Source organism: Pseudomonas sp. 51_B, from assembly GCF_017491595.1.
GTDB classification, from domain to species: domain Bacteria; phylum Pseudomonadota; class Gammaproteobacteria; order Pseudomonadales; family Pseudomonadaceae; genus Aquipseudomonas; species Aquipseudomonas promysalinigenes.
The window spans coordinates 166,314-223,984 of record NZ_JAFGYW010000002.1 but is presented as its reverse complement, the minus strand read 5'-3'; the positions used below and the strand labels follow the sequence as shown (position 1 = coordinate 223,984).

General features: G+C 60.6%; 49 protein-coding genes and 2 riboswitches (2 of these 51 cut by a window edge). Of the genes, 28 read left to right on the top strand and 21 right to left on the bottom strand.

Going from position 1 to position 57,671, the window contains the following annotated elements; genetic code table 11:
• Nucleotides 1–206, top strand: partial view of an ABC-F family ATPase gene (locus J5M56_RS04110; RefSeq protein ID WP_060477322.1) — the 3' portion only. Its footprint begins 1,381 nt before the window's first position; only the last 206 of its 1,587 coding nucleotides appear in the window; its start codon lies off the left edge, out of view; it ends in the stop codon at nucleotides 204–206.
• 156 nt (nucleotides 207–362) lie between these two features.
• Complete coding sequence (locus J5M56_RS04105) at nucleotides 363–1,556, top strand: MFS transporter (RefSeq protein ID WP_207869870.1); 1,194 nt, start codon at nucleotides 363–365, stop codon at nucleotides 1,554–1,556.
• Here the strand turns inward: J5M56_RS04105 and J5M56_RS04100 are convergent.
• Nucleotides 1,527–2,561 (bottom strand): dienelactone hydrolase, encoded by a 1,035-nt coding sequence (locus J5M56_RS04100; RefSeq protein ID WP_207869868.1) that lies wholly within the window; start codon nucleotides 2,559–2,561, stop codon nucleotides 1,527–1,529. The genes J5M56_RS04105 and J5M56_RS04100 overlap by 30 nt on opposite strands.
• Before the next feature lie 129 nt (nucleotides 2,562–2,690).
• Nucleotides 2,691–3,302, bottom strand: coding sequence for an FMN-dependent NADH-azoreductase (locus J5M56_RS04095; RefSeq protein WP_186477312.1), 612 nt, complete (start codon nucleotides 3,300–3,302; stop codon nucleotides 2,691–2,693).
• 131 nt (nucleotides 3,303–3,433) lie between these two features.
• Here J5M56_RS04095 and J5M56_RS04090 point away from each other — a divergent pair, with 131 nt between their 5' ends.
• Together J5M56_RS04090 and J5M56_RS04085 are read left to right on the top strand one after the other, a co-directional pair.
• Nucleotides 3,434–4,336, top strand: coding sequence for a LysR substrate-binding domain-containing protein (locus J5M56_RS04090; protein ID WP_060477318.1), 903 nt, complete (start codon nucleotides 3,434–3,436; stop codon nucleotides 4,334–4,336).
• Nucleotides 4,329–4,688, top strand: a complete 360-nt coding sequence (locus tag J5M56_RS04085) for an MmcQ/YjbR family DNA-binding protein (protein ID WP_207869866.1) — start codon at nucleotides 4,329–4,331, stop codon at nucleotides 4,686–4,688. Before J5M56_RS04090 ends, J5M56_RS04085 begins: the two co-directional genes overlap by 8 nt.
• Here J5M56_RS04085 and J5M56_RS04080 read toward each other — a convergent pair whose 3' ends face one another.
• Together J5M56_RS04080 and J5M56_RS04075 are read right to left on the bottom strand one after the other, a co-directional pair.
• Nucleotides 4,689–5,117 carry a DUF1294 domain-containing protein gene (locus J5M56_RS04080; RefSeq protein ID WP_207869864.1) on the bottom strand — a complete coding sequence of 143 codons (429 nt, stop codon included), beginning with the start codon at nucleotides 5,115–5,117 and terminating at the stop codon, nucleotides 4,689–4,691.
• A gap of 1 nt (nucleotide 5,118) precedes the next feature.
• A complete protein-coding gene (locus J5M56_RS04075; RefSeq protein WP_060477315.1) occupies nucleotides 5,119–5,949 on the bottom strand; it encodes an undecaprenyl-diphosphate phosphatase in 831 nt (276 codons plus the stop codon).
• 294 nt (nucleotides 5,950–6,243) lie between these two features.
• Between J5M56_RS04075 and J5M56_RS04070 the strand changes: the two genes are divergently transcribed.
• The 10 genes from J5M56_RS04070 to J5M56_RS04025 all read left to right on the top strand — a co-directional run bounded on the left by J5M56_RS04070 (nucleotide 6,244) and on the right by J5M56_RS04025 (nucleotide 17,132).
• Nucleotides 6,244–7,878, top strand: coding sequence for a methyl-accepting chemotaxis protein (locus J5M56_RS04070; RefSeq protein WP_207869862.1), 1,635 nt, complete (start codon nucleotides 6,244–6,246; stop codon nucleotides 7,876–7,878).
• 106 nt (nucleotides 7,879–7,984) lie between these two features.
• Nucleotides 7,985–8,551, top strand: a complete 567-nt coding sequence (gene pnuC / locus J5M56_RS04065; RefSeq protein ID WP_186477317.1) for a nicotinamide riboside transporter PnuC — start codon at nucleotides 7,985–7,987, stop codon at nucleotides 8,549–8,551.
• Entirely contained in the window at nucleotides 8,548–9,099 is a 552-nt protein-coding gene (locus J5M56_RS04060; protein ID WP_207869860.1) for an AAA family ATPase, read from the top strand. Before pnuC ends, J5M56_RS04060 begins: the two co-directional genes overlap by 4 nt.
• 296 nt (nucleotides 9,100–9,395) lie before the next feature.
• A complete protein-coding gene (locus J5M56_RS04055) occupies nucleotides 9,396–9,827 on the top strand; it encodes a hypothetical protein (RefSeq protein ID WP_060477311.1) in 432 nt (143 codons plus the stop codon).
• 1 nt (nucleotide 9,828) lies between these two features.
• A complete protein-coding gene (locus J5M56_RS04050; RefSeq protein ID WP_060477310.1) occupies nucleotides 9,829–10,407 on the top strand; it encodes a hypothetical protein in 579 nt (192 codons plus the stop codon).
• Between the two features lie 52 nt (nucleotides 10,408–10,459).
• A complete protein-coding gene (locus J5M56_RS04045) occupies nucleotides 10,460–11,947 on the top strand; it encodes a heme utilization protein (protein ID WP_186477320.1) in 1,488 nt (495 codons plus the stop codon).
• Nucleotides 11,948–12,013: 66 nt separating this feature from the next.
• Entirely contained in the window at nucleotides 12,014–12,694 is a 681-nt protein-coding gene (locus J5M56_RS04040; RefSeq protein ID WP_060477308.1) for a C39 family peptidase, read from the top strand.
• A gap of 45 nt (nucleotides 12,695–12,739) precedes the next feature.
• Nucleotides 12,740–13,480, top strand: coding sequence for a hypothetical protein (locus J5M56_RS04035; protein ID WP_207869858.1), 741 nt, complete (start codon nucleotides 12,740–12,742; stop codon nucleotides 13,478–13,480).
• 48 nt (nucleotides 13,481–13,528) lie between these two features.
• Entirely contained in the window at nucleotides 13,529–14,809 is a 1,281-nt protein-coding gene (locus J5M56_RS04030; RefSeq protein WP_207869856.1) for a hypothetical protein, read from the top strand.
• A gap of 121 nt (nucleotides 14,810–14,930) precedes the next feature.
• The gene (locus J5M56_RS04025) at nucleotides 14,931–17,132 is read left to right on the top strand and encodes an LTA synthase family protein (RefSeq protein ID WP_207869854.1); all 2,202 of its coding nucleotides are present in this window, start codon (nucleotides 14,931–14,933) and stop codon (nucleotides 17,130–17,132) included.
• Here the strand turns inward: J5M56_RS04025 and J5M56_RS04020 are convergent, their stop codons facing one another.
• The gene (locus tag J5M56_RS04020) at nucleotides 17,133–18,458 is read right to left on the bottom strand and encodes a sigma-54 dependent transcriptional regulator (RefSeq protein WP_207869852.1); all 1,326 of its coding nucleotides are present in this window, start codon (nucleotides 18,456–18,458) and stop codon (nucleotides 17,133–17,135) included.
• A 340-nt stretch (nucleotides 18,459–18,798) separates the two neighbouring features.
• Between J5M56_RS04020 and J5M56_RS04015 the strand changes: the two genes are divergently transcribed.
• Nucleotides 18,799–19,065: a hypothetical protein gene (locus J5M56_RS04015; protein WP_060477304.1), complete on the top strand. Its 267-nt coding sequence runs from the start codon at nucleotides 18,799–18,801 to the stop codon at nucleotides 19,063–19,065.
• A gap of 105 nt (nucleotides 19,066–19,170) precedes the next feature.
• On the opposite strand, the gene J5M56_RS04010 is transcribed toward J5M56_RS04015, so the two are convergent.
• The 4 genes from J5M56_RS04010 to cobW are packed head-to-tail and all read right to left on the bottom strand — an operon-like array spanning nucleotide 19,171 to nucleotide 25,680.
• Nucleotides 19,171–19,812 (bottom strand): VWA domain-containing protein, encoded by a 642-nt coding sequence (locus tag J5M56_RS04010; protein WP_186477385.1) that lies wholly within the window; start codon nucleotides 19,810–19,812, stop codon nucleotides 19,171–19,173.
• A 35-nt stretch (nucleotides 19,813–19,847) separates the two neighbouring features.
• A complete protein-coding gene (locus J5M56_RS04005; RefSeq protein WP_186477324.1) occupies nucleotides 19,848–20,846 on the bottom strand; it encodes an ATP-binding protein in 999 nt (332 codons plus the stop codon).
• Between the two features lies 1 nt (nucleotide 20,847).
• Nucleotides 20,848–24,609 carry a cobaltochelatase subunit CobN gene (gene cobN, locus J5M56_RS04000; RefSeq protein ID WP_207869850.1) on the bottom strand — a complete coding sequence of 1,254 codons (3,762 nt, stop codon included), beginning with the start codon at nucleotides 24,607–24,609 and terminating at the stop codon, nucleotides 20,848–20,850.
• Between the two features lie 3 nt (nucleotides 24,610–24,612).
• Complete coding sequence (cobW, locus tag J5M56_RS03995; RefSeq protein ID WP_207869848.1) at nucleotides 24,613–25,680, bottom strand: cobalamin biosynthesis protein CobW; 1,068 nt, start codon at nucleotides 25,678–25,680, stop codon at nucleotides 24,613–24,615.
• 100 nt (nucleotides 25,681–25,780) lie between these two features.
• Nucleotides 25,781–25,992, bottom strand: a riboswitch (cobalamin riboswitch).
• A gap of 464 nt (nucleotides 25,993–26,456) precedes the next feature.
• A riboswitch (cobalamin riboswitch) is annotated at nucleotides 26,457–26,679 on the top strand.
• A gap of 101 nt (nucleotides 26,680–26,780) precedes the next feature.
• Between cobW and J5M56_RS03990 the strand changes: the two genes are divergently transcribed.
• The 7 genes from J5M56_RS03990 to J5M56_RS03960 all read left to right on the top strand — a co-directional run bounded on the left by J5M56_RS03990 (nucleotide 26,781) and on the right by J5M56_RS03960 (nucleotide 33,296).
• Entirely contained in the window at nucleotides 26,781–26,966 is a 186-nt protein-coding gene (locus tag J5M56_RS03990) for a CbtB domain-containing protein (protein ID WP_207869846.1), read from the top strand.
• 7 nt (nucleotides 26,967–26,973) lie between these two features.
• Nucleotides 26,974–27,666 (top strand): CbtA family protein, encoded by a 693-nt coding sequence (locus J5M56_RS03985; protein WP_186477328.1) that lies wholly within the window; start codon nucleotides 26,974–26,976, stop codon nucleotides 27,664–27,666.
• A 17-nt stretch (nucleotides 27,667–27,683) separates the two neighbouring features.
• A complete protein-coding gene (locus tag J5M56_RS03980) occupies nucleotides 27,684–28,076 on the top strand; it encodes a cobalamin biosynthesis protein (RefSeq protein WP_186477386.1) in 393 nt (130 codons plus the stop codon).
• Nucleotides 28,077–28,105: 29 nt separating this feature from the next.
• A complete protein-coding gene (gene cobM, locus J5M56_RS03975) occupies nucleotides 28,106–28,858 on the top strand; it encodes a precorrin-4 C(11)-methyltransferase (protein ID WP_186477329.1) in 753 nt (250 codons plus the stop codon).
• Between the two features lie 61 nt (nucleotides 28,859–28,919).
• Entirely contained in the window at nucleotides 28,920–29,162 is a 243-nt protein-coding gene (locus tag J5M56_RS03970; protein ID WP_207869844.1) for a DUF1272 domain-containing protein, read from the top strand.
• 218 nt (nucleotides 29,163–29,380) lie between these two features.
• On the top strand, nucleotides 29,381–29,995 hold the full coding sequence (locus tag J5M56_RS03965; protein WP_060477296.1) for a response regulator transcription factor: 615 nt from the start codon (nucleotides 29,381–29,383) through the stop codon (nucleotides 29,993–29,995).
• A gap of 13 nt (nucleotides 29,996–30,008) precedes the next feature.
• Entirely contained in the window at nucleotides 30,009–33,296 is a 3,288-nt protein-coding gene (locus J5M56_RS03960; RefSeq protein WP_207870141.1) for a transporter substrate-binding domain-containing protein, read from the top strand.
• On the opposite strand, the gene J5M56_RS03955 is transcribed toward J5M56_RS03960, so the two are convergent.
• Both J5M56_RS03955 and J5M56_RS03950 read right to left on the bottom strand, forming a co-directional pair.
• On the bottom strand, nucleotides 33,271–34,590 hold the full coding sequence (locus J5M56_RS03955; RefSeq protein WP_207869842.1) for a PAS domain-containing methyl-accepting chemotaxis protein: 1,320 nt from the start codon (nucleotides 34,588–34,590) through the stop codon (nucleotides 33,271–33,273). The genes J5M56_RS03960 and J5M56_RS03955 overlap by 26 nt on opposite strands.
• A 116-nt stretch (nucleotides 34,591–34,706) precedes the next feature.
• On the bottom strand, nucleotides 34,707–35,726 hold the full coding sequence (locus J5M56_RS03950; RefSeq protein WP_186477331.1) for a LacI family DNA-binding transcriptional regulator: 1,020 nt from the start codon (nucleotides 35,724–35,726) through the stop codon (nucleotides 34,707–34,709).
• A 206-nt stretch (nucleotides 35,727–35,932) separates the two neighbouring features.
• Between J5M56_RS03950 and J5M56_RS03945 the strand changes: the two genes are divergently transcribed.
• The 3 genes from J5M56_RS03945 (at nucleotide 35,933) to J5M56_RS03935 (ending at nucleotide 38,319) form a co-directional block, all read left to right on the top strand.
• The gene (locus J5M56_RS03945; RefSeq protein WP_186477332.1) at nucleotides 35,933–36,472 is read left to right on the top strand and encodes a gluconokinase; all 540 of its coding nucleotides are present in this window, start codon (nucleotides 35,933–35,935) and stop codon (nucleotides 36,470–36,472) included.
• Between the two features lie 110 nt (nucleotides 36,473–36,582).
• On the top strand, nucleotides 36,583–37,935 hold the full coding sequence (locus J5M56_RS03940; protein WP_186477333.1) for a GntP family permease: 1,353 nt from the start codon (nucleotides 36,583–36,585) through the stop codon (nucleotides 37,933–37,935).
• 84 nt (nucleotides 37,936–38,019) lie between these two features.
• On the top strand, nucleotides 38,020–38,319 hold the full coding sequence (locus J5M56_RS03935) for a hypothetical protein (protein ID WP_207869840.1): 300 nt from the start codon (nucleotides 38,020–38,022) through the stop codon (nucleotides 38,317–38,319).
• 69 nt (nucleotides 38,320–38,388) lie between these two features.
• Here the strand turns inward: J5M56_RS03935 and J5M56_RS03930 are convergent, their stop codons facing one another.
• Nucleotides 38,389–39,303, bottom strand: coding sequence for a tyrosine-type recombinase/integrase (locus tag J5M56_RS03930; protein ID WP_060477290.1), 915 nt, complete (start codon nucleotides 39,301–39,303; stop codon nucleotides 38,389–38,391).
• 130 nt (nucleotides 39,304–39,433) lie between these two features.
• Here J5M56_RS03930 and J5M56_RS03925 point away from each other — a divergent pair, with 130 nt between their 5' ends.
• Both J5M56_RS03925 and J5M56_RS03920 read left to right on the top strand, forming a co-directional pair.
• The gene (locus tag J5M56_RS03925) at nucleotides 39,434–40,081 is read left to right on the top strand and encodes a DUF1345 domain-containing protein (protein WP_207869838.1); all 648 of its coding nucleotides are present in this window, start codon (nucleotides 39,434–39,436) and stop codon (nucleotides 40,079–40,081) included.
• A gap of 393 nt (nucleotides 40,082–40,474) precedes the next feature.
• The gene (locus tag J5M56_RS03920; protein ID WP_186477336.1) at nucleotides 40,475–40,735 is read left to right on the top strand and encodes a DUF1652 domain-containing protein; all 261 of its coding nucleotides are present in this window, start codon (nucleotides 40,475–40,477) and stop codon (nucleotides 40,733–40,735) included.
• Here J5M56_RS03920 and J5M56_RS03915 read toward each other — a convergent pair.
• The 9 genes from J5M56_RS03915 to J5M56_RS03875 form a co-directional block, all read right to left on the bottom strand.
• The gene (locus tag J5M56_RS03915) at nucleotides 40,732–42,819 is read right to left on the bottom strand and encodes an EAL domain-containing protein (RefSeq protein WP_207869836.1); all 2,088 of its coding nucleotides are present in this window, start codon (nucleotides 42,817–42,819) and stop codon (nucleotides 40,732–40,734) included. The genes J5M56_RS03920 and J5M56_RS03915 overlap by 4 nt on opposite strands.
• Before the next feature lie 254 nt (nucleotides 42,820–43,073).
• Nucleotides 43,074–44,561, bottom strand: a complete 1,488-nt coding sequence (locus tag J5M56_RS03910) for an efflux transporter outer membrane subunit (protein WP_207869834.1) — start codon at nucleotides 44,559–44,561, stop codon at nucleotides 43,074–43,076.
• Nucleotides 44,558–47,665, bottom strand: a complete 3,108-nt coding sequence (locus tag J5M56_RS03905; protein ID WP_207869832.1) for an efflux RND transporter permease subunit — start codon at nucleotides 47,663–47,665, stop codon at nucleotides 44,558–44,560. The genes J5M56_RS03910 and J5M56_RS03905 overlap by 4 nt, the downstream gene beginning before the upstream one ends.
• Nucleotides 47,662–50,760, bottom strand: a complete 3,099-nt coding sequence (locus tag J5M56_RS03900; protein WP_207869830.1) for an MdtB/MuxB family multidrug efflux RND transporter permease subunit — start codon at nucleotides 50,758–50,760, stop codon at nucleotides 47,662–47,664. The genes J5M56_RS03905 and J5M56_RS03900 overlap by 4 nt, the downstream gene beginning before the upstream one ends.
• Entirely contained in the window at nucleotides 50,757–52,064 is a 1,308-nt protein-coding gene (locus tag J5M56_RS03895; RefSeq protein ID WP_186477341.1) for an MdtA/MuxA family multidrug efflux RND transporter periplasmic adaptor subunit, read from the bottom strand. The genes J5M56_RS03900 and J5M56_RS03895 overlap by 4 nt, the downstream gene beginning before the upstream one ends.
• 228 nt (nucleotides 52,065–52,292) lie before the next feature.
• Complete coding sequence (tpx, locus tag J5M56_RS03890; protein ID WP_060477282.1) at nucleotides 52,293–52,793, bottom strand: thiol peroxidase; 501 nt, start codon at nucleotides 52,791–52,793, stop codon at nucleotides 52,293–52,295.
• A 166-nt stretch (nucleotides 52,794–52,959) separates the two neighbouring features.
• Nucleotides 52,960–54,240 carry a serine/threonine transporter gene (locus J5M56_RS03885; RefSeq protein ID WP_186477342.1) on the bottom strand — a complete coding sequence of 427 codons (1,281 nt, stop codon included), beginning with the start codon at nucleotides 54,238–54,240 and terminating at the stop codon, nucleotides 52,960–52,962.
• 247 nt (nucleotides 54,241–54,487) lie between these two features.
• Nucleotides 54,488–55,684, bottom strand: coding sequence for an amino acid aminotransferase (locus J5M56_RS03880; protein ID WP_207869828.1), 1,197 nt, complete (start codon nucleotides 55,682–55,684; stop codon nucleotides 54,488–54,490).
• Nucleotides 55,685–55,800: 116 nt separating this feature from the next.
• On the bottom strand, nucleotides 55,801–56,826 hold the full coding sequence (locus J5M56_RS03875; protein WP_207869826.1) for an Ldh family oxidoreductase: 1,026 nt from the start codon (nucleotides 56,824–56,826) through the stop codon (nucleotides 55,801–55,803).
• Nucleotides 56,827–56,967: 141 nt separating this feature from the next.
• Between J5M56_RS03875 and J5M56_RS03870 the strand changes: the two genes are divergently transcribed.
• Nucleotides 56,968–57,671, top strand: the 5' portion of a protein-coding gene (locus J5M56_RS03870) for a MurR/RpiR family transcriptional regulator (protein WP_207869824.1). Its footprint extends 169 nt past the window's final position; 704 of the gene's 873 nt are visible here — the first part of the coding sequence; it begins with the start codon at nucleotides 56,968–56,970; its stop codon lies beyond the right edge, outside the window.

Here is a 57,671-nt window from a genome sequence, read left to right as displayed (position 1 = left end):
AGCCGACCAACCACTTGGACATGGAGTCGATCGAAGCCCTGAACCTGGCGCTAGAGAACTACCCCGGTACCCTGCTGTTCGTCAGCCACGACCGCGAGTTCGTTTCCTCATTGGCGACCCGTATCATCGAACTGAGCGCCGACGGTGTGGTTGACTTCAGCGGGACCTACGACGACTACCTGCGCAGCCAGGGCGTTGTGGTCTAAGTCACCTGGGCCGGCCGGGGCAACCACCCCGGCCGTTCCTCTCAGGGCCGAACGGCCTAGGATCGAACATTCGGTCGATTAATTAGTTAGCCTGCTTTCATTTCCTTCGCCCAACGGCCATGATTAGCCCACGCCCGCCCGTCCGCGAATGAGCCCATGACCGCGCAACAGCCCGCCCCCGCCAGTAGCACGTTCACCGTCACTGTGCAGATTCTGTCGATCGTGTTCTACACCTTCATTGCCTTCCTGTGCATCGGCCTGCCGATTGCGGTGCTGCCCAGCTATGTGCATGACCAACTGGGCTTTGGCGCGATCATTGCCGGGGTGACCATTGGCCTGCAATACCTGACCACCTTGCTCAGCCGCCCATTTGCGGGGCGGGTGGCCGATACCTTGGGTGGTAAACGGGCGATTCGCTGTGGCCTGCTCGCCATCGGCGCTTGTGGTGTGTTGACACTGCTTTCGGCTTGGTCGCTTCAGCTACCTCTGCTGAGCCTGGGGCTGCTGCTCGGTGGCCGCGTTTTGCTTGGGCTGGCGCAGGGGCTCATCGGGGTTGCCACCCTGAGCTGGGGTATCAGCCAGGTTGGCCCCGAGCACACGGCGCGGGTTATCTCGTGGAACGGTATCGCTTCCTATGGGGCGATAGCCATAGGCGCGCCTCTGGGCGTGCTGGCGGTGGCCGATTTGAATTTCAGCGTGCTGGGCCCGGCTCTGCTGGTGCTGGCATTGCTGGCTTTGCTAGTGCTACGCACACGCCCGGACGCAGTGGTTTCACGGGGGGAGCGGCTGGCGTTCTGGTCGGCATTCCTGCGCGTTGCCCCCTGTGGGCTCGGCCTTACGCTGGCGTCGATCGGCTACGGCACCCTGACTACGTTTGTGACGCTCTACTACTTGGAACGTGGCTGGGTTGGCGCAGCCTGGTGCCTTAGCGCTTTCGGGCTGTGCTTCATCATTTCGCGCCTACTGTTCGTAAATGCGGTCAACCGCTTTGGCGGCTTCAACGTGGCCATGGCCTGCATGGCCACGGAGGTGCTGGGCCTGAGCCTGCTGTGGTTGGCGCCCTCACCGGCCTGGGCGCTGGTCGGTGCCGGGCTGACCGGCTTTGGTCTGTCGCTGGTATATCCGGCCCTTGGGGTCGAAGCGATAAAACAGGTACCGAGCAGCAGCCGCGGCGCCGGACTAGGCGCTTACGCGGTGTTCTTCGACATGGCACTGGCTATAGCCGGCCCAGTGATGGGCGCGGTGGCTGTGCACCTTGGCTATGCCTCGATCTTCTGCGTGGCTGCCCTGCTGGCCTTGGCTGGAGTTGGCCTGACGATGTTACTGGCGCGCCGCAGCCGTCGCAGCTGAACGCTCGGCGGGCTCTGGAGCGCCCAGGGTCTGGGTAAAGAAGTTTGCGGTATCGCGCTGCAGGGAGTGGTGAATGTGCCGCCGATCTACGCCCTCGGCGTCCTTGCACAACGCTGGCATGCGTAGCCACTGCTGTTGGTCACAACGGGCCATGAACACGAAGTGCCCGGCACCGGCCAGCAAACGGTAGTCCGGTGCAATCGGTAACTTTTGCGCCAATTGCTCGGCATTACGGTCCACAGCCACCAGCTGGTCGCTGTCGCCGCTATAGATCAGCGCTGGCACCTTCACACCTGCCAGGGCGTGGCGGCCGAACATCAGACTTAGCGGCGCCATCAGCATCACCGCACCTACCCTCGCATCGGCCTTAGGTTGCAGCTCGCTGCGGTCGGCAATGAGCACGCCATGCGTCTTGCAGGCGTCGGCGTCAGTTGGGCGCTCCAGGCAATAGCGGCGCAGACGTTCGAGGTCTGGTTGAGCCCCAGACAGGATCAACGCGGTTTCGCCACCGGCCGAATAACCAATCACACCGACCTTGCCGTCATTCAGATAAGGGCCGAGCAAGGTATCTTCGCGGGTGGCGGTGATCGCCTCGCTGACCTGTAGAGGGCGGCCGTAAAGGTTGCTCAGGGTCCCAAGGCGGCTGTGGTCTCGAGCATTGTCGCCAGGGTGCACCACAGCCACCACGACAAAGCCCCGCCGGGCCAAGGCGGTAGCCAAGTAATGCAGGGCCAGCGGGCTGCCAGCATTGCCATGGGACAACACCAGCAACGGAAACTGGCCGAGCGCTACCGGCGCTTCTTCGGCAACCTCGATCGGGTAACCATCGATGCGAATAGCGCGGGGCGTACCATTGGAGGGATAGAACGCCAGCGCCTGCATGGGCCTTGCGTCAACCGGGTCGTCCAGCGTCATGTGGTGCAGGCCGACAACCCAAGACGCAGCGTTGGCATGGCCCAATAAGCCACTGAGCAGAAATGCCAGCAAGTAACGAGAAGTGTTCATCGGTCAGCTATCGCGCAACAGGCATCAGGATAGCTTGAGCATAGGATCAGCCAGGCGGCTGGCAGATGAAACATGAATGAAAAAACCGGCAGGCGCAAGTCGCGCCTGCCGGCTCTTGTCACAGGATGATCAGGCCGCAGCAAACAACTCGGAGGCGATCTGCGTTTGGGCGGCATCGATAGCCTGGGTACGCTGTTCCGGGCCATAGGCCAGGCCGTGTGCACGCACCACTTCAACGTCGGTGATGCCGATGAAGCCGAGGAACACCTTGAGGAAGTCCTCATGCCCAACCCCGGTAGGTTGGCCGGCATGCAAGCCACCAGCGGTGGAAACAAGCACGACTTTTTTGTTACCGCACAGGCCTTCGGGGCCTGCTTCGGTGTAGCGGAACGTTTTGCCGGCCACGGCAACGCGGTCGATCCATGCTTTGAGCTGGGTCGGTACGCTGAAGTTGTACATGGGTGCGCCAATCACCACGGCGTCGGCGGCGAGAAATTCTTCCAGCGTCTCGGCGCTGAGCTTGGCTTCGAAGGCCTGCGCCGCATCACGGGCTTCTTCGGGGGTGCCGGCAGCCATCAGTGTGGCGGAAGAGAAGTGAGCAATGGCATCGGCTGCCAGGTCCCGGTACACCACTTCGATGGTTGGGTCGGTGGCTTTCCAAGCCTGCACCACTTCACGGCTCAGTTGGCGAGAGGCGGAATTGTCGCCCAGGATGCTCGAATCGATATGCAACAGTTTCATGGGACTCTCCTGTGATTGAAGACCGCAGCAGTGGGCGATCACGATGAGGAGAATCCTACCGGGAGGTTCAATGGCTGAAAAGTAGCGAAAAATACGCTAGTTTGTCCCATCTATGGAACAGTGGATCGGCCATGCAAGACCTTAACGACCTCTTCTATTTTACCCAGGTAGTCGAAGCCGGCGGTTTCGCTGCCGCCGGGCGCCAGCTGGGTATACCCAAGTCGCGCCTGTCACGGCGTATCGCAGAACTGGAAGAACGCCTGGGCACCCGGTTGCTACAGCGCACAACCCGCCAGCTCAAGCTTACCTCTGTAGGTGAGCGCTACCTGCGTCATTGCCAAGCCATGCTGTTGGAGGCCCAAGCCGCCGACGAAGTGGTCGCGAGCATGAGCAGCGAGCCGCGTGGGCGTTTGCGCGTGTCGTGCCCAGTGGCACTGGCCCACGCGTTTCTGCCGGATGTGATCGCGGGGTTTCTGAAGCTTTACCCGCAGGTGCAACTGGACATGGTGCTACTGAACAGGCGTGTCGATCTGATATCCGAAGGTATCGACGTCGCCTTGCGTGTACGCGACCTTGGCGACGAAGACCCAGCACTGGTCACCCGTCGCCTGCGCCAGGCACAGATGCAGCTGGTGGCAGCGCCGGGCTTCGCCGATCACGTACGCCACCCCGCCGACCTTGCCAGTTTGCCTGTGCTTGGTGCAGCCGAAGCTGATCGCTTGGTGCACATGCAGTTACTTGGGCCAAACGGTCAGCGTCAGGACATCGCGCTGGAGCCGCGGCTGGCCATCGATGACTTTGTCGTGCGCAATGCCGCAGTGCGCGCCGGGCTAGGTTTCACGGCACTGCCCAGCATGTTCTGCGAAGCGGAACTGGAACGCGGTGAGCTAGTGAGGCTGTTACCTGACTGGTCCCTACCTGGCGGCTATCTGCAGGCAGTCTACCCTCATCGTCGTGGACTGTTACCTGCCGTACGGGCATGGATCGACCACTTGGCTTTATCCTTCGAAGCCTGCGGGGAGCGTTATGTCTAAGCCGCAAATGAGCCCGCAACAGGTGGCAGCCTTCTGCCTGGGCCTGCCAGGTGCTCGAGAGGACTACAAATGGGGCGGCATCCGGGTGTTTTCCGTGGCCGGCAACAAGATGTTCGCAGTGCTCGACCTGGCCGGAGCAGGGTTGTCGTTCAAGGTGGCCGACGAGTTGTTTCTGGGCTATTGCGACCGCCCTGGCGTGCGCCCAGCCCCTTACCTCGCACGCGCCAGGTGGATCAGCATGCAACCGCCCTACCCCATGGGCTGTGAGGAGCTGTGCGACTTGCTGCAGCGCTCGCACCAGCTGGTGGTACGGCGGCTGCCCAAGCGTCAGCAGGCGGCCGTGCTAGGTTGACTAATTGAAGGGCAGGAAACGGCTGCCAAGGAACAGATAGTCCAGCCAGAATACTTGATGAAGCAGCACGATGATCCAGAACACCAGTTGGTAAGACACTTTACGCGTTTTGTGGCGCAACAACTGTTGAGCTATCAGTGCACCAGGCCACCCCCCCAGCAGCTCGCTGGCATGCAACACTTTTTCCGGCGTGCGCCAAGCATTACCTCGGGCCTGACGTTTGTCATGCCAGTAAAGCAGCAGGCTGATCAGGCTGACCAGTGGATACAACGCCAAGGGCACCCAGCCATGGCCATCGAAGGCCATCGAGGCCGCGCCAAGGCCGGGTAACAGGCACAGTAAGCCCCAAAGCAACCATTTCAGCCGAGCATAGCTCACGCCCGTTGCCTGCTCACCACGGCGTGGTGCGGTGTTCTGAACGCGCGCCATGTCAGCTGTGCACCGTTGACCAGTCGACCCAGCCGAACTGCCAGGTGGCCAGAATTAGCAACCCGAAGACAATCCGATACCAGGCGAATACCGCGTAGCTGTGGTTGGCGATGAATTTCAGCAACGCCCGCACAGCAATCATGGCAAAAATGAACGAGGTCACGAAGCCAAGGGCAAACACCGGCAGATCACTGGGTTCGAACAGGTGACGGTATTTGTAGCCTGAGTACACCGCCGCACCAACCATGGTTGGCATGGCCAGAAAAAACGAGAACTCTGTGGCGGCCTTGCGCGACAGGCCAAACAGCAGGCCACCGATGATGGTCGAACCGGAGCGCGAGGTGCCAGGTATCATCGCTAGGCACTGCACGAAGCCAATTTTCAGTGCATGCGTCCAGCGCATGTCATCGACATGATCGACCGCCACGCTGTGCTGACGGCGTTCGGCCCAAAGCATGATTACGCCTCCGATCACCAATGCCGCGGCAACAGTGATTGGGTTGAACAGGTACTCGTGGATCAGGTCGGCGAACAATACTCCCAGCACCACAGCAGGGAAAAATGCCAACATCAAGTTTGCCGTGAAGCGGCGCGCCTTCGGCTGATTGCCAAGGCCGATCACCACATCCAGGATCTTGCGGCGCAACTCCCACATCACTGCCAGGATCGCCGCCAGCTGGATGATGATATTGAATGCCATGGCTCGTTCCCCGCCAAAACCTATCAGGTCGGCGACGATGATCTGGTGACCTGTACTTGAAATCGGCAGGAACTCTGTCAGCCCCTCGACCACACCTAGAATGATTGCCTGAAAGGCAGTCCAAAAATCCATCGATCCCCCGATGAGGCACTGCTAGCAGCAGGCCTGTTTTTTCTTGATTCGCTTGTCACCGCACGCGGCGCGGCCTTTTTACAGGCACATGTGGGACAAACGCCAGCGGAAAAGTTCTACAGAATTAAAGGTTTCATCTCGCCGGGCCGAAATCCTAGCTAAGGGGCATGACAAACTCGCGTGAGCCTGTGGCAGAGTAGTCAATAACTAGCACTTAGCCATTAGTCGGGTGCCTGTCACCTGGAAAGCATGTTTGGATGCACCTGAATAACAAGAACAACAGGAGTGGGTTCGATGAAGGCATTGCGATCGATGTCGATCAGCAGCCGTTTGTGGCTGATCTTGGTGGTTGCAGTCGGCATGCTGGTGTTGCTCGGCCTGTTGATGCTGCGCCAGATCCACGGCGATCTGTACCAGGCCAAGGCGGAGAAGACACGTCACGTGGTGCAGACTGCCGCTGGGGTGCTGGCCTATTACCAAGGCCTCGAAACGACCGGCACGCTGACCCGCGAAGCGGCTCAGCAGCAGGCGCTGCAAGTGGTCAAGGCACTGCGGTACGACCACAATGACTATTTCTGGATCAATGATCTGTCGCCAAAGATGATCATGCATCCGGCCAACCCCAAGCTCGATGGCCAAGACCTCTCCGCGATCCGCGACCCGGACGGTTTTGCCGTATTCAATGAAATGGTGGCGCTGGCCCGCAGTCACGGTGCCGGCCCGGTCGACTACCGTTGGCCCAAGCCGGGTGCCAGCGAGCCGGTGGCCAAGACCTCCTATATACAGTTGTTCGAACCGTGGGGCTGGATCATCGGCTCTGGCGTGTATGTCGACGACGTTCAGGCCGAATTCGCCCGCCAGTTACGCGATGCTTCGTTGCTCGGGCTGGCCATCGCAGTGCTCATGGCACTGGTGGTATTGATGATCGCCCGCAGCATAGCTCGCCCGCTGCAAGAAGCCGTGCAGGCCATGGGCAACATCGCCAGCGGCGAAAGCGACCTTACTCGGCGCCTGGACACCCATGGCCGGGATGAAATCACTTACCTGGGCCAGCATTTCAACCAATTCAACGGCAAGCTGCAGGGGGTAGTCGGTCAGCTTCAGGGCGCCGCACATGCTTTGGCACAGTCCGCCGGGCACGTCGGCGACAGTGCTGGTGCTGCACAACACCATAGTGCTCAGCAGTCGATGCAGATGGATCAAGTGGCTACAGCGGTCAATGAGGTGACTTACGCCGTGCAAGACGTGGCCAAGACTGCCGAGCAGGCCGCTGGGGAGATGCGCGCGGCCCAGCAGCAAGTGGAACATGGCCAGCAGGCCATTCACGGCAGCTTGCAGCAGATCGAGCGCCTGTCGGCGACCATCGACCAGGCGGTGCAGGTCATTCGCGACCTGGCTTCGCACAGCACTAAAATCGGCGGTGTACTGGAGGTTATCCGCGCCATTGCCGAGCAAACGAACCTTCTCGCGCTCAACGCTGCGATCGAAGCCGCTCGGGCTGGCGAGCAGGGCCGGGGTTTTGCCGTGGTCGCTGACGAAGTGCGCCTGCTTGCCCAGCGCACGGCACAGTCGACCGCCGAAATCAACACCATGATCGAGCACCTGCAAAGCCAGTCAGACGCTGCGGTCAAAGCCATCGACACCAGTAGCGAGGCCTCGCGCCAGACCGTGCAACAAGCTCAGCAGGCCGGCACCAGCCTGGACGCGATCAGCCAGGCGCTGCACAGCCTCACTGCCCTCAACGCCTCGATCGCCAGCGCCACTTTGCAGCAATCCCACGTGGTCGAGGAAATCAACCGCAATGTGCTGGATACAGCAGGCTTATCCCAACAGACTGCCGAGGCGGCGCGTCAGTCCAGCGACGCGGGTGTCGCCCTGGGGCAGTTGAGCGAGCAGCTGCAGCAACTGCTGCGTCAGTTCCGCCTCTGAACCACACTTGGGCACCAGCCGGTGACACGGCCGGTGCTCGTTACACGCTACAACTCACGCACGCCACAGGCTACAATCGCCGCCCTTTGCCAACCAAGGATCGCCGATGTCCGGCCTCGAACTCATCGCCGCCGTGCTCGGCGTTACCGCCGTGTGGCTCACCGTCAAGCAGAACGCTTGGTGCTGGCCAATCGGCCTGATCATGGTGCTGATCTACGGCTGGCTGTTCTACGAGGTCAAACTCTATTCAGGCATGCTACTTCAGTTGGCCTACGCTGTACTTCAGCTTTACGGCTGGTGGCAGTGGAAACGCCCCGACCGGGTCGAGCAGGCCCGGCGGGTCTCGCACCTGCCGCTGCGCAAGCTGTTGTGGGGCCTGATGGCTGGCCTGGGACTGAGCTGCGTACTGGGCGCTGCAATGGCTGGCTGGACCGATGCTGCCGCCCCCTGGTTGGATGCGACACTGACCGGTTTCAGCCTGGTCGCGCAATTGTGGATGGCACACAAACGCGTGCAGTGCTGGCCGCTATGGATCGTGGTCGATATCGTTTACGTAGGCCTGTATCTGCAGCAACAGCTGTATTTCACGGCCGGGTTCTTCAGCGTGCTGACCTTGATCGCAGTACGCGGTTGGCTGCAATGGCGCCGCGATCCAGCATTGGTGCCGGCATGAAAGTCCTGGTCCTGTGCGGCCCCGAATCGACCGGTAAGAGCTGGCTGAGCGGCGAGATCCAAGCGCATTTCGGCGGCGTTGTGGTAGCCGAATACGTCCGTCACTTCATCGACCAGCAGTGCCGGGACACCTGCTATGCCGACGTGCCGACCATTGCCCGCGGTCAACTGGACTGGGAAGACCGGGCCCGAATGCTGGCGCCTGAGCTGCTGATTCTCGATACCCACCTGCTCAGCAACATGCTCTGGAGCCGCGCGCTGTTCGGCGCGTGCCCGCCTTGGTTGGAACATGCCTTGCTAGACAGGCATTACGATTTGCATCTGCTGCTCAGCCCTCAAGGGGTGGGCTGGGTCGCCGATGGTCAGCGCAGTCAGCCAGACCTTGCCGACCGACAGGTTTTTTTCGAGGACAGCCACCGCTGGCTGCTGCACCATAGGCAAACCGTGGAAATTATCGACGGCGACTGGCCGCAACGCAGCGCCAATGCCTTGCGGGCGGTTGAGCGTCTGCTCGAAGATAAAATGCCAACCTGCCCCACTGAGTGTTAAGCCCATGACACACTCAAGTCACGCAAGTCGCTGTATCTGTAGGCTGCCAGCCTTGGGCCGGGGCAGTGTCAAGGTTATGAGACATTCCGCCAGTGCGGTGCCTGAACAGATCTGATCTGCGCGCCCAGGCCTTTAACCTCAATGTCTGTCTCAAGGGTGATACACAACATCGATGAGTGCTTCAGGCTATTCACTCAAGTATTTGATTCATAAGCGTTAGCAAAAAGCGGCACGGCTTTCGCTCTCCTCCCTCGCATCGCTGAACAAGACCAGCGTTCGAAGAAGGAGTAGCCGTCATGGGGAAACTGGATAGACGCGTTTATGGCCTGCTGCTGATTACTTGTGCAATGGCTTCGGCGTTGCCTGCACAAGCCGACAACGGGATCATCGTCATCACCCGCGACGTGCAACCGCGCATCGCCACCCGCGCGCCTCTGGCACCTGACCCCTACCCTACCACCGCCAATGCCAACCCCTCTGCTTACGTGCTCAGGCAGACCAATGAGCTCAGTGATGGGGATTTTGCCAGCATCACAAGCGGCACGGGAATCTCCTCGCTGGTCACCCAACAAACCGACAACCTCGGCGGCCCTATAGGCAACCAGACCCAACTGGCAAACCAGGCTGCCGGCCGTGGTACAGGCTCGGGCAACGGTATATCCAACATGGTCAATTCGAGCGTCCAGCGCGGTCTTGCGCCCTTGCAGATCCTCACTGGAGGCAAATGAAATGAGGCAGACCCTGTTCATCTTGGCTTTTGCCGCTAGCGCATCGGCGCTGGCGCAATCGCCGGTGCCCGTGCTCAACGACGCCAATATCGACAGTTCCGGGGCTCAGTACCAAGGCAACTTCGGCGTCAACCAAGCCGCTGGCGATGGCCAGCAACAAGCCAACGCCAGAGCCATCGCCACAGGCCACCAAGCCACAGCGACCACGCAAATTCGCCAACGCCAGCTCTCCATCGTCGACCCAAACATGGGCGCCAGCGCCAGTATCCAAGGCAACGCGTTCAGTCATGGCAGTGGCGCACTGGGGGTAAACCAAAGCGCTGGCGCCGCGACCCAGCAGGCCAATGCCCTGCGCATCAGCATCAGTACACAACCGCAAAGCATCGATGACAGCGTCCTGCTGCAACAAAACGTGGCGCTGATCAACAGCTCCGATCCATCTGATACCTCACCTGGCTATCGCCAAGTCACCACTGGTGACCAGGCATTCACCGGCAGCCGCGGGGTCATCCAGCTGAATCAGAGCGCCGGGGTGGGCAACCAGACGGCTAACACCCTGAGCGTAAGGGTCGCGAATTGACCCAAAGGGAAACAGGTAAGAACAACACTTAACCTAAAGACGGAGAAACACCATGAAACCTTCGATGGCAATCAAGCCTCTGGTTTTCGCAATTGCTGCGGTCATGGCTGTTGCTGCACAAGCGGATCAGAACAATCGCCGTGGTTACAACAACCACAACAACTACACCCCACCTGCACGTGCCGTGCTGACCGATGCGACTGCCAACGCCAATGACGGTCAGAGAAGCAACGGTAACACCATCAACAACCAAGGCACCATCAACGAAGCCGAGATGAGCAGCTCCGGTGCTGGCGCCAGTGGCAACGTCGGTGTCAACGTGGCGGCCGGTAACGGCAACCAGCAGGCCAACGCGTCGGCTATCGCCAACACCTCGTCGGACAATGCGGCGATCGACAACAGCTTCGTCTTTGGCACCTCAACCGCCACTGCCGAGATCACCCAGCGCAGCAACAACAACACGGTGAACAACTGGTCGACCCAAAGCTCCGCCGTCATGAGCGGCTCGGCTGAAGGCAGCAGTGGCAATATCGGCATCAACGTGGCCGGCGGCGATCTCAACCAGCAGAAAAACAGCATGGCGATCGCCAACAACTCGGCACCTATCGGCAACTCCTCTGCCACTGCCACCGCCAACCAGTACGGCCCTGGCCTGCAGGTGAACAACGCTGCCGATCGCACTTATCGCGTAGATACGCTGACCCTCACCACGTCTTCGAGTGGTTCGGCTTCGCGTAGTGGTTCGTTCGATGCCAGCGTCGACAAGAGCTCCAGCTCCAGCTACAGCGCCTCGGGCAGCCAAAGCGCCAGTGCCAGCGGCAGCCATAGCAACAGCTCCAGCGGTTCGACAAGCATGACCGCCAGCGGCTCCAACAGCAGCAGCGCCAGTGGCAGCAACAGCATGAGCGCCAGCGGGTCGAACAACTACGCTGCCAATGGCAGTGCCAGCAACAACCACAGTTCGTCGTCCAACACCACGGTAAGCGCCTCGCTCGATGCCAGCGCCAATGGCAGCGCATCGTCGTCGCAAACCTTCGGCAACTTCACGCGTTCGCGCAGCTCGGACTTCGACGCATCGCTCAGCGCCTCGCTTGACGCGTCGGTTGACAAGTCCCATGAGTCGGCTAGCAACTCGTCGTTCGACAAGTCGCTCAGCAGCTCATTCGACAGAGCCTATGACTCCTCCTATGACCGCAGCCATGACTCGTCTTATGACAAGTCTCGCGATACGTCTTATGAGAAGGCCAACCAATCGGCCTGGGAAAAAGCCAGTGCTTCGGCCTACGAAAAAGCTGGCGAAAAAGCCTCGCAGTCCTCGGACAGCATTTCGAAGAGCTTCAGCGAGTCTAGCGAGTATGCCCTGAGCAACACCGTGTCGTTCCAAGTGCTGACTCCGACCGGTTGGGCCAACCCTGTGACCAACACCGCTACCCTCAGTGGCTCGGTGAACGGTGGCAGCGGCAACTTGGGCGTGAACGTGGCAGCGGGTGTGGGCAACCAACAAAGCAACTCGCTGGCCATCTCCAACACCTCGATGTGACAACTGTGCTCAGGAGGCCCCTGCGGGGGCCTCCCTCTAACAAGAAAAAGGCAGGGGGCGTCGAACATGCGCATTATCGCCTTGGCATTTCTGCTGTGCATCGCCAGTGTCAGCGAAGCTTCGCAGATGCCGTTATCCGTACTGCCAGGTGGTGCAGTGGTCTACAAACCGATCCAGAGCGTGCGCGAACGTAAATTCGCCGACCTGGTACCGCAGAAAACCGACTTCAGTTGTGGCGCGGCATCCTTGGCTACCATCCTGCGTCAGGCCTATTGGCTGGACGTGGATGAGCATCAGGTGATCGAGGGCATGCTCGCCCATGCCAACGAAGACCTGGTTCGTACCCAAGGGTTCTCCATGCTCGACATGAAAAAATACGTGGAGAGCCTGGGCATGCGTGCCCGTGGTTACAAAGTGGCGCCCGAAACCCTCAACAGCATCCGCATTCCAGTGGTCGTGCTGATGGACATCCGAGGCTACAAGCATTTCGTGGTCATGCAGAAGGTCGACAGAGGCTGGGTATACATCGGTGACCCGGTGCTGGGCCATAAACGCTTCAGGATCGACGACTTCGTAAAAGGTTGGAATGGCATCATCTTCGCGGTGATTGGCCAAGGTTATGACAAGAACAATATTCTGCTCGACCCGCCACTGCCGCTGAGCGCGAAACACCGCATCAGCAACTTCACCCCGGTTCAGGACGCAGAATTGATGGACTTCGGTTTCATTCAAAGCGACTTCTTCTAATGACCTTGTTGCACCTCAACAGGGCGCATGCTCCGGGAGAACCTCATGAAGACTTCACTGTGGCTGGCAATGGTTTGCCTGGCCGCCAGCCTGCCTACCCATGGCGAAACGTTCAAGCCAGTCGAATTGAAAGACCAGGAACTGGCCAGCCTGCGTGGCCGTTACGTGATGCCAGGGCGAATCGTGAGTTTTGGCATCGTCATGACCAGCACCTGGCAGAACGCCAATGGCGAGGTGATTGGGGCGACGTCGGCGATGCAAGTTCAGCAGACGACCATAAAACCGCAGTTCTATGTCTCGATGATCGATGAAAAAGGCAACGGCAACGCCTCGAGCATCGGCACCGGCACCGTAACGGGTGGTAACGGCCTGAGTACGACCCAAGGGGTGACCCAGGTGGTGCGCGCTGCAGGTGATTTCAACGCAGCCAGCAACAATGTCGACATCAACGTCACCAAAGGCAATGAAGCGCCCGCCGTGCAGCCCCAGGGCCAAGCGCTGACAGCGGGTTCGACACTGACAGGCAGCAACGGCGCCGGCTCATTGAGCGTGTCGTCCAGCGGCTCTGGCGTGCAGATGAACATCGTTGCCAACGGCAACCAAGGCAGCTCTATGCAAAGCCTTGGCCAAGGGGGGTTGATGCAGAACACCACGCTGCTGGGCGTGAGCAACCGTGTCAGCAACTTGACTTCACTCAACGTCGTGTTACGTGACAATGCGCCAGTGGCAGGTTCGATAAATACCAACTTGGATCAACTCAAAGGCCTTCGCAATCTCGGATACTGAACTACGCTCAAGTCTCATCGTTATGTAGTCATAAGGGACGGCTAATCCATGCACCGCATGTCGAAGTTCAGAGTTATCGCTTGTTTGACAACATTGGCTCCGGCCACTCTGCTACAGGCGGCAACCGACCCTCAGGTCGAAGCACTCAAACAGGAACTCATTGCGCTCAAACAGCGCTACGAAGCGCAGCAGAATGCACTGATGGTGCTGGAGCAGCGGCTCAAACAGGTCGAAGAAGCTCCCGCCCAGCCAGCACCTAGGCGCCTGACCAAGTCCCCTGCCGAGGGCGTCAAGGGCGGCCAGACCGTGGCCACCGGCACCCCTGGCAACAGCGGGAGCTCCTATGGGCAGTCGCTGCAAGACAATTCCGAACCGGCTCAAAGCGTGTCCAACCTGTATGACGAGGCCAGTGGCTTCTTCGGCGGTGGAAAGTTCAGTGTCGAAACCGGGCTCACCTACACCCATTACGACACCCGCGCGCTGGTGCTCAACGGCTTCTTGGCACTGGATTCCATTTTTCTCGGCAATATCAACATCGACCGCATCAAGGCTGACAACTGGACCCTGGACCTGACCGCGCGGTACAACGTCGACCAGCGCTGGCAGTTCGATATAAACGTGCCCGTCGTCTACCGCGACTCCACTTACTCCTCCGGTGGCGCGGGTGGGGCGGCCGGAGTCACGTCCGATGCTTCAGTCACGCGTGATCCGACCATCGGCGATGTGAACTTTGGTATCGCCTACAAATTCATCGACGAGTCTGAGAGCTGGCCAGACGCCGTTGCCACGTTGCGGGTGAAGGCGCCAACCGGCAAAGACCCTTATGGCATCAAACTCAAGCCGGTGCCGGGCAACGACAACTTGTCGGTACCTGATGACCTGCCTACCGGTAACGGTGTGTGGGCCATTACCCCGGGTATCTCGCTGATCAAGACGTTCGACCCGGCCGTGCTTTTCGGTAGCCTTTCGTACACCTACAACATGCAGGACTCGTTCAGCGATATAAGCCCACAGGTCAATACCAAGGTGCCGGGTGATGTGAAACTGGGCGATTCATGGCAAATCGGCGGCGGTATCGCCTTTGCCCTCAACGAGAAGATGAGCATGTCGTTCTCGGTAACCGATCAATTCGCCCGCAAGAGCAAGATCAAACCCGATGGCGGAGACTGGCAATCGATCACCAACAGCGACTACAACGCGGCCAACTTCAACGTCGGCCTGACCTTTGCTGCGTCCAATAACCTCACGATCGTGCCGAACTTGTCGATTGGCCTGACCGATGACGCCCCGGACTTTTCCTTCAGCCTGAAATTCCCGTATTACTTCTGAAAACTGGGGCGCATCGCGCCCCAAATGGTTACCAACCTTGTAGCCCACGGCTTTGCCGTTATCGGCCTGTTATCATCACGCACAAATACGTGACGATTTCATGTCAATAAGGAAAGTTTTCGTGAAAAACCTGCAAGGCCCACCACGCACTCGGCTCGTCGCCCTGACCACACTGGTGCTGGTGATCCCATTGCTGATACGCGCTCTGCTGGGCTGGTCGAGCGTGTATGGCTTCCTCTCGGACTTGGCGCTGGGCAGTGCGCTGGTGTTGCTACTGCATCGCCGCCGATGGTGGCTCGCGCTGCCGGTTCTGTTGGCATGGTGCGCACTGTGGGTGGCTTCTTCCGAGCTGGTCAGCGCTGTTGGCAGGCTGCCGACCACTGCTGACTTGGGTTATCTGTTCGATCCGCAGTTCATGGAAAACTCCACGGGTAGCGGTCTGGCCCATTCCTGGGTTGCCGTGTTACTGGCCGGTGGCCTGCTGCTCTGGCTGGCGAGTGTCTGGCACAGCCGTGGGCAACCGAGCAGCAACCTGCCGCGACGGGCTTGGGCCATCCCTGCACTGCTGTTCGCCATTCATTGGGCTGGCGAACGCATGGTGCCCAGCGATGCCGACCAGTGGCGCCAATACAACCTGCCTCATCAACTGCTATCGGCCGCCGCCGGCAACCTGCAGCGACATGCCGAGCGCTGGGCAGGCAACGCCCCAAGCGTTACACCGCTACCCAGCGCCGGGCTAACCGAACACGACTTGAGTGGGCAGAAACTGCTGGCAACGCCTGGGCAGGCCCGCAACCTTTTAGTCATCACGCTCGAAGGCATCCCCGGCGCGTATGTGCGTCCCAACCGCCAGGCGCTGCACAGTCGGTTCGACCACGACTTGATGCCCAAGCTCAGCCAGTGGGCCGAACGCGGCATGAACACCCCAGACTACGTGCTGCACTCGCACCAGACCATTCGCGGCCTGTATGCAATGTTATGCGGCGACTACGACAAACTGGCCAATGGCACACCCAAAGGTGTCGAGCTGCTTACCCTGCATCAGCGCAACCAGGCCTGCCTGCCTGCGCAGCTGCGTCAGGCCGGTTTCACTACCCACTACTTGCAGGGCGCAGGCCTGCGCTTCATGGCCAAGGACCGCATCATGCCGCATATCGGCTTCGATGCGGTGCATGGGGTGGAGTGGTTCAGCAACAAGAATTACCTGAAATTCCTCTGGGGCAAGGATGACCGAGCCTTCTTCGAAGGCGCCCTGGATTATGTGGGCCAGCTGCGTCAACAGGCCCGCCCCTGGATGCTCACCCTGCTGACGGTGGGTACTCACCAGCCCTATTCAGCCCCTGATCACTACCTGCAGCGCTACCCTGACCCTAAACAAGCTGCTGTCGCTTACCTGGATGACGCGGTGGGGGCGTTTCTCGACAAGCTCGAGCAGCAGGGCGTACTCAAGGACACACTGGTGGTAGTGACCTCGGATGAATCCCACGGGATCGATGGCGTGCGCCTGGCTTCTTCGTGGGGCTTCAACCTGACCCTGGCCCCAGAGCAGTCGCTCTTGCCACCTATCAAGCGCGGGACCTATGGCCACATCGACTTGGCCACTTCATTGCTCGATTATTTTGCTCTGCCAATCCCCGTTGCACTTGGCGGGCGCTCGTTGTTCCGCGACTACGACAGCGGTCGAGAGATGATTGCCTACACCAATGCCATGCTGCGCTATCACGATGGCAAGGGTGTGTTGACCGAGTGCGATTTTCAGCAGCGCTGCCGTCGTTACCAAAGCTCGGGCTTCATCTCTGATCAGGCCAAATACCTTGGGCTCGGCGACAGCACCCTCGGTGCACAGGTAAGTGCGCTGGCCGATGTGCTCGACCACTCGTTGTTGCAGACGCCGCAGAACCTTAGCTATCAATTCGGTGGCCCCACCGCCATCCAACTACAGGCGCACATTCCCAACGACTGGGCAGATAACCTGATCGGCGCTCAATATCTGGAAATGCCCGAGGGCTCGCATACCCGAGTAAAGGTCAAGGTACGCGCATTGGACCGGCAGCACGCGGCGTACATCCAACTCAAAGCCAAGGAACGGGAACAGGATGTGCAGCTGGGTTTGCCTGAGGCAATCGAGGTCACGGCCGACAAGCCGCTGGAGATCGAATTTGGCTTTGACAACCCAATCAAACGCAACGCGTTTTCCTTCCATTTGCTGGGTTATGGTGACGGCAAAGTCGAGGTGAGTGATTTCAGCGTGATCACCGCGTTACCTGGTGAGGAAGCAGCCCTGGAGGAAATGAACGACGGGCAGGTTGCGCAATCGAGCTGATCACCGAATCTGGTGCTTGTGCAGCAGCCGATAGAACGTTGGCCTTGATACTCCAAGCACCTTGGCAGCGATGCTCATGTTGTTGCTGTGCCGGTCCAAGACGTCGCACAGCGCTTGGCGCTCGGCCCGGTGCTTGTAATCCTCCAAGGTACCCAGAGGCTGGTCGTCATGCGTCAGGCCCTCCAGCCCCAGGTCCTGAGCCTCTATCTGGCGCCCTTCAGCCAGCACCAGCCCGCGCCTGACCCGGTTGGCGAGCTCGCGAACGTTCCCCGGCCAGGTGTGCCGCCCCATCGCTGCCAGGGCGTGATCGCTGAACGTCCGTGGCCTGCGGCCTGTTTCCAAACTGTAGAAATGCGAGAAATGGTTGGCCAGCATGGGCAAGTCACCATGCCGATCACGCAACGGAGCAGTCACCACCTGCAAGACATTGAGCCGGTAATAGAGGTCTTCACGAAAACGCCCCTGCTCAATGGCCTTTTCCAGGTCCACATGGGTTGCTGCCAACACGCGAACATCGACCGGTATTGGCTGACTGCCGCCCACACGCTCAATGTTCTTTTCCTGGAGAAAACGCAGCAAATTGGCCTGTAATTCCAAGGGAAGGTCGCCAATTTCGTCGAGGAACAACGTACCCCCGTGCGCCGCCTCGATACGCCCCACCTTGCGCTGGTGTGCACCTGTGAAAGCACCTTTTTCATGCCCGAACAGCTCGGACTGGATCAAATGCTCAGGGATCGCGCCGCAGTTGATGGCGATGAACGGCTTTTCGCAACGCTGGGATTGCCGGTGCAGTGTCCGCGCAACCAATTCTTTGCCTGTGCCGCTCTCGCCACGGATAAGCACCGGCGATTCGGTTGGTGCCAGTTTGCCGAGCAACTTGCGCAATTCCAGAATCGGGCGGCTGTCACCGAGCAGTTCATGCTCCAACGCATCCACCCTTGAAGTGCCTTGGCCGCGCAGACGCGCCATGCCGAACGCCCGGCCGAGCGTTACCAGCACGCGGGAGAAGTCAAAAGGCAAAGTATGAAAATCGAAGAACCATTCGCAGACGAAATCCCCAACGTTTGGCATGCGCAGCTGCTGGGCATCGAGCACGGCGATCCACTCGGTGTTGCTGCGTTTGATCATGTCCTTGACTGCGTCCGGATGCTGCAGGTGCGAGCCCTGAAGGCGCAGCAGGCCGATATCGCATCGGTGCTCGAGCGCCTGGTCCAGGCTGCAGGTGTGCACTACCCAACCGGCACTTTCCAGGGCTGGTAGCAAACGGTGGCAGTCGTCACAGGGGTCGACGATGAGCAGGCGACGAAGAGCGGCAGTCTCGTGCATGACCGTTCCTTGGCGCCAATTGTTGGTTTTATATGTGAAAACAGCAAGTTGCGGCGCCGATTTAACAGTAGCAACGAACCTGACAGTGCCAACGACCGTCTGTCTGCAGATTTGCACCACACCGGGTGGGTTCGGGAATTTTTCAAATTCATCAGCGTCACAGGCGGCGCAGGCAAGAAATTGCGCAGGACTCAAAAAAATTTACACCCCCTGTGTGACTCCACCCCCAACTTGGAGCATCAGTACAAATAACCCCGCACTGCGGATCGCGATAAACCGGTAGCGACGTAGCAGTCACGCGGCCCTATTTAGATGTTTGGGACCATAGAGAGACCGAACCATGAATGCCCCGCTCCGTGTCAACGAAGCACTGCTGATTGCCGACCATGCTTTCGAGCCCTTCCACTGTGTAGCCTGGGATGCGCCCAACGGAACCGGTGAGCTGAGCTTGGCGGTCATCGACCGCACCAGCACCCGAATTGGCAGTAAGCAAGTTCCATCGCGTATCTATTCTGACCCTGCACAATGGGCCAGCTTGATTGAGGAAGTGCGTGCAGAGCTGTCACAAAAAGGTTACGACCTGCAGCCTTGGTCGATGCCGAAGTAATTTCGCGGTTTGAGCACAAGTGTGTGCCCTGCACGCACTTGTCTAACTTCCCAACTGCCGTTCTGGCAACTTCCTTATTGCGACAAAGTGCCACACACGCGTCGATCACTTAACACTTACCAGCACCTTGAATTGCTCGATGTGCTGATAGTCGGCGTGAAGCTCCGTGGCCATCTGCCGCCCGCGGCCCACCCGCACAGGCGCCAATTCCATGTCCACCAACACAGTCGCGCACGGCATGGGTTGCAAGGTATTCCAGCGCTTGAGCCGGCCATCGGTAAGGATGATGCAACGCTGCAGTTCATGGCTATGGGCTTTTTGCCGGGCCTGCAGCCAGAGCCGACCTGTCTCCAAGGCTGCGATCAAAGGCGTGCCGCCTCCGGCGCCGAGGGCCTGCAACCATGGCTGCAGGCTCGCTGACGCCTTGAGGCCGTGACGCTGCCATTGCGCAGCCCCCCCACTGACAGTCAGTAGAGCCAGACGGGCACGTTGACGGTAAGCCTGGTCGAACAGTTCGGCCAGTAGGCCTTTGCCCTGCGCCAGGGCCTGATGACGCCGGGTCGATGCCGAGGCGTCGACGATCACTAACCACAACTCATTGGTGCGGCCCAGGCGCTGTTGCCAGACAATGTCCTGGCGTGAGGTGGGGCGCCCCCTAAGCAATGTTGGTAACCAAGCCACCCGACCTGACACGGCCTGTCGCGTTCGTTCGCCTCTAGCGCCTGAAAGTTTACCGGTGCCTGGCATGGCATCCGCCACTGCCACAGCAGGTTGGCGGATGCTTAGGGCTTTTTTGCCCAATTAGGTACCTCTCGCCGCGCTCCACTGCTCACAGGTTGCGCAGGCATCGCCCCCCAGTCCCCTTGACCACCCTCGCCGGCACTGTCACCGCCCGGCTGCGCCGCGCCTGAGGCCGCCGGCGCATCAGGCGGCGTGCGGCGCCGATGACGCAGAGCGAACTCGGCCACAGCGTCAATATCGGCTTGCTCGATCACCTGCCCACCGCGCCAGGCGCAATGGGCTCGGGCTGCACGCAGCCAGACCAGGTCGGCACGCAGGCCATCCACGCCAGCTGCAAAGCAGCGCTCGGTGATCCAGGCCAATGCCTGATCATCCAATGCGATCGCTGCCAGGGCCTGGCGCGCCACCTGGCAGCGACTGCGCAATTGACCTTGGGCGCTAGCCCATTGCTCGCAAAACGCCTGCGGGTCATTGTCGAAGGCCAGCCGCCGACGAATGATCTGTTGACGCTCTTGCGGCGCTGGCAGGCCTTGCAGCGCCACATTCAGCCCGAAGCGATCGAGCAATTGCGGGCGCAACTCCCCTTCCTCTGGGTTCATGGTCCCGATCAGCACGAAACGGGCACTGTGCCGGTGAGAGATCCCGTCGCGCTCGACGCGGTTGGTGCCACTGGCAGCCACATCCAGCAACAGGTCCACCAGGTTATCGGGCAGTAGGTTGACCTCATCGACATACAGCACACCACCATCGGCATGTGCCAGCACGCCGGGCGAGAACTGCGCCTGGCCTTGGCCAAGCGCAGCGTTGAGGTCCAGGGTACCGACCAGACGTTCTTCCGTCGCCCCAAGGGGCAAGGTGACAAACGGCCCTTCATCCAGCAGGTCGGCCAGGCCGCGGGCAAGCGTGCTTTTGGCCATACCGCGCGGCCCCTCGATAAGCACGCCGCCAATCTTGGGGTCGATAGCAGTCAGGCACAGGGCCAGCTTGAGCGCGTCGGCACCAACTACGGCTGCCAATGGAAATTGTTGGGGGTCACTCATTTCAAGCTTGTTCCTCGCCGTCGAGCAATTGCTCCTCAAGGGTCTCGCGATACTCACCTGGGTCTTGCCAAAGCCCGCGCTGCTGGGCTTCGAGCAAACGCTCGGTGAGGTCGCGCAGCGCCTCAGGGTTGTGCTCACGCATGAAATCGCGGGTCGCTGGGTCCAGCACGTAAGCATCGGCCAGCGACTGGTAATGATGGTCGTCGATCAGGTGGGTGGTGGCATCGAAGGCGAACAGATTGTCAACGGTCGCGGCCATTTCGAATGCCCCTTTGTAACCATGACGTTTGGCCCCGTCGATCCATTTCGGGTTCAGTGCACGGGCACGGATCACGCGGTTGAGTTCTTCCTTGAGGGTGCGAATGCGAGGGCGATCAACCTGGCTGTGATCACCGTGGTAGCTTGCGACTGTTGACCCAGCGAGGGTTTCCGAAGCAGCCAGCATGCCACCTTGGAATTGATAGTAATCGTTGGAGTCAAGCAGATCGTGTTCGTGGTTGTCCTGGTTCTGCAATACCGCCTGAACCTGGCTTAGGCGACGGGCGAACTCGGCACGCGCCGGTGTGCCCTCGTCACTGCCCCCGTATGCGTAGCCACCGTGATTGAGGTAAACCTCGGCGAGGTCCTCACGGCCGTGCCACAGGCGGCCATCGATGGCGTTCTGTACACCGGCACCATAGGCGCCTGGTTTGGCCCCGAACACGCGCCAACCCGCCTGGCGCGCTGCCTGCTCGGCATCTAGCCCCTGGGCCTGCAAGCTGGCGCGCTCGAGACGTACGCGGGCGGCCAACGGGTTCAGATCATCGGGTTCGTCCAATGCCGCCACTGCTTGCACTGCTGCATCGAAGAGCCGTATGAGGTTGCCAAAGGCATCGCGGAAAAAGCCTGAAACCCGCAGGGTAACGTCCACTCGTGGCCGGTCCAGTAGGCTTATCGGCAAAATTTCGAAGTCGTCCACGCGTTGACTGCCCGACGCCCAGACCGGGCGCACGCCCATCAAGGCCATGGCCTGGGCAATGTCGTCACCGCCTGTTCGCATGGTCGCCGTGCCCCACACCGATAACCCCAACTGGCGCAGATGATCGCCATGGTCCTGCAGGTGCCGCTCCAGGATCAGATTGGCCGACGCGAACCCCAGGCGCCAAGCTGTCGCGGTTGGCAGGTTGCGCACGTCGACCGTGTAGAAATTGCGGCCGGTGGGCAACACGTCCAAGCGGCCGCGGCTTGGCGCGCCGCTGGGGCCTGCAGGGACAAAGCGCCCGCTAAGTGCAGCCAGCAGGCCGTTCATCTCGGCCGCGCCACACCCATCGAGTTGCGGTGCGACCTGCGCCTGCAGGGTTGCAATCACCTGCTTCACGCTCTGCCACTGGTCCCCAGCGGGCAGTGCAACGCTGCCGTGCAGTGCCTGCTCGATGATCTGCAGGGCGAACAGCTCAAGGCGCTCACGGGTGTCGCCGCAGGTGCGCCACACGCCCTGGAGCAAAGCCTGCAGCGATGCCGGGCGTGGGCCGGACCAGGCTTGACCCAGGTCGCTGTCCAGAGGGTCGAAGCCCAACTCAAAAGCTTTGGCTAGCGCACGTAACAAACTGGCATTGCCGCCCCGGCCATCGCCACGCTCGACGCGCAACAGGGCCAGCAAGGTATCGATGCGCAGACGCGCCTGGGGCGACTGCCCGAAGATATGCAGGCCATTGCGAATCTGCGACTCCTTCAGGTCGCACAGGTAGGTATCCAGGCGCGGTAGCCACAGCGCGGCATCATCCAATTGGCCTTCGAGCTGCAACTCGCGGTCAATATGGTTGGCTTTGACCAATTCAAGAATGTCCCGCTGCAGTTCACGCGCCCGACGCGGGTCAAGCAATTGCGCTTCGTAGAACTCGTCCGCGAGCTGTTCCAGATGCCGAAGTGGGCCATAGGTTTCAGCACGGGTCAGCGGCGGCATCAGGTGATCGATGATCACCGCCTGCGTTCGACGCTTGGCCTGCGCACCCTCGCCCGGATCGTTGACGATGAACGGATAAATGTTCGGCAGCGGCCCGAGCAAGGCGTCTGGCCAACATTGGGCGGACAGGCCGACGCCCTTGCCTGGTAGCCATTCCAGGTTGCCATGCTTGCCGACATGGATGACCGCATCGGCGGCGAAGGCATGGCGCAACCAGAAGTGAAACGCCAGGTAACCGTGCGGTGGCACCAGGTCCGGGTCGTGGTAAACGGCGCTGGGGTCGACCTGGTAGCCGCGAGCAGGCTGAATGCCCACGAACGTCAGCCCGAAGCGCAAGCCGGCCACCATCAGGCGTCCGCCACGGTACATAGGGTCCTGCTCTGGTGTTCCCCAACGCTGCAGCACTGCTTGGCGGTTGGCCTCGGGCAGGCGCGCGAACGCCGCCTGGTAGTCCGCCAGGCTCAGGCTCTGGGCGCACGGGCGCTGGTCGATATGCTCAAGATCATTGGTCACCCCGCCGAGCAACTGATGAATCAGTTGCGTACCGCTGTCGGGCAGCGCTGCGACAGGGTAACCCCCGGCTTGCAGTGCTTTAAGGATGTTCAGGGCGGCTGCCGGGGTGTCCAGGCCGACGCCGTTGCCAATGCGGCCATCACGTGTAGGGTAATTGGCCAACACCAGGGCCACCCGCTTCTGCCCGTTGGGCAAGCGCGCCAGTTCTACCCAGCGGCGCGCCAGTTCGGCAACGAAGTCCATGCGCTCGGGGTGGGCACGGTAACAGACCACATCGGATTGACTGCGCTCACTGCGCCAGGCCATGTCCTTGAAACTCACAGGGCGCGTGATGATGCGCCCGTCCAGTTCCGGCAAAGCAATGTGCATGGCCAGGTCGCGGGCACCCAGCCCTTGCTCGCTGGCTTCCCAGCCAGGCTGGTTGTCCTGGGCGCAGATGGCTTGCAGCACCGGAATATCTCGACGTAACGGGCGCAGATTGGGGCGCTCCGGGCTGGACAGCGCAAAACCTGTGGTGTTGATCAACACCTCGGCGCCCACTTCGTCCAGCCAGGCTTCGACCTGCTCCAGGCAGGCACTGTCCTTCAGGCTGGCCACCGCGATGGGCAACGGATTGAGGCCTGCCGCCTGCAAACGTTCGCAGAACACGTCGATGAATGCGGTATTGGCAGCTTGCAGGTGCGAGCGATAGAACAACAATGGGGCCACCGGGTAGTCCGTGGCCCAGTGGCTGTACCAGTCTTCCAGCCGGGCATTTGGTTTGCCTGGGTGATACACCGAAGTGCGCGGCAAAGGCTGGGGTTCGTCCCATGAATAATCGCGCCCCAGCCACTGGCTGGCCAAGCAGTGGAACAAGTTAACCGCATTGCTTTTGCCGCCTTGACGCAAATAGTGCCACAGGCGCTCTGCCGCCTCGCCGGTGACCGTACCCAGGCCAGTCAACTCTGGGTCCGGGCGATCATCGCCAGGCACCAGAATCAATTGCACGCCGCGCGAGGCAAGTTCCACCAACTGCTCTACACCATAGCGCCAGTAACCGACGCCTCCGTGCAGCGATACCAGAATCAGCTTGGCATGGCGCAGCACCCGATCCACATACAGGTCGACCGAAGCATGGTTCTGCACCTGCATCGGATTGGCCAGACGCATGCTGGGGAAATCGTCAGGGAGCTGCTCAGCGGTTTCGGCAAGCAATGCCAAGTGCGAATCACCGCTACAGAGAATCACCAGCTCAGCGGGCGTCTGGCCGAGATCGGCTATGCTGTCGTCCGGTACGAAACCACCGGGCTGGGTCCGCAGCAGATGCATGGGTCAGGCGCCCAGCGCCTTGCGCAGGCGAGCTTCAAGCTGCCCAGCGTCGAGGTCCTGACCGATCAATACCAAACGCGTGATGCGGGGCTCGTCGGCGCGCCAGGCACGGTCGAAATGTTTGTCGAAGCGTGTACCGACCCCTTGCACCAGCAGGCGCATTGGCTTGCCAGGGATGGCCGCGAAGCCTTTGGCACGCAGGATGCCGAACTCGACTACCAGTTGGGTCAAGGCATCGATAAGCAAGCTTTCGTCCGCCTCGGGCAGGTCGATGGAGATCGAATCGAAAGCGTCGTGATCGTGGTCATCATGGTCGTCGCCGTCATGGTGCGAATCGTGATGCGTGCGGCGGCCATCGATATGCACTTCTGACTGCGCACCGATGCCCAGCAACACGTCCAGCGGCAGGCGGCCGCTGCTGGCCTCGATGACCTTGACCGCTGGCGGCAGCTCCTCGGCCACTTCGGCACGGACCTTGGCCAGGCCTTGGGCATCGATCAGGTCGGCTTTGTTGAGCACCACCAGATCAGCGCTGGCCAACTGGTCGGCGAACAATTCGTGCAGGGGCGACTCATGATCGAGGTTGGGGTCGAGCTTGCGTTGCGCATCGACTTGTTCTGGGTAAGCAGCGAAGGTGCCAGCGGCCACGGCTGGGCTATCGACCACAGTGATGACCGCGTCGACGGTGCAGGCATTGCGAATTTCTGGCCACTGGAAGGCTTGTACCAACGGCTTTGGCAGGGCCAGGCCGCTGGTTTCGATGAGGATGTGATCAAGGTCGCCGCGGCGTGCCACGAGCTCACGCATGACGGGGAAGAATTCTTCTTGGACCGTGCAGCACAGGCAGCCGTTTGCAAGCTCATAAACGCGGCCGCTGGCTTCTTCTTCGGTGCAACCGATACTGCACTGTTTGAGGATTTCGCCGTCGATGCCCAGCTCACCGAACTCGTTGACGATGACCGCGATGCGGCGGCCTTGGGCGTTATCGAGCATGTGGCGCAGCAGCGTGGTTTTGCCCGAGCCGAGGAAGCCTGTAACGATAGTGACGGGGAGCTTGGCCAGTGTTTTCATGTCGTGTTGCCCTTGGCAGGTTAGCGCGGGCACACGGGACGATAGCCGCAGGCCAGGCTGGCCGGGCTCGTTCGCCACCGGATCACCCCGCCCGGTTGAAAGTCGAAATCATGAACGAGGCAGGTCTCCTGGCTTGCACCGTACCATTGCCGTGCGAACGGCTTAGTGGCGGATGGACGCCTTCCCGCGCGTTGGCGCAGTGGCTGTGTCGATCCATTGTCGGTGCCTACAGTTGCGGGGGCAGCCGCGGCTTCAACCGCGTTCCCGTCTTAGCTTCGGCCTGGCCGAAGAACCTCGAAGCAGCAAGGCTACGCGGGGGGTGGCAGGTGGTCAACTATCGTCCACGCTCCTGCATAGGCATTTGGCCTTGTTTTGCCCTGCTGTTGCATTGCTTTTGCCCTCCTCTGCTTTTGCTTTTGCTTTTGCTTTTGAGCGCGCGGTAGTTCAGCAAACGCCGAATGCGACTTCAGGAGGCCTCACTCCGGCCTTGCTCCCGGGAGGACCGCGCTGCAGGCCCCATCCTGGGGCCCAGCGCTTGACGGGCATCCATGCCCGTCACCTCCCTCCGCAAGTCCTGCGCTCGGCCTCCTGAAGTCGCAATCTGTGTCGCCTGAACTACCGTGCGCTTAGAAGCAAAAGCCAAGAGCAAGAGCAAGAGCAAGAGCAAGAGCAAGAGCAAGAGCAAGAGCAAGAGCAAGAGCAAGAATTGCAGGAGTTGAAGCGAGCGCAAGCGCAAGCCGGTTTATTGGATTTGACGCCACCACCGCCCCGTGCTCTCCTTATGCATTGCGTCAGGTGCCCCCTTGGGGTGAAACGGGAAATCGGTGCGTCTCAGGCCCTCGCCAGGGCCAGGCAAACCCGATGCTGCCCCCGCAACGGTAAGCGAGCGAAGCATCAAGACCACTGTGCCAGTGCGTAGTGCATGGGAAGGTGATGCTTTTCAAGGAGCCATGCTCCTCCTCGCAAGCCCGGAGACCGGCCTGGCGTTCATGAACACCCCGCGGTGGGCGGGCGCTGTCGCATCCCCCTGGTTGTCTGGCAATCGGGGCTGCCGCGCTCGTGCCCATTGCACTGACAAAAGCAAAGCAGAGGATCGCATCATGCCAGTCACCAGCGCCAATCACAGCCTCGCTACACAGGTTTCCCTCAGCCAACGCATGGCCATCGCTATAGGCGCCAGCCTTCTAGGTCTGTGCCTAGTGTATTTTGCCGGCTTCTCGCACATAGAGGCCGTGCACAACGCCGCACACGACACCCGCCACAGCGCCGCCTTCCCTTGCCACTGAGGCCATCATGATCAAGCGTATCGCCAGCACCGCCGGGTTCAGCGGCCTGCTCGCAGCCTTGCTGCTGACAGTGCTGCAAAGCTTCTGGGTCGCACCACTGATCCTCCAAGCGGAAACCTATGAAACTGCCGCCCCTAGCGCCGAGCACCATAGCCATGACGCAGAGGCGAACGCCGGGCACAGCCACAGTGAAGAAGCCTGGTCGCCAGAAGATGGTTGGCAGCGCATCCTCTCCACGACGGGCGGCAACCTGGTGGTTGCGGTCGGCTTCGCACTGATCCTCGCCGCCCTTTACAGCCTGCGCGAACCAGGCCGCACCAGCACTGGGGCGCTCTGGGGGTTGGCCGGTTTTGCCGTGTTCTGCCTGGCCCCCACCCTGGGCTTGCCGCCAGAATTACCCGGCACCGCCGCTGCGGATCTGGGTCAGCGCCAGAGCTGGTGGATCGGCACGGCCGCCGCCACCGCCACCGGCCTGGCACTGCTGGTATTCGCCCGCCATGGCCTGCTCAAGGCGCTAGGTGCCGTCTTGCTGGTAGTGCCCCATGTGATCGGGGCACCACAGCCCGACGTTCACGAGAGCCTGGCGCCGCAAGCCCTGGAAACTCAGTTCAAGATCGCCTCCTGGCTGACCAACGCAGCGTTCTGGATAGCGCTGGGTTTACTCAGTGCCTGGCTCTATCGCCGCGCCAGCCACGCTTGATGAGCACGCACTTACTAATGCCGGCACTTTATGCCGGCATTGGTTGCCGCCGAGGCTGCCCAGTGCAAGCGCTCGATCAACTGTTGCATGAAGTGCTAGCCCTTCATGGGCTGCAGCCCAAAGCGCTGCGCGGCATTGCCAGCATCGCCAGTAAAGCCGACGAGCCTGGCCTGCAACAACTCGCCACGCGTTACCACCTGCCACTGGTACTTTTCGAGGCCGACCAGCTGCACGCATTTCAAGCACAACTCAGTCACCGGTCTGCGGTCGCCTTCGCCCAAACAGGTTGCTGGGGCGTGGCCGAAAGTGCCGCGCTGGCCTTGGCTAGCCTCGGGCACGCACACGCGAACCTGCGTGTTACCCGCCAGGTACTTGGCCCAGCTACCCTGGCGCTGGCCTGCGGGGAATAATTGCATCTTTCACCCATCAAGGATTTGCCATGACGGTCTACTTCATTGGTGCTGGCCCCGGCGACCCGGAACTGATCACGGTCAAAGGCCAGCGTCTGATTCGTCAATGCCCGGTAATCATCTACGCCGGCTCGTTGGTGCCTGCCGCCGTGCTGCAGGGCCACCAGGCTGAAACAGTCATCAATAGTGCCGAACTGCATTTGGAGCAGATCATCGATGTCATCCGTGCCGCCCATGCCAAAGGCCTGGATGTAGCCCGTGTGCACAGTGGCGACCCCAGCTTGTATGGAGCCATCGGCGAACAGATCCGCCGCCTACGCGAGCTGGGCATCGACTACCAGATCATACCGGGCGTCACGGCCACCGCGGCAAGCGCAGCGCTGCTTGGCTGTGAACTTACCCTGCCTGAGGTTTCGCAGACGGTCATCCTGACCCGTTACGGCGACAGCTCGCCCATGCCCGAAGGCGAACAACTAGCAGACCTGGCTAGACACGGCAGCACCCTGGTCATCCACCTTGGGGTCAAGAACCTGCCACGCATCGTCGATGAACTGCTGCCCCACTACGGGCCTGACTGCCCTGTGGCAGTGGTCCATCGAGCCACCTGGCCTGACCAGGACTGGGTACAGGGCACCCTGACGGACATTGCAGAACAGGTCGCCAGAAAAGGATTCCGTCGCACTGCACTGATCCTCGTCGGCCACGTACTGGGAGACGCGCCATTTAGCGAATCGGCGCTATACCGTGCCAGCCACGCCCACCTGTACAGAGCTGGCGAATAGCGTTGCAAGGGCAAAGTCGGTCGGCGCAGACTGCCTGGTGCACCCCACCCGGAGGATAACCATGCTGGAGCTACGCCCCAACTGCGAGTGCTGTGATGCCGATCTGCCAGGCGATAGCCCCGACGCGCTGATCTGCTCGTTCGAATGTACGTTCTGCCTCCCCTGCGCAACCCATCGTTTGCAGGGACGCTGCCCGAACTGCGGCGGCCAGTTGCTGCCCCGCCCGACCAGGGTTGGGGCTGCACTGAACAATAACCCCGCCTCGACACAGCGTGTTCTGAAGCCCCACCCAAACTGCGCCTGATCTGCCCCTGTCATCTCAGGCATCACCGCTGCCGGTGGTGCCTGGGACGGTCTCTTTGTAGGAATTTTCCACAATACCGGCCCGCTTGCTCAACACATCTATACTCGCCATTACCAGCGATCCGGAATGGTCGTATCGTGCTGCGCAGCAGAAAAAGCCTGCAGAAGACTTCCTGATTGCTTCAGGCAGCCGACCATATTCCGACAGGAGTTAGTGATATGACTACCGTGCTCATCGTTGATGATCATGCCATCGTCCGTTTTTCGTTGCGCATACTGCTCGAACGGGAGCGCTTTCGTATCGTGGGTGAGGTCGACAATGGCAGTGAGGTCGCGCAAAAGGTACGCGAGTTGCGGCCGGACGTCGTGGTACTGGACATCGGCTTGCCTGGCCTGGATGGCATGGAAGTGATCAAGCGCCTGCAACAACAGGAGCCGGCACCGAAAATCATGGTACTGACCGGGCAAGCCACCGACCTTTATGTGCGCCGTTGCCTGGATGCCGGCATTGGCGCATTCGTCACTAAAGGCGAAGACCTAGAGGCTGTAGTCTTCGCCCTGAAGGCGTTGATAAAGGGTTACTCGACCTTCCCGCAGATGGCGGTCAACAGTAACACCCTTGAAAGTGAACCCGAGCGGCTGAGCAGCCTGTCCAACCGCGAAATGGAAGTGCTGCGGCGTCTGAGCCGTGGTGAAAACAACAAGAACATCGGCGCCAGCATGAACCTTAGCGCCAAGACCATCAGCACTTACCGTGGCCGGATCATGGAAAAACTCAAGACCGAGTCATTGGTAGAAATGGTTGATCTGGCCAAACGCAATCATGTCAGCTGACTACCCGGGCAGCATGAAACGGGCTTTGGGCCACCTGGCCCTCGTCATCACCTTGGCCTGCTGCCCACTTTTGACACTCGCCGAAGGCGAATCACGCCACCTGCTGGCACGCGCCACCAGCGCCGCACCACCCCTACAGCTCGATGCAGCCGACCGTCAGTGGTTGCAGGGGCGCGGCGAGCTGTTGCTGGGGAGTTCACGGCCGGATTACCCGCCCTTCGAAATCAATGTCAGCCTGAATGACTATGAAGGCTTGAGCGCAGACTACGCCGGGCTGATCGCCGAACAACTCGGCGTATCCGTGCGGGTCACGCGCTACGCCAGCCGCCACGAAGCTATCGCCGCGTTACGCGAAGGTAAGATCGATCTGCTTGGTAGTTCCAACGAGTTCGAGGCGGCAGATGCAAAGCTTGGCCTCAGCCTGCCCTATGCCGATGATCTGCCGGTAATCGTAACGCGCCATGACGCGCCCATGATGTACGACAAGGACCTGGCAGGCCTGCGCTTGGCGATGGTCGATCACTACCTGCCGGCGCAGAAGGTTCGCCAGTTGTATCCAAAAGCGCAGTTGAGCCTCTACCGCTCGACCCTGGCCGGCCTGGCAGCAGTCGAACTCGGTGAGGCGGACGCCTACCTGGGCGATGCCATCAGTACCGACTACCTGATTGGCAAGAGTTACCAGGGCCTGGTGAAGATCGATCACTTTCCCCAGGTACCGCCGGGTAGCTTCGCCTTCGCGTTCGCTAACGAAAACCTGCGTTTGCGTCGATTGGTCGACAGCGCCATGGCCAGGATCACCGAGAGCGAACGACTGAACATTCTGCACCGCTGGAGCAGCGGCAACACCAGCTTATTGCTGGAGCGTCGCATTTCAGCACTGACGGAAGAAGAACTGGCCTGGATAGCGGGTCATCCGACCGTTAGTGTACTGGTCGACACCGCCCTTGCCCCTTTGACCTTCAACGATGCTGGGCAAAAGGTAAACGGCATTACCGTCGACCTACTCAAGCAGATCTCATTGCGAACCGGCTTGCAGTTCCAATTCCATGAGCGCAGCACAGTGCAGCAAATGGTCGAAGAAGTGGCCACGGGCAAGGCGCAGATGATAGGCGCTTTGGGTTACGGCGCAGAGCGCGCGACACAGCTGCGCTACACCCGCCCCTACCTGGTGAGCCCTCGCGTACTGGTAACGCGCAATTCGTCGCCTGCTAAACCGCCGGCCAACAACCTCGACGGCAGGCGCATCGCTCTGTTGCATGGCTCGCATCTGCGCAGCGAGGTGATGCAGCGCTTTCCCAAAGCAAAATTGGTCATGGTCGATAATTCATTGAGCCTGATGGAAGCGGTGGCCAAAGGCGATGCAGATGTTGCCTACAGCAGTAATATCAACGCCTCGTACTACATCAGCCATGTCTTCAAGGACCAGTTGCGCATCGCTGGAGTGGTAAGCGACGAGCCCGCCGTCGCTGCCTTCGCCGTAGCCCCTGACCAACCGCAACTTCAGGCCATTCTCGACAAGGCGCTGTTGAGCATTCCGCCCGAGGAGCTGGATCAACTGATCAACCGCTGGCGAACCGGCACGCTGGTCAGCGATAGCCCGTGGCGCAACTACCGGACACTGGCGCTGCAGGTATTGGTGCTCTCCGCCCTGTTGCTGGCCGGTGTGGTGTTCTGGAACAGCTATCTGCGCAAACTGATCAACCAGCGTACCGAGGCGCAACGCGCTTTGCAGACTCAATTGGCCTTTAGCAGCGGCCTGCTGGAGCAACTACGCCAAGCCAAGGACGCCGCCGAACAGGCTAGCCGAACCAAAAGTGCATTCGTGGCCACCATGAGCCACGAAATTCGCACCCCCATGAATGCGGTAATCGGGCTGCTGGAACTTGCGCTGGAAGACAACCGCTCAGGGCACTGCGATCCCCAGATCCTCAAGACGGCCCATGACTCTGCCGTTGGCTTGCTCGCGCTGATCGGCGACATTCTGGACATTTCACGCATCGAAACCGGGCACATGACCCTGCAGCCAGTGGCAACCGATCTGGCCGACCTGGTGCGCAGCACCGTGCGGGTGTTCGAAGGCAATGCGCGAATGAAAGGCTTGCACTTGCAAAGCGAACTGCCAGCTGCGCCGCTGTGGGTGCTGGCGGACCCTTTACGGATAAAACAGATCCTCTCCAACCTGCTGAGCAATGCCATCAAGTTCACCGACCGTGGTGATGTACTGGCCCGTCTGACCTTCAGCGTGCCGACAGATGGCGACACCGCGCAGGTAGCGCTAATGGTGAGCGACACCGGCATCGGTATAGCTGCCCAGGATCAGGCGCGGTTGTTCAACACGTTCACTCAAGCTTCGGGGCCGCGGGCAAGCCAGGGGGCAGGCTTGGGCTTGGTGATCAGCCGCACCTTGGCCGAGCTGATGGGCGGCAGTTTGCAGCTGCAAAGCGTGGAAAGCGTGGGCACCCGTGTGGAGGTCCAGTTGCCGCTCGCGCTCATTGCACCACCTGTGCCAACCGAACAGGACCAGGCCACCGAGCAGTACCAAGGGGGGCCATTGAACGTGCTTGTGGTCGATGATTACCCGGCCAACCTGATGCTGTTGGAAAAGCAGCTCAATAGCCTCGGTCATCAGGTGACGCTCGCAGAAAACGGCGAAACAGGGCTGGCGTTGTGGCAAGCGCATACATTTGATCTGGTCATCACTGATTGCAGCATGCCGGTGATGGACGGCCATGAATTCACTCGAAAGGTACGCCAACTGGAGCAAGTAAGTGGGCAGCCTGCCTGCAGCATTCTCGGGGTGACCGCCAATGCCCAGGCCGAGGAGCGGCAGCGCTGCCTGGACAGCGGCATGGATGACTGCCTGTTCAAGCCCATCGGGCTGCAGACCCTGAAGGCTCGTTTGGCGCACCTGCGCCCTGGCGAAGCAGGCGTTCCAGCCCCGACAAGCGGCTTCAACCTCGACGAACTGCGCCATCTGACCCAAGGTGACCAGCAGCTGACCAAGCGCCTGCTCGAGCAACTGACCCACAGCGCCCAGCAAGACCTTGCAGCCCTTCAGGCGCTTGCTTGCGACGGCGAGGGCGACGGCGACGGCCATGCGTTGCGCGCCCTCGCCCACCGGATAAAAGGGGGCGCCAAAATGCTGCGGGTACGCGGGGTGGTCATGGCGTGCGAGGCAATCGAGCAAGCGCACAATCACGGGCTGCCGACCCAAGCGTTGGGGCGGCAGCTCGAACTAAGCCTTGAGTCTTTGCTCAAAGAACTGCGTGAGACCCTCAGTGCAATTGCAGCGTCGAGCTGATCTGGCTGATGGCATCCACAACATGGCGCGAGCCCTGCTGGATTTCCATGATCACCGTTCCGGCCTCGTTGGCCAGCGCAACGCCACGATCTGTGCGTGACAAGCTCGATTGCATGCTGGCCACTGCGGTCAGCGATAAGTCGTGGTTCTGCCTCACCACATCGACGATCTCCAAAGTGGCTTTGCTGGTGCGCGCTGCCAGGCTGCGCACCTCATCGGCGACCACCGCGAAGCCACGGCCATGCTCACCGGCTCGCGCCGCCTCGATGGCGGCGTTCAACGCCAGCAAATTGGTCTGATCGGCAATGCCGCGAATCGTCAGCACGATCTGCCCTATCACATCCGACTGTTTGCTCACAGCATCGATACTGCGCGCAGCGTCATTGAGCTCTTGGGAAATCTGCTCGATCACCGCTACGGCCTGCTGCACCACCTCGGTGCCTTTGCGTGCACATGCATCGGTCTGCACAGAGCTGGCATGGGCCGCATCGGCGGCGCTTTGTTGGGTGCTGACCTGGGCAGTGATGTCGCTGGCAAATTTGACCACTTTGTACAAGCGGCCCTTGTTATCGAAGATTGGGTTGTATGAAGCCTCCAGATAGACCGTCTGCCCTTGCTTGTTCACCCGCTCGAAGCGATGGGAGTGGTACTCGCCGCGATTGAGCGAGGCCCAGAACTCACGATAGGCAGCAGACTCTCGCTCATGGGGCAGGCAAAACAGGCCGTGGTGGCGGCCCTCGACTTCTTCCAGGCGATAACCCATCGTCTGAAGGAAGTTGGCATTGGCCTTGATCACGCGGCCCTGAGGCGTGAACTCGACCACCGCCATGGAGCGGCCTATGGCCTTGAGCAGGCTTTCGCTTTCGTGCTCGTCCTTCACACGCTGGCTGATGTCGGCCGCAATCTCGATGACGCTGGTGACGTGCTGTTGCTCGTCCAACACCGGCATATAGCTGGCCTCAAGCCACACTTCACGGCCGGCCTTATCGACCCGTTCGAACGTGCCGCTGATGGCCTTGCCCTGAGCCAGCTGCTGCCACAACTGCTGGTACTCGGCGCTTTGGGCGTAGCCGGGGTCACAGAACAGGCGGTGGTGCTTGCCACGCAGTTCTTCGACGCTGTATCCCAGTGCGTTACAGAAGTGGGTATTGGCATCGACAATGACGCCCTCGGGCGTGAATTCGATCATAGCCATGCAACGGCTTATTGCGGCCAGCTTCGCCTGGGTATCGGTTAGGGCCTTGCGGGTGCGCTGAATTTCGATAAGGTCAGATTTGCGATGGAAGTCGAACATGGCGCCAGGGTCCTTTGTGCGCAGACTTTCTGAGAATAGATCGACATTTTTACCATGCAAGCCACTTGCTACCACCTTGGAATTAGGCCTTTTGCAGTGTCGATTTCCGCTTGCCGCTAGGTACTTTCGCGCACCATCAGTTCAAAGCCCAAGTCCTGCTGTTCAGCTGCCACGCGCTTGCCATCGAGCAGCGCCAGCAAGGCCTGCGCCGCGCCTCGACCAACGGCTGCCCTTGGCGTGCGGATGGAGGTCAGGCGCGGCACCATGTGCGCCGAAGCGGGCAGGTCGTTGAACCCAACCATGGCCACCTGGCGAGGTACTTCGATGCCCTGACGCAGCGCTTGCAGGACCGCCCCCTGGGCTAGGTCGTCGTTGCAAAAGAAAATGCCATCCACATCCGGGGCTTTGGCCAAAAGCTGGCTGAACAACTCACTGCCCAGTTCGATGGACGATGGCTGCGGCGCCAGTATCTCAAGCTCAGTGGCCTGCATGCCCGCTTCGGCCAGGGCTTGGCGGAAACCTTCGGCGCGCTGCATCACCCGCGGGTCGAGCTGCGCGGCAATGAACGCGAGGCGCCGGCGCCCACGTTCGATCAGGTGCAGCGCTGCCGCACGCCCGGCCTGTTGCTGTGAAAAGCCGACAGATAAAGCGCCCTGCTCACCCCCGAGCTCCATCATGTGCACACAGGGTACACCGCTGGCCGCGAGCATCTGTCGGGATGTATCGCTGCGGTCAAAGCCAGTGAGCAAAATCCCGCAGGGTTGATACGCCAGGTAGTTGCGAATCAGATTTTCTTCTTCATCGAGATCATAGTGGTAGTTACCAATCAGCACTTCTAACCCGCGCGGCCGCATGACCTCATGGATGGCCTCCAATGTGTCGATGAACAATTGGTTGGACAATGACGGGATCAACACAACGACAGACTGACTGCGCGCCGACGCCAAAGCACGTGCCGCAGGGTTTGCGACGTAGCCCAGCGAGGCAGCGGCGGCCGTGACCTTCAGCACAAGTTCAGGAGCAACCGTACTAACCCCGCGTAATGCGCGCGAAGCGGTGATAGGAGAAACGCCGGAAAGCCTGGCGACTTCCGCCAACGTAGGACGACCTGTGGTGCGAGAGCCAATGCGAGTCATGAATGTTGTAATTTTACTACTTGCAGGAATGGGGAACGGCCACTAAGGTAGCGCTGTCTCAGGACGCAGGCAATGTAATCTTTGGTAGTGGCCAATACAGTGCTCTGCCAAGCGTCCATACTGCGTAAGGACAAGACCAATAACACTGGGCAGACGGTGCTTCGTTGTCTACAAGACAGCGCTATCTCGCCCCGCAGGAGGTACTGATGAATTCTTCCCTGTCCGCCATCGTGGTGATGGGCGTGGCTGGCTGTGGCAAAAGCTGCGTCGGCGATGCCATAGCCAAGCGAAGCGGCGGTCGCCTGATCGAAGGCGACGCGTTTCACCCTGCCGAAAACATCCGCAAGATGAGTGCTGGCATCCCACTGGATGACAATGACCGCGCAGGTTGGTTGGTGCGTCTTGGCCAGGAGTTGCAAGCGGCGGTCCAGGCTGGTGAGCGGCCCATACTCACCTGCTCGGCACTCAAACGCCGCTACCGCGACACACTGCGTGACGCCATGCCGGAGCTGGTATTCGTGTTCCTCGAACTTACCCCGAGCGAGGCCGAAAAGCGCGTACTTGCACGCCCTGGGCATTTCATGCCGGCCAGCCTGATCGATAGCCAGTTCGCCGCATTGGAAGTTCCCCATGGCGAACCGTTGACCCTGACCCTGGATGCCACCCAGCCAATAAACGTGCTGGCCGAGGCGGTCGACGCGTGGTTAAAGCCCCACGGTGACCGGAACCTGGCGCGCACTGCCTGAACCGGCAGTTTCCTGGCTCACCGAAGATAGCGCTGTCTTGCCGCCCAAAAGCGCCGCCACCTGATCCATTGCTACGCCCAAAACAACGATAAGACCGAGGCATCAAAACCATGTTCGGACTCGCTACAGATACTTACCTATTGCTCGACGCGCTGGTCACCATCGTCGGGCTGATCCTGCTGATCACCCACTTCAAGGTTCACCCCTTCGTCGCATTGACGTTGGCTGCAGGCTTCCTCGGCCTGACATCCGGCATGCCGGTAGCCAAGGTCATGAAATCGTTCCAGGACGGTTTCGGCGGCGTGCTCGGCTTTGTCGGTATCGTCCTTGCCCTTGGCACGATGCTAGGCAAACTAATGGCCGATTCCGGCGGCGCCGACCAGATCGCTCAGACGTTGATTCGCGCTTTCGGCAAGAAGAACGTGCATTGGGCAATGATGTTCGCTGCTTTCCTGGTCGGCATACCGCTGTTCTTCGAAATCGGCTTCGTGTTGCTGATCCCACTGGTGTTCATCGTCGCGCGGCGTTCGGGAGTGTCGCTGATCAAGATTGGCATTCCGCTACTGGCTGGCCTTTCGGTGGTCCATGGCCTGGTGCCGCCGCACCCGGGCCCACTGCTGGCGATTGGCATCTTTCATGCCGATATCGGCAAAACCATCTTCTATGGCCTGCTGGTCGCTCTGCCCACGGCGGTCATTGCCGGCCCGCTGTTCGGCAATTTCATTGCGCGCTACATTCCCGGCAACCCGTCGCAGGAGCTGATGGACCAGATCGCCAAGGAGTCTGACCAAGGCAACCTGCCAAGCTTCACCATCACCCTGGTCACCGTCCTGCTGCCGGTGGCGCTGATGCTACTGAAGACCTTCGCCGACGTGGTATTGCCAGCCGAGCATATTTTCCGTCAGTGGATGGACTTGATCGGCCACCCCATCACCGCCCTGCTAGCCGCGTTGTTGCTGGCTTTCTGGACCTTTGGTGGCGCACGCGGCTTCAGCCGTCAGCAGATCATGAAGATGCTCGACCAGAGTCTTGCCCCCACCGCAGCCATCGTATTGATCGTGGGTGCCGGTGGCGGCTTCAAGCAGATGTTGGTGGACACTGGCGTAGGCAACGTGATTGGGCAAATGGCCGTACAAGCTCAAATTTCACCGATCCTGCTCGCTTGGCTGGTGGCAGCGGTCATCCGCATCGCAACCGGCTCGGCCACCGTAGCGACGATCACTGGTGCCGGCATCGTTGCTCCGGTGATCGACCTGGTGCCAGGGGTTAACCGAGAGCTGTTGGTGCTGGCCACCGGCGCCGGGTCGCTGATCCTGTCTCACGTCAACGACGCTGGATTCTGGCTGGTGAAGCAGTATTTCAACATGACCGTTGCCGAAACCTTCAAGACCTGGAGCATGATGGAGACGATTCTGTCGGTGGTTGGCATCATCTTCATCATGGCGCTGTCGACGGTGGTGTGACCGCTGATCGGACAGATGGCACCTGGGCACCCTGGGTAGGGCCCAAACAATGAATGAGCCCTACCCTACGCAAAGGAGTCTGCCATGACCCGCTCGACCCTGATGTTACTAGCGTTGCTCACCTCGCCCTTGGCCCTTGCGGTCGGCACCGGCCCCACCTACCCCGACGATCCCCATAACCCTGCGCCCCAACCGGGTGTCGACAGCACCTTGAACCCCATCGAAAAGCCCATGCCACGCAGTACTGACCCGCGGCTGCAGGGTGACGACAAACAGAACCTACCCTCTACCCCGCAGGACAACCGAGACCTGCCCGGCATGGACGGTACAGGTTCAGAAGGGGCTGGGGGACAGGGCGGCAACGGTTCTGGCGCAAGCAAGTGACCAGTTTAAAGCCAGCCGCGAACTCCGGTTCGCGGCCCTTTCCTCGATCGGCACTAAGCAGTTGAGCCTTCAATAGTCAAAGCGGTCCACAGCCCGCCTGCGCTCATTGTCATCACGCCGATCATAGCCGGCCGTCGTCTGGATATTGGCGTGATGCGCCAGCTTCTGCGCAATCGACAGGTCATGCTCCTCGATCACTCGCGTGATGAAGGCCCTGCGAAAGTCGTGAGGCATTATTTTCACCCCAACCTGAGCGCCACGTTGGCGTGCGATGTAGTAGATCGCATGTTTGGTAATCCGCGCGCGCGTGATATGGCTACCACGGCGAATGCGATTGAACAGGAATGGGTCGTCCGCCGCGCCTTCGGGAAGTGAATGCCGGCGCAAATCCAGCCAGGCCTGCAGCTTTTCGAATGCCCAGGGCGGAGCATATTTGATGAGCTGGCGATTACCTTTGCCCGTTACCTGCAGGCTGCGAGCCTGGAAGTCGACTTGATCGAGATCGATGTCCACCGATTCCGACTTGCGCATGCCAGTGCCATACAGCAGGGCAATGATTGCTGCGTCCCTTACACCCTGAGGGCGTGGATCGGCTTCGCACAAGTCCATCAATTCGCGAATCAAGCTGCGCCGTAGATTGCGCCCGGGGGGCAAGCGGCTACCCGACGCAGGCTTGACTTCACGGATGCGTAGCAATTGCTCGTGATCGATCATGCCTAAGCGCCAGGCTTCGTTCATCACCCCGCGCACGGCATTGACATAGAGCGACGAACTGTTCGGCGCGTAACCATCTGCGCGCAAAGCCGCCACCAATCCAATCACATGACCCGGCTCCAGCCTGTGCCAGGGCACATCGGCAAGGTTGCAATCGATGAAGCCGAGACGGTCGGCGGCGTCCTGGAGAATGTAGCGCATGGTCTGCTGGCTGGACGGCGCCAGCCGGGCCAGGTATTGCAACAAGGGGTTGTGTGAAGGGCTGGGCAAAACAATGGATCCTGAAGCGAAGCAAGGCGACGGCAGCAATGGTACCGTAAACGGCGCCCTTTGATCGAACCCAGGCCCGGATAGGCGCTGTGGTCTAGAGTGCATCCCATGACCCACTGTGCGAGCGCCTATGGTTTTCCACCGCCTGACCCGGACTCACCCACGCCTGATCGTCGCCGCCATCGCAGGCGGTGTCGGTGCTTGGTTCATCCCGGCCGCCGATCCCATCCAGCGCGTGCTTGCCGGCTGGAACCTGGGCGTCTGGCTGTATCTGCTGCTGGTTCTTGCACTGACCTTGCGGGCGACGCCCGACACCGTACGCAAGGTCGCGCAGATAGAAGACGAGAATGCAGGCGGGGTGCTGTTGGTGGTGTGCGTGGCAGCCATCGCCAGCCTGGCTGCAGTCACCCTGCAATTGGTATCCAGCCGTGGCCTGCAAGGCAGCGCGCTGGCTTTGCATTACCTTTATACCGGGATGACGGTTGCAGGCTCGTGGCTGCTGATCGGTTGCATCTTCAGCCTGCACTACGCCCGGATATTCTATACGGGAGCTGGTGATACACCGGCTCTGCGCTTCCCCGACGATGAACGCAACCCCGATTATTGGGATTTTCACTACTTCTCGTTCACCATCAGTGTTGCCGTGCAGACTTCCGATGTCGGCGTAGGCGGCAGGCGCATGCGCCGGGTGGTGTTGGCCCATTCATTGGTAGGCTTTGTATTCAATACTGCAATTCTTGGCTTCACCATCAACATCGCCGCAGGCCTTCTCGGCTAGCCCTCATGCTGCACACGCCGCGATACGCCAGTAGCGACGCCGGTGGTGATCGATGCCCCACCCCATAGTAACCGTACCGGCCCCGGCCATGCATTGAGTGAGCGTGTAATAGCCCATGACTGTCTCGCTGGCGGTCATACCCCACCGCTCGTCCGAAAAAACCGGGTGAGGAACATCCATAAACCTAACACGGCGAACAGGTCAGCCCTACGCGGCGCGCGGGGAAAACGTTTGCCTGCCCATTTGCTGAAACACAGCTTGTTTGCGCGGGCTGTGACGGCCGTCATGCATTCTTACATTTGTCATCTCCCCCGCAGAATATGAGGGGCAACAGGTGCTATTGTTAAGTTCCCTGCATCGAGCGGCGAACCCGGCACTTTTTAGGAGGCTGGCATGAACAAGATGACGTTCCCCAATGCCTGCCAGGTGATGCGCTGGCATTTCCATCCCCTAGGCTTCGAGGCCAGCATGGATGCGCCACGAAGCATGGTCGCGCGGCTTTTTGACCGTACCACCGGCGTGACATTGCTGGCCATTGCTGGCATACCCTGCACGGCAATCATGGCCGCCGCCGATGTGGAGCGCATCATCGAGGCTGTGGAAGCCGAGATCGAGGCGTTCGCCCCACCCGTGCGCCTGCTCAATGCAGGTTAGGCCACCGCTTCGTTTCCGTCGCGCGACGCCTGCATCCTGCTCATGAACTGCTCAGCCGGTATAGGCCGACCGAGCAGGTAACCTTGAAGTGAGTCGCAGCCCAGGCGAGTGAGGAAAGCTTGCTGGCCGCCGGTTTCTACACCTTCAGCAACGATGCGCAAGCCCAGCGCCTGCCCCAATGCGACGATCGCTGAAATGATCGCCGCATCGTCGCTGTCCTGTTCCAGGTCGCGCACAAAACCGCGGTCGATTTTCAGCTCATTGGCCGGCAGGCGCTTGAGGTACATCAGGCTCGAATAACCCGTGCCGAAGTCATCGATCGACAAGTCAACGCCCATATCCGAGAGGCGCTGCAGCACCATCAAACTTGCATCGGCGTCGTGCATTGCCGTGGTTTCGGTGATTTCCAGGGTCAGACAATTGGCTGGCAGACCGTGTTCGCGCAGGGCGCGGGCGACGCTGTCGACCAGGCCGGGGTGGCTGAACTGAATAGCGGACAGGTTGACCGCCATGCGCCAGTCAGCCTGACCTTGGTCGAGCCAGCAGCGCATCTGCCGGCAGGCTTCCTGCAGCACCCACTCACCGATTGGAATGATTAGAGCAGTTTTTTCCGCAAGGCCAATGAAACGGTCGGGCTGCATCAAACCATGCTGAGGATGCTCCCAGCGCAACAACGCTTCGGCACCTATGGGCGCGCAGGACTTTGCGTCGAATTTGGGTTGATAGTGCAGGCGGAACTGCCCTTGCTCCAATGCTGCGCGCAGATCCTGCAGCAGCTGCAACTGTTGCCGAGCGTTGCTGTTCATCGACGCATCGAAGAAGCAGTAGCCATTCTTGCCGACACTTTTGGCGTGGTACATCGCCGCGTCGGCATTGCGCAGCAGCTCAAGCTGGTCCTGCCCATTGCCAGGGTACAGCACAATGCCAAGGCTCGCCGTCAGTTGCAGATCGTGCTCAGCGACGCGGAAAGTGCGCGAGACCAGATTGACCTGTTTGACCGCTACGTCCATGGCATCTTCCGGCTCGCGTAGCTCCACCAGCAGCACGAATTCGTCGCCGCCGATCCGCGCCAATGTGTCCTGGCTGTGCAGATGACCGCGCAAGCGCGAAGCTACGGCCTTGAGCAACAGATCGCCGACATGATGGCCAAAGGCATCGTTGACTGGTTTGAATCCGTCCAGGTCAATGAACATCAATGCAAAACAACCGCCCCGTTCTGCCACTTTACCGATCGCCTGATCGATGCGATCCGATAGCAGCGTGCGGTTTGGCAGCCCTGTCAAGGTATCGTGCAAGGCCAGCTGGGTGAGCTCCTGGTTTGCAAGTGTGAGCGAATGGGCCAACGCGGCCGTGCGTGCCTCAAGGCGCGCATCCAGCACCGAGGTCAGCAAGGCCACTGCCAGCACCGCCAGGGTTGTGATCAACACCAGATAAACCAAGCTGTTGCCCTGCAGCCCGTTGACCAGCGCCCCGCAGTAGCTGCCCTCGGTAAAATTCGCCGCAGCCATGCCGGTGTAGTGCATGCCGACGATGGCAACGCCCATCACCATGGCTGCCAGCCCACGGATCTGACGCACATAGGGCGTATGCATACGCAAGCGGAAGGCAATCCATAATGCCGCTGCTGAAGCGCCTACCGCGATTGCCAGTGAGGCGCCGAACAACGCCGGGTCGTAATCGATACCCGGCAGCATGCGCAGCGCCGCCATGCCGGTGTAATGCATGCAGGCTATACCAATGCCCATGGCCAGCGCGCCGAATGCCAACTGCAGCCAAGGCAAGCTGGGCTGGCTGACCAGCCACAAAGCAAACCCGGAGGACAGCACGGCGATCAGCAGCGAGTAGGCAGTAAGGCTGATGTCGTAACCCAAGGCGATGGGCAGGCTGAACGCGAGCATGCCAATGAAGTGCATCGACCAGATACCAATCCCCATGGCCAGCGCTCCGCCGCCCATCCACAGATACACCCCACGGCCCTTGGCAGTGGCAATACGACCGGCCAAGTCCAGAGCAGTGTAAGAAGCCAGCATGGCTACGCAGAGTGAAATCAGAACCAGCGCGGGGGAGTAACTACCGGTCAGCATTGGAGAATCCAGCTCGGGACAGGAGGGCCAGGAAAAGCTGACGATTGTACTCAAGCGTTGGCGAAACGCACGCGGTTTGTAGCGCAGGAAATGGATCCAAAAATAGCCGTCAACGCCTGCAAAGCATTGGTTTAGCGGGGTGGGATGGCCAATGAAGGCATATTGCCACTTGTCGGCAAATCATGCTGACTGCAGCAGCGCTCCGAACATGCGTGCTGGGATTGCGCAAGCACTCTGCCAGGCCAGCAAAAGCCCTAATCGTGGTCGACGAACGCCTGCTCTGCATCCCAGCCGCCACCCAAGGCAGCAATCAGTTGTACGCTGGCCACCAGCCGCCCCTGCAGCAGGGTCAACGCGCTGCGCTCGTTGCTCAGGGCAGTGGTTTGTACGTTGACCACGTCCAGGTAGCCGATCAAACCGGCACGGTACTGGTTTTCGGTCAAGCGCAACGATTCGCGCGCTGCGTCCAATGCCTCTTGGCGAACCACGGCCTCGTCAGCGTATACCTTCAATTGCACCAGGTAGTTTTCCACTTCCTTGAAACCGTCGAGCACCGTCTGCCGATACTGCGCCACGGTCTGGTCATAGACGGCCTGAGTGCGGTCAACCTCGGCACTGCGCTTGCCAGCGTCAAACAGCGTCAGAGCCAGCTGCGGGCCTACCGACCAGTATCGGTTCGGCAGCTCGATCCAGTTGCTGAAGCTGCTGCTGGAGTAGCCGCCACTCATGCTCAGGCTCAGATCGGGGAAGTATGCCGCGCGGGCCACACCGATGTTGGCATTGGCAGCCATCACGCTACGTTCGGCGGAAGCAATGTCCGGCCGGCGTTCGAGCAGTTGTGATGGTAGCGCCATGGGAATTTGCGGCAACGCGGGTATGCGCTTGCTATCGGCCAGAGCGAACTGTGCCGGCGCCCTACCCAAGAGTACAGCGATGGCGTTTTCAAACTGCGCACGCTGCCAGATCAGATCGATCAGGTCGGCCTGAGTCGATTTGAGCTGGGCCCGCGCCTGGGCCACTGCATCCGGGCCGGCGACACCGGCTCTGTATTGGTTTTCATTCATTCGCAGCGACCGTTCGTAAGTCGCGACTGTGGCCTCAAGCAAACGTTTCTGCTCATCGATCACCCGCAGTTGCAGGTAATTCTGCACCAGCTCCGATTGCTGACTAAGGCGAATCGCGGCGAGATCAGCGAAGCTTGCCTGTGCACTGGCCTCGTTGGCATTGAGCGTTTCGCGCAATTTGCCCCACAGGTCGATCTCCCAACTGACGCCCAGTTGTGCGTTGTAGGTGTTGCGGATGCCGCTGCTGTTGTTGGACAGGCTCGAACTGGAACTGCCAGCACCTTGGGCCGAGCGGTTCTTGCTGGTGGTCAGGTCCAAACTGGGGAACAGTGACGCTCGGCTGCTGCGCACCAGCGCCTGGGCCTGGCGGTACTGAGCTTCGGACTGCGCGACGGTCTGGTTGTTGCGGTTGAGCTCCTCCACAAGCGCGTTCAACCCGGGGTCACCGTAAATTTCCCACCAGGCGCCACGGGCAATGGCATCGGACGGGTTGGCCTGAGTCCAGCCCTCGGCCTGCTTGTATTGCGCTGGCGTACTCAGGGCCGGGCGGTGGTAGTCCGGGCTCAGAGTACAGGCACTGAGCATGGCCACACAGAGCCCCGCGCCGGCCAAGCGTGAGCCGCGTCCACGGGTCAATAATTGCAAGGCTCGGTGAATTCGGGTGTGGGCAAAGTTCATAACGGCGTGTCCAGAGCAGCGTCGGTGCGAATACCGCGCCAATGGTTGAATCGGTGACGCAGGCGGTCCAGATACAGATAAACCACCGGTGTCGTGTACAGGGTCAACAACTGACTGACAACCAGGCCGCCAATGATGGTCAGGCCCAATGGCTGGCGCATTTCGGCACCTTCGGCACGGCTGATCAGCAGCGGCAGCGCACCCAGAATAGCCGCAAGGGTGGTCATCAGAATGGGCCGCAAGCGCAGCAGGCAAGCGCGTCGGATCGACTCCTCCGGGCTCAGGCCCTGGTGACGCTCCAGTTGCAAGGCCAAGTCGATCATCAGAATGGCGTTCTTTTTCACAACGCCAATGAGCAGGAACAGGCCCAGCAACGAAATCAGGCTGAACTCGCCGCCGGTGGCATACAAGGCCAACAGCGCACCTACACCAGCTGACGGCAAGGTCGAGAGGATCGTCAGAGGGTGAATGTAACTTTCGTAGAGGATACCCAGCACCAGATACACCAGTACCAAGGCTCCGAGAATCATGAACGGCTGCCCTTCCTGGGTCTTGGCGAACGCACTGGCCGTGCCGCCGAGTTTGGCAATCACTTCCTCGGGCAAGCCCAGCTTGGCTATTTCACGCTCCACGGCCGCCATGGCTTGGTCGGGGCTGTAGCCTTCGGCGACGTCGAAGGCGATGTCCTCGGACGCGAACTGCCCTTCGTGGCTGACCCGATCGTTGGCCAGGCTGTTCTCGTAGTGAGCGATGGTCGACAGCGGTACACGCGCACCCTCGCTGGTGATCACCTGAACCTGCTCCAACGTGGTCGGGTCCCAGGCGTACTTGGGGTTGATCTCCAACACCACCTGATACTGGTTGAGGCTGTCGTAGATGGTCGAAATCTGCCGCTGGCTGTAGGCGTTGTTCAGGACGGCGGTGACCATGTCCATGTCGATGCCCAGGCGCTTGGCCTGGTCGCGGTCCACCACCAGCGTCACCTGCTGGGTGCCGGAACCGTCGCGGGCGTCGATGGCGGTGAGTTCGGGCAATGCGCGCAGCGCTGCAACCACCTTGGGGAACCACTGGCGCAGGGCAGCGAGGTCGCCGCTCTGCAAGGTGTACAGATATTGTGAGGAAGTTTGGTCGCGGCCGCCCCCGCCCAGTTGCAGGTCTTGGTCGGCCATCAGGAACAGCCGCCCACCGGGTACTTTGGGCATCTCTTTACGCAGACGTTCGATGACCTTCTGAGCATCGAGCTTGCGCTCGCTGATGGGTTTGAGCCGCACCAGCACCATGGCGTTGTTGGTGCCGCTGTTGCCGCCGATGAAGCCGGCAACGCTCTGCACCGCAGGGTCGGCAAGCAAGGCTCGGCGGTAGGTTTCCATTTTTGGCTGCATCACACTGAACGACAGCCCATCGTCCCCGCGGATGAAGCCCATCAACTGGCCGGTATCCTGTTGAGGCATCAGTGTCTTGGGCACCACCACATACAGGGCAATATTCAGGCCGATGGTCGCCAGCAGGCTGACCAGGGTCAGGCGCTTGTGGCGCAGCGCCCAGCCAAGGCTACGATCATAGGCATCGACCATGCGCTGATGTGCTTTGTCGCTCCAGCGCTGCAGGCGAGTCTGCTGCGCACGATGGGGTTTGAGCCAGCGCGCGCAGAGCATTGGCGTGAGGGTCAACGACACCACCAGGGAGACGATGATCGCTGCCGCCAGCGTGATCGAAAACTCCTGGAACAGGTTACGCACGATGCCACCCATGAATAGGATCGACACGAACACTGCCACCAGCGAGACGTTCATCGACAGCAAGGTGAAGCCCACTTCCCTGGCGCCGAGGAATGCGGCGCGCATGGGCGGCTGACCGTCCTCAATGTGCCGGGAGATGTTCTCCAGCACCACGATGGCATCGTCCACCACCAGCCCCGTGGCCAAGATCAGTGCCATCAACGACAGGTTGTTCAGCGAAAACCCACACAGGTACATCACCGCGAAGGTGCCCACCAGCGACACCGGCACCGCCAGGCTGGGGATCAGCGATGCACGCAAGCTGCCGAGGAATAGATACACCACCAGGATCACCAGTACCACGGCGATCAGCAGCGTGTGCTCGGCTTCCTTGAGGGTGGCCTTGATCACCGGCGAACGGTCCATGGCCACATTGAGCTGCACGCTGGCCGGCAGCAGCGACTGCAAGGCCGGCAACTGGGCCTTGATCTGGTCGACGGTCTCGATGATGTTGGCGCCGGTCTGGCGGTTGATCACCAGCAGTACCGCGCTCTGATCGTTGAAGAAGCCACTGTTGTAACGGTTTTCCACGCCATCGGTCACGGTCGCTACGTCAGACAGGCGCAAAATGGTGCCATTGGACTGCCGAATTACGATCGGTTCGTAGTCCTTGGCAGTTTCCAACTGGTCGTTCGCCCGCACCTGCCAGTTACGCTCGGCATCCTCGACAAACCCCATGGGCCGACGCTGGTTGGCGTTCGATACCGCGTTACGCACCTCGTCCAGAGAGAGCGCGTACTGGTTCAGCAACTGCGGCTCGACAGCGATGCGCACGGCAGGCAAGGAGCTGCCGCCGATCTGCACTTCCCCTACCCCACTGACTTGGGCAAGGCTCTGCGACAAGATGGTGTCAGCCAAGTCGTAGAGCTGGCCTTTCTGCAGCACGCTGGAGGTCAACGACAGCACCATGATCGGAGCCTGCGACGGATTTATCTTCTTGTAGGTGGGCATGCTGCGCATGCCACTGGGCAAGAGATTGCGCGTGGCGTTGATCGCAGCCTGCACCTCACGCGCTGCGCCGTCGATGTCCCGGCCCATTTCAAAGCCGATGATGACCCGAGTGGAGCCTTGGTTGGAGCTACTGGTGAGCGTGGTGACGCCCGCGATGCTGCCCAGTTTGCGTTCCAGCGGCGTGGCAACGGTGGCGGCCATCACTTCAGGGCTGGCACCGGACAGGTTGGCCTGCACCACGATCACGGGGAAGTCCATCTGTGGCAACGGTGACACCGGCAACAGACCGAAACTGACGCCTCCGAGCAACATAATCGCCAGGCTCAGCAACATGGTCGCCACCGGCCTGCGGATGAAAGGCCCGGACAGGTTCATGCCTGGGCCTGCTGCGGGTCATGCTTTGGCCGCCAGCGCCGGGCAAGGCGGTCGAAATACAGGTAGATGACCGGTGTGGTGAACAGCGTCAGCACCTGGCTCACCAGCAAGCCGCCCACCATCACCAGGCCCAACGGCTGGCGCAGCTCCGCACCCGAGCCGGTGGCAAGCATCAGGGGCACGGCGCCAAAAAGCGCAGCCAGGGTGGTCATCAGGATCGGCCGGAAACGCAGCAGCGCCGCCTGATAGATGGCATCTCGCGGGCTCATGCCTTGATGACGTTCGGCCTCCAAGGCGAAATCGATCATCATGATCGCGTTCTTCTTGACGATGCCGATCAGCAGGATGATGCCAATGATGGCGATCATGCCCAGATCGTTGCCACTGAGGATCAATGCCAGCAACGCACCGACTGCCGCCGACGGCAAGGTCGACAGGATGGTCACCGGGTGGATGTAACTCTCATAGAGCACGCCGAGCACGATGTACATGGTCACGATGGCGGCCAGGATCAGCAGCAAGGTGCTCGACAGCGAGGCCTGGAAGGCTTCGGCCGCCCCTTGGAAGCGAGTCTGCACACCGAGCGGCATACCGATGTCCTGTTGCACCTGCTCGATCACTTTGACCGCCTCACCCAGGGATGCGCCATGGGCAAGGTTGAACGACAGCGTCACCGCCGGGAACTGCCCGATATGCGAAATGGCCAGTTGCGCCTGCCGCTGTTCGATGCGCGCTAGCGCCGAGAGGCGTACCTGGCCGCCATCGGTGGCCTTGACGTGAATCGACTCCAACGCCGACGGGCCGATAGTGGCCGCATCCTGGGCCTGCAATACCACTCGATACTGGCTGGCCTGGGTGTAGATGGTGGAAATCTGCCGCTGGCCGAAGGCGTCGTACAGTGCGTTGGTAATTTGCGCCACGGTGATGCCAAGACGGCTGGCCATGTCGCGGTCGATCACCAAGTAGACCTGCAGGCCCTTGTCTTGCAGATCACTGGCAACGTCCTGCAACTGCGGGCGCTGCTGCAGAGTCTGCACCAGCTTGCCGCTCCACTGCGCCAGCAGGTCGGCGTCTGGTGAGGACAAGCTGAACTGATATTGGGTGCGGCTGACCCGGTCTTCGATGCTCAGGTCCTGTACCGGCTGCATGAACAAACGAATACCCACCAGCTTGTCCAGCTGAGGTTGCAGGCGGCTGATCACTTCCCCTGCAGTGACGTCACGCTCGCCATGGGGCTTGAGGTTGATCAGCAAACGGCCGCTGTTGAGGGTAGCGTTGTCGCCATCGACGCCAATGTAGGACGACAGGCTCTGTACGGCCGGGTCCTGCAGGATGACCTTACTCAAGGCCTGCTGACGCTCGCTCATGGCGGCGAACGAGGTTGACTGCGGCGCTTCTGATATGCCCTGGATCACCCCGGTGTCTTGCACGGGGAAGAAGCCCTTGGGCACCACCATGTACAGAAGCACGGTCAGTGCCAGAGTCGCCACGGCCACCAGCAGGGTCAGCGGTTGATGCCTGAGCACCCACTGCAGGCCACGGCCGTAATGTTTGATCAACCAGTCGATCCACGCGCCACTGGCACGGTAGAAGCGGCTCTGTTCGTCCTCACGGGGTTCACGCTTGAGCAAGCGCGCGCACATCATTGGGGTCAGGGTCAGCGAAACCACCAAGGAAATCAGGATCGCCACCGCCAGGGTAATGGCGAACTCGCGGAACAAACGCCCGACTACATCGGCCATGAACAGGAGCGGGATCAACACCGCAATCAGCGAAAAGGTCAGCGAAATCAGAGTGAAGCCGATCTGTCTGGCGCCTTTGAGGGCCGCCTGCAAGGGCGTTTCGCCCTCCTCGATGTGCCGGGATATGTTCTCGAGCATGACGATGGCATCGTCGACCACGAAGCCGGTGGCGATGGTCAGCGCCATGAGCGTGAGGTTGTTGATCGAAAAACCGGCCAGATACATCACCCCGAACGTCCCCACCAGCGACAGGGGTACGGCAATTGAGGGGATCAATGTGGCGCTGAAGCGGCGCAGGAACACGAAGGTGACCATCACCACGAGCACAATGGCAATCAGCAATTCATGCTGCACGTCTTTGACCGCCGCGCGGATGGTCTGGGTACGGTCGGTGAGCACCGACACATCAAGGCCAGCAGGCAGGTTATCGGTGATCGACGGCAGCAGCTCTTTGATGCGGTCGACTACCTCAATGACGTTGGCGCCCGGCTGGCGCTGGATGTTCAGCAGTACCGCCTGATTTTGGTTGGCCCATGCAGCCAGCCGCTCGTTTTCCGCGCCGTCGACGATTTCCGCGACGTCCTTCAAGCGCAGCGGCGCGCCGTTGTTGTAGGCGAGAATGAGGTTGGCGTATTCCTCTGGCGAGCGAAGCTGATCGTTGGCGTCGAGCATCGACACCCGGGTTGGGCCGTCGAAGTTGCCCTTAGGCTGGTTGACGTTGGATGCGCCTATCAAGGTACGCACGTCGTCGAGGTTCAGGCCGTTGGCAGCGAGCGCATCGACATTGACCTTGATCCTCACTGCCTGACGCTGGCCACCGGCGATGCTCACCATACCCACGCCGCTGATCTGCGCGAGTTTTTGCGCCACGCGGGTATCGACCAGGTCATTGAGCTTGGGCAACGGCATGGTCTTGCTGGATATGGCCAAGGTCAGCACAGGGGTGTCGGCGGGGTTGACCTTGTTGTACACAGGCGGCGCCGGCAGATCGCTGGGCAGCAGATTGCTGGCGGCGTTGATCGCAGCTTGTACTTGCTGCTCGGCAACGTCCATGTTCATGTTCAGGCTGAAACGCAAAGTCAGCACCGAGGCACCACCGGAACTGGTCGAGGCCATCTGCTCAAGCCCGGGCATCTGGCCGAACTGGCGCTCCAAGGGTGCGGTCACCGCGCTGGTCATCACCTGCGGGCTGGCGCCGGGATACAGTGTCATGACCCGGATGGTCGGGTAGTCGACCTGGGGCAAGGCCGATACCGGCAACAACGTGTAGGCGATCAACCCGGCCAGGACGATGGCCAACATGGTCAGCGTGGTTGCGACCGGGCGTAGAATGAACAGCCGCGACAGGTTCATGCGCCCGCCTTGCCTGCCGCTGCGCCAGTAGGCGCGTCATGGCTTTGCGCCGAGCCCTTGCCATCCTGGCCCTGCAGGTGCTGGCCCGGGGTGCTCGGCACTTGCGAGCTGTCCTCGACCACTTCCACCTGGGTACCCTCGCGCAAGCGGTCGGTCCCTTCCAGCACAAGGCGGTCGCCGGCTTTGAGCCCATCGAGGATCACACTGCTCTGGCCATCACTGGCACCGACTTTGAGCTTGCGGATATTGACCTTGCTCTGGTCATCGACCACATAGGCGAAAGTGCCATCGTTGCCGAACTGCACAGCTGCCGCCGGGGCCAATACCACCTGCTTGAGCGTGTCGGCGAGCAGGCGGACATTGACGAACTGGTTGGGGAACAGTGCCAGGTCTTTGTTCTCGAAACGGCCTTTGAACTTCAGGGTGCCAGTGGTGGTGTCGATCTGGTTATCGATGCTGCCGAGCACACCGCTAGCTTGCAGCTTGCTGTCGCTGCGATCCCAGGCCTCGACAGGCAGGCTGGCGCCGCTGCGGTAGCGCTCCAGCACCGTACTCAACTCGGTTTCTGGCAGGGTGAAGGCCACATTGATCGGTTCGGTTTGAGTGATCACGACCAGCGCGGTGGTGTCATTGGCGGCCACCAGGTTGCCCAGATCAAGCTGGCGAAGGCCGACACGGCCACTAATGGGCGCGCGGATCTGAGTGAAATCGAGGTTCAGGCGGGCATCGTTGACCTGCGCCTGATTGGTTTTGACCAGCCCCTGGTATTGAGCCACCTGGGCTTGGGCGGTATCGAGGGTCTGCTTGGCGATGCTGTCCTGGGCGTACAGGCCCTTGTAACGGGCCAAGTCAACTTGAGCGTTCTTGAGCTGAGCCTGGTTCTGGGCCAGCGTGCCCTCAGCCTGCTGTAGGGCAATGCGATACGGGCGTGGATCGATTTCAGCGAGCAGATCGCCGGCCTTGACCTGCTGGCCCTCCTTGAACAGGATCTTCACCAGCTCGCCGGCCACACGACTGCGCACATTCACCGTATTGGTGGCGGTGACCGTGCCCAGGGCTTTGTAGTAAAGCGGGAAATCACCCACACGAACAGGCTCGACACGCACGGGCACCGGGTCGGTGGAGCCACCGAAACCAGGCCGCCCGCCCATCATGCCCGCGCCTTTACCACCGCGCCCTGTGCCGGCCGCTTTGTGCTCGGGTGTTGCAGCGGGCCACAGCCACCAGGCCAGCAGAGCCACCAGCAACAGGATCAGCAGGCCAACGAGCCAGCGACGAGGGGAACGGGAGTTGGACACTTGCATGGGTTGAACGAACCTTGTTCGGAAATGGCAGCGTGGGAGGTTGAACGATAAGCACTGACTGTGGTTAAGCAAAGCCTCTTTACCAGAGGTTTACCTTTGCCTGACGTTGCCAACAGGTTGAACTTTAAATGAAAACGGCCCGGAAAACGTTCCGAGCCGTTACAGGGTGTTGCTTGGAGAGGCGGCAGGCGATCGAGTTCCTTCGCCTGCCCTTCCCTCCCGCGAACCTTACTTCAGAACAGCCAGGGCTGCTTCGTAATTCGGCTCTTCGGCGATTTCGCCAACCAGCTCGCTATGCAGCACTTTGTCGTTTTCGTCCAGCACCACTACGGCGCGAGCTGCCAAGCCGGCCAGTGGGCCGTCAGCAATGGCAACGCCGTAGTTTTCCAGGAACTCACGCCCACGCAAGGTCGACAGGTTCTTGACGTTTTCCAGGCCCTCTGCGCCGCAGAAACGCGCCTGAGCGAATGGCAGGTCGGCCGAGATGCACAGCACCACCGTGTTATCAACGTCGTTGGCCTGGGCGTTGAACTTGCGAACGGAGGTCGCGCATGTCGGGGTGTCGACGCTTGGGAAAATGTTCAGCACCTTGCGCTTGCCGGCGTAGTCCTTCAGCGACTTGTCAGCCAGGCCTTCACCAACCAGGGAGAAAGCCGGAGCCTGGGCGCCGGCTTGTGGCAGGTTGCCTTTCACCTGAACCGGGTTGCCTTTGAGAGTCACTTGAGCCATGACGAAATCCTTATGCGGGGTTTGAAAAGGACACTGAGTTAAGCATGAAGGCGGCCGGGTGCCTATGGGGTACGAAGAAATTGTTCTATTGCCGCGGAATTCCTGTGGACAAAAAAAGCCCGGCGCGCCACAAGCGCGCCGGGCTTTTTCCATGGGTGGCTAAGGATCAGCCGATCAGGCCGTAGACCACCGAGGTCAGTGCGACCAAGCCAATCACCACCACGAAGACATTGGACAGCGCGCCACTGTATTTGCGCATCGACGGCACCCGGGCGATGGCGTACATCGGCATCAGGAACAGCAGCACGGCGAGGATCGGCCCGCCCAGGGACTCGATCATGCCCAGAATACTGGGGTTGAGTGTGGCGACGATCCAGCAGACCACCAGCATCAACCCTGCGACAACCCGGTCGAGCACTTTGGCCGCCGGCCGTGCACCGGCCTTGGCGATGATGCCCTTCAAGCCCTCACTAGCACCGATGTAATGGCCGAGGAACGACTTGGCAATTGCGACGAATGCGATCAGCGGTGCGGCGAAGGCGATGGTCGGGTTGCTGAAGTGGTTGGCCAGGTACGAGAGGATCGACAGGTTCTGCGCTTTGGCCTCGGCCAACTGCCCACTGCTCAGGGTGAGCACGCAACTGAATACGAAGAACAGCACCATCACCACCATCAACAGGTGCGCCCGACGCAGGATTTGACCGCTGCGCTCATCGGCATGCACACCATAGCTGCGCTTCTGGTCAACGGCGAAGGCCGAGATGATCGGCGAGTGGTTGAACGAGAACACCATGACCGGAATGGCCAACCACAGGGTATGCAGGAAGGCCGAGCTCGATGGTACCTCGCTCGCGCTGTCAAGGATGCCACCGGTCCAGTGCGGTATCAGGTACAGGCCCAGCAGGCCTAGGGCAACGATGAATGGATAAACCAGCAGGCTCATGACTTTCACCGTAGCCTGCTCGCCGCAGCGCACGATTGCCAACAGCCCCAGAATCAGCACGAACGACAGGATAGCCCGGGGCGGCGGGGCCAGATGCAACTGGTGCTCCATGAAGCTGCTGACGGTATTGGTCAGTGCCACGCTATAGATGAGCAGAATCGGGAAAATGGCGAAGAAGTACAGCACAGTGATCAGCGTGCCGGCCTTGACCCCGAAATGCTCCTCGACCACTTGGGTGATATCGCCACCGGTTTTGCCCGAGAGCACGAAACGGGTCAGGCCGCGATGGGAGAAATAGGTCATCGGAAAGGCCAGCACGGCCAGAATCAGCAGCGGCCAGAACCCTCCAAGGCCAGCGTTGATCGGCAAGAACAAAGTGCCTGCGCCGATGGCCGTGCCGAACAGGCCCAGCATCCAAGTGGTGTCGTGACGCGACCAGCTGCCAAGGGTGGCGGGGGTCGATTCTACAAAGCGTTGCTCAACGCTTGGGGCCTGCTCATTCATTCCGGGTGAAGCTCCACTCGCAAGACTGCAACAGGCTGAGAATGGCGAACTAGAGGTTTCGCCCAACTCAACCGGAAAAGAGGGGCGCGATTGTGCACGGAAAGGTTGCACTTGCGAAGCCCTTTTCCGAGGAGTGGTTGCACTTGTCTTTACAAGTAGGTTGTCCAAATGGGCCGCAGCAGGGCCGGCCCTTTGGCCGAAAGGGCCGCACAGCGGCCCAACCGAGTTGGCCACATGGACCCTAGGATTACTTCTGAACAGCGGCGAACGCTTCAGCAACCCGTTGCAGGTTGGCCGGACGCAAGCCGGACATGCACACTCGGCCGCTGTCGATCAGATATACGCCGAACTCGTCCCGCAGGCGACGCACCTGCTCAACGCTAAAGCCGGTGTAGCTGAACATGCCGCGCTGGCGCAAGAAGAACTGGAAGTCCTGACCGGGTAACAGCACCGCCAAGGCATCGACCAGTGCCTGACGCATCTCGAGAATTCGCTTGCGCATCACCTCGACTTCGCTGGCCCACTGGGCGTTGAGTGCGGCGTCGCCTAGCACGCCGGCAACCAACTGGGCGCCGAAATTCGGTGGGCTCGAGTAGTTGCGCCGCACGGTAGCTTTGAGCTGGCCAAGCACGCTTTGGGTGGTAGCTTCGTCATCGCAAACCACCGACAGGCCCCCTACGCGCTCACCATACAGCGAGAAGATCTTCGAGAAGGAGTTACTGACCAGGCACGGCACACCGGCGCGGGCCATTTCGCGGATGGCGTAGGCATCTTCGACAAGGCCTTGGCCGAAGCCTTGGTAAGCGATGTCGAGGAATGGAATCAGCTGGCGCGCCTTGACCACTTCGACCACGTGTTGCCACTGGCCCTGATCAAGGTCGGCCCCGGTAGGGTTGTGGCAGCACGGGTGCAACAACACGATGCTGTGTGCCGGCAGGCTTTGCAGGGTTTGCAGCATGCCGTCGAAATCGACGCCCCGGCTGGCCGAGTCGAAGTATGGGTAGGTGTTCACCTTGAACCCTGCACCTTCGAAGATGGCGCGGTGATTGTCCCACGTCGGGTTGCTGACCCAGACTTCAGACTGCGGGAAATAACGCTTGAGGAAGTCGGCGCCGACTTTCAGTGCGCCAGAGCCGCCCACGGTCTGCACGGTAGCCACGCGTTTGGCGGTCACCGCCGGGTGATCGGCACCGAACAGCAGCGCCTGAATCGCCTGACGGTAGCTGCCCAGGCCCTCCATTGGCAGGTACAGCGAGGCTTCATGGGCCTGGCCTGCGATACGCTTTTCCACCGCATCCACAGCTGCCAGCTGCGGCACCACACCGGCCTCGTCGTAATAAAGGCCGATACTCAGGTTGACTTTGTCGGCGCGCGGGTCGGCCTTGAAGGTTTCCATCAACGAGAGGATCGGGTCGCCGGCATAGGCATCGACATGTTTGAACACAGCGTGCAGCTCCTTGGATCAGGACAGTTCGGAAAGACAGCCCTGAGCATACCCGCAGTTGCGGCCAAGGAACATCACAGAAGTGCAAGGTTGTCTATGCAACTTTGCACAGCAGCTCAGCCCAGCAGTGCCGTAAGGCCCTGCAGCTCCTGCTCTTGCAACGCCACCCCTTCCCGCTCGGCCGCTTCCCGTTCGCGGTAGCGACGCTCGCCCGGCATGCGCGACAACCCGCAAGCCTGCATGTGCTCGACCAACTCCCGGCTGCGCTGAGCGAAGCGACTTCCCTCGGCCATGCTCGGGTCGATGACGATGAGCAGTTGGCCGGTCCATGGGGTTTTCGCCCCCGGGTGCCCGGACCAGTCGAATTCCCAGGAAAAGTGCCCACCGGTCAGGGCCGCGGCCAGTAACTCAACCATCATCGACAGAGCCGAGCCCTTGTGCCCACCAAAGGGCAACAGCGCGCCGCCTTCGAGTATCGCTCGCGGGTCAGTGGTCGGCTGACCTTGCGCATCGACACCCATGCCTTCGGCCAACTGCTCGCCCGCCCGTGCGGCGATCTGCACATCGCCATGGGCCATGGCGCTGGTGGCCATGTCGAAAACGAGCGGGGGTTGCCCTGCGCACGGCGCAGCGAAGGCAATCGGGTTGGTACCGAACAATGGCTTGCGTGCACCATGCGGCACCACGCACGTCATGCTGTTGACCACGCTCAGCGCCACCAGGCCTTGGTCGGCAAACGGCTCTACATCAGGCCATAGCGCTGCAAAATGGTGCGAGTTGTGGATCGCCAGCACGGCGATGCCCGCCTTACGGGCCTTTTCAATCAACAACTGGCGTGCTGCAGCCAGTGCCGGCTGGGCAAAACCGCCTGCGGCATCGACGCGCACATACCCTGGGGCAACGTCGGTGACCGTGGGGGTGGCTCGGCCATCGACCCAACCGCTGGCCAGGGTCGAGACGTAGCCAGGGATACGAAACACGCCATGGCTGTGTGCGCCATCGCGTTGGGCGCTGCTGCAATTGTGCGCAAGCACGCCAGCCACCGTTTCGCTGCAGCCGTGACGCTGAAAAATCCGCTGCAATAGCGCCTCCAGGTCGGCGAATGGGATGCGCACGAGCGGGCCATGGGACGGTGTGGACATCTGTAGCTCCTTTTTTGGAATTGGAATAGCAACAGCCTGGCAATGACAAAAACTTTCTGACAAGTGACAGCTATCTGTCAATTGTTGACGTAATGACAGAAAACAGCCATTTTCTACCTACGCTCCATTTGGAACTGCGACATGAGCCAACCGATCAAGCAACGCCTGGAAAACAGCCTGCAAGGGGCCGCTGCCTCGGGTCGCAAAATTGCCAGCTACATGCTCGCGAACCTGCACGAGCTGCCCTTCCAGACCTCAGCGGACATTGCCGCCAAGTTAGGGGTTAGCGAATCCAGCGTGGGCCGCTTCTGCCGATCTCTGGGTTATGCCCATCTCAAGGCACTCAAGCAAGACCTGCAGAGCGATCTGGGTGATGGGCCGTGGTTGATGGGCGACCGCCTGCAAGAATATCGCCAGAACCAGGATGCCAGTGACACCGCAGGCAGCCTTGAACGAGAGATCGCTGCTCTGGTGCGCGTACACGAATACCGCCAGAGCGACGCGTGGCACGCTGTGGCACAGCGCCTGGCCAGCCAACCACGGGTGTGCATAGCCGGCTTTCAGACCGAGCGCGGCATCGCCATGTGCATGAGCCACCTGCTGCAATACCTACGTGACGGGGTGCAACTGGTCGATGGCAGCGCCGGGCACTTCGGCGAGGTACTGCTTGGACGCAGCGAAGACACGGCGCTGGTGGTATTCGAGGCCCGCCGCTATTCACGCCATGCCTTGCAGCTGTGTCAGAAAGCGCGCGCAGCGGGTATCCCGGTGACACTGGTGACCGACACCTTCTGCGACTGGGCAGATGCCCACGCCGACGAGGTATTTCGCATTCCCACCGAGTT

Coding starts and splice junctions, on each gene's coding strand:
- J5M56_RS04105 (WP_207869870.1), top strand. CDS start 363: ATGACCGCGCAACAGCCCGCCCCCGCCAGTAGCACGTTCACCGTCACT.
- J5M56_RS04100 (WP_207869868.1), bottom strand. CDS start 2,561: ATGAACACTTCTCGTTACTTGCTGGCATTTCTGCTCAGTGGCTTATTG.
- J5M56_RS04095 (WP_186477312.1), bottom strand. CDS start 3,302: ATGAAACTGTTGCATATCGATTCGAGCATCCTGGGCGACAATTCCGCC.
- J5M56_RS04090 (WP_060477318.1), top strand. CDS start 3,434: ATGCAAGACCTTAACGACCTCTTCTATTTTACCCAGGTAGTCGAAGCC.
- J5M56_RS04085 (WP_207869866.1), top strand. CDS start 4,329: ATGTCTAAGCCGCAAATGAGCCCGCAACAGGTGGCAGCCTTCTGCCTG.
- J5M56_RS04080 (WP_207869864.1), bottom strand. CDS start 5,117: ATGGCGCGCGTTCAGAACACCGCACCACGCCGTGGTGAGCAGGCAACG.
- J5M56_RS04075 (WP_060477315.1), bottom strand. CDS start 5,949: ATGGATTTTTGGACTGCCTTTCAGGCAATCATTCTAGGTGTGGTCGAG.
- J5M56_RS04070 (WP_207869862.1), top strand. CDS start 6,244: ATGAAGGCATTGCGATCGATGTCGATCAGCAGCCGTTTGTGGCTGATC.
- pnuC (WP_186477317.1), top strand. CDS start 7,985: ATGTCCGGCCTCGAACTCATCGCCGCCGTGCTCGGCGTTACCGCCGTG.
- J5M56_RS04060 (WP_207869860.1), top strand. CDS start 8,548: ATGAAAGTCCTGGTCCTGTGCGGCCCCGAATCGACCGGTAAGAGCTGG.
- J5M56_RS04055 (WP_060477311.1), top strand. CDS start 9,396: ATGGGGAAACTGGATAGACGCGTTTATGGCCTGCTGCTGATTACTTGT.
- J5M56_RS04050 (WP_060477310.1), top strand. CDS start 9,829: ATGAGGCAGACCCTGTTCATCTTGGCTTTTGCCGCTAGCGCATCGGCG.
- J5M56_RS04045 (WP_186477320.1), top strand. CDS start 10,460: ATGAAACCTTCGATGGCAATCAAGCCTCTGGTTTTCGCAATTGCTGCG.
- J5M56_RS04040 (WP_060477308.1), top strand. CDS start 12,014: ATGCGCATTATCGCCTTGGCATTTCTGCTGTGCATCGCCAGTGTCAGC.
- J5M56_RS04035 (WP_207869858.1), top strand. CDS start 12,740: ATGAAGACTTCACTGTGGCTGGCAATGGTTTGCCTGGCCGCCAGCCTG.
- J5M56_RS04030 (WP_207869856.1), top strand. CDS start 13,529: ATGCACCGCATGTCGAAGTTCAGAGTTATCGCTTGTTTGACAACATTG.
- J5M56_RS04020 (WP_207869852.1), bottom strand. CDS start 18,458: ATGCACGAGACTGCCGCTCTTCGTCGCCTGCTCATCGTCGACCCCTGT.
- J5M56_RS04015 (WP_060477304.1), top strand. CDS start 18,799: ATGAATGCCCCGCTCCGTGTCAACGAAGCACTGCTGATTGCCGACCAT.
- J5M56_RS04010 (WP_186477385.1), bottom strand. CDS start 19,812: ATGCCAGGCACCGGTAAACTTTCAGGCGCTAGAGGCGAACGAACGCGA.
- J5M56_RS04005 (WP_186477324.1), bottom strand. CDS start 20,846: ATGAGTGACCCCCAACAATTTCCATTGGCAGCCGTAGTTGGTGCCGAC.
- cobN (WP_207869850.1), bottom strand. CDS start 24,609: ATGCATCTGCTGCGGACCCAGCCCGGTGGTTTCGTACCGGACGACAGC.
- cobW (WP_207869848.1), bottom strand. CDS start 25,680: ATGAAAACACTGGCCAAGCTCCCCGTCACTATCGTTACAGGCTTCCTC.
- J5M56_RS03990 (WP_207869846.1), top strand. CDS start 26,781: ATGCCAGTCACCAGCGCCAATCACAGCCTCGCTACACAGGTTTCCCTC.
- J5M56_RS03985 (WP_186477328.1), top strand. CDS start 26,974: ATGATCAAGCGTATCGCCAGCACCGCCGGGTTCAGCGGCCTGCTCGCA.
- J5M56_RS03980 (WP_186477386.1), top strand. CDS start 27,684: ATGCCGGCACTTTATGCCGGCATTGGTTGCCGCCGAGGCTGCCCAGTG.
- cobM (WP_186477329.1), top strand. CDS start 28,106: ATGACGGTCTACTTCATTGGTGCTGGCCCCGGCGACCCGGAACTGATC.
- J5M56_RS03970 (WP_207869844.1), top strand. CDS start 28,920: ATGCTGGAGCTACGCCCCAACTGCGAGTGCTGTGATGCCGATCTGCCA.
- J5M56_RS03965 (WP_060477296.1), top strand. CDS start 29,381: ATGACTACCGTGCTCATCGTTGATGATCATGCCATCGTCCGTTTTTCG.
- J5M56_RS03960 (WP_207870141.1), top strand. CDS start 30,009: ATGAAACGGGCTTTGGGCCACCTGGCCCTCGTCATCACCTTGGCCTGC.
- J5M56_RS03955 (WP_207869842.1), bottom strand. CDS start 34,590: ATGTTCGACTTCCATCGCAAATCTGACCTTATCGAAATTCAGCGCACC.
- J5M56_RS03950 (WP_186477331.1), bottom strand. CDS start 35,726: ATGACTCGCATTGGCTCTCGCACCACAGGTCGTCCTACGTTGGCGGAA.
- J5M56_RS03945 (WP_186477332.1), top strand. CDS start 35,933: ATGAATTCTTCCCTGTCCGCCATCGTGGTGATGGGCGTGGCTGGCTGT.
- J5M56_RS03940 (WP_186477333.1), top strand. CDS start 36,583: ATGTTCGGACTCGCTACAGATACTTACCTATTGCTCGACGCGCTGGTC.
- J5M56_RS03935 (WP_207869840.1), top strand. CDS start 38,020: ATGACCCGCTCGACCCTGATGTTACTAGCGTTGCTCACCTCGCCCTTG.
- J5M56_RS03925 (WP_207869838.1), top strand. CDS start 39,434: ATGGTTTTCCACCGCCTGACCCGGACTCACCCACGCCTGATCGTCGCC.
- J5M56_RS03920 (WP_186477336.1), top strand. CDS start 40,475: ATGAACAAGATGACGTTCCCCAATGCCTGCCAGGTGATGCGCTGGCAT.
- J5M56_RS03915 (WP_207869836.1), bottom strand. CDS start 42,819: ATGCTGACCGGTAGTTACTCCCCCGCGCTGGTTCTGATTTCACTCTGC.
- J5M56_RS03910 (WP_207869834.1), bottom strand. CDS start 44,561: ATGAACTTTGCCCACACCCGAATTCACCGAGCCTTGCAATTATTGACC.
- J5M56_RS03905 (WP_207869832.1), bottom strand. CDS start 47,665: ATGAACCTGTCCGGGCCTTTCATCCGCAGGCCGGTGGCGACCATGTTG.
- J5M56_RS03900 (WP_207869830.1), bottom strand. CDS start 50,760: ATGAACCTGTCGCGGCTGTTCATTCTACGCCCGGTCGCAACCACGCTG.
- J5M56_RS03895 (WP_186477341.1), bottom strand. CDS start 52,064: ATGCAAGTGTCCAACTCCCGTTCCCCTCGTCGCTGGCTCGTTGGCCTG.
- tpx (WP_060477282.1), bottom strand. CDS start 52,793: ATGGCTCAAGTGACTCTCAAAGGCAACCCGGTTCAGGTGAAAGGCAAC.
- J5M56_RS03885 (WP_186477342.1), bottom strand. CDS start 54,240: ATGAATGAGCAGGCCCCAAGCGTTGAGCAACGCTTTGTAGAATCGACC.
- J5M56_RS03875 (WP_207869826.1), bottom strand. CDS start 56,826: ATGTCCACACCGTCCCATGGCCCGCTCGTGCGCATCCCATTCGCCGAC.